This is a genomic window from Spongiactinospora sp. 9N601, assembly GCF_044326295.1.
In the GTDB taxonomy this organism is placed as follows: domain Bacteria; phylum Actinomycetota; class Actinomycetes; order Streptosporangiales; family Streptosporangiaceae; genus Spongiactinospora; species Spongiactinospora gelatinilytica.
In genome coordinates this window covers 114,605-170,552 of record NZ_JBIRBB010000001.1, presented here as the reverse complement: position 1 = coordinate 170,552, position 55,948 = coordinate 114,605, and the positions used below count along the sequence as shown (strand labels likewise).

The window sequence follows — 55,948 nt, the reverse complement described above, 5'->3', positions numbered from 1 at the left end:
CGACGTGGCCGAGGCCGACGTGATGGCGTTCCTGGCCGCGCTGCGCGAGGGCGACGAGCAGCACCGCGCGCTGGTGGCCAGTTCCACCGCGCGGGCCGTCTCGGCGGTACGCGGCCTGCACCGCTTCGCGCTGCGCGAGGGCGCGGCCGGGCACGACCCCGCCCACGAGGTCCGCCCGCCGCGCCGGTTGCGCCGGCTGCCCAAGGCGATCGGCGTGGCCGAGGTCGAGCGGCTGATCGCCGCCGCGGGCCCCGACGGCCAGCCGCTGACGCTGCGCAACCGCGCGCTGCTCGAAGTCCTGTACGGCACCGGCGCGCGCATCTCCGAGGCCGTCGGCATGGCCGTGGACGACGCCGAACCGGAGCAGGTACGGCTGCGCGGCAAGGGCGGGCGGGGCAGGGTCGTGCCGCTCGGCCGCTACGCCAGGCAGGCCCTGGACGCCTACCTGGTGCGGGCCCGCCCCGCGCTGTCCGCCCACGGCCGCGGCACCTCCGCGTTGTTCCTCAACGCCCGCGGCGGGCGGCTGACCCGCCAGGGCGCCTGGGAGGTGCTTCAGGCCGCCGCCGAACGCGCCGGTCTGGACGGGGTTTCTCCCCACATGTTGCGACATTCGTTCGCAACGCACCTCCTGGACGGCGGCGCGGACGTTAGGGTTGTCCAGGAGCTGCTCGGCCACGCCTCGGTGACCACCACCCAGGTCTACACCTTGGTCACGGTCGATAAGCTACGAGAGGTCTACGCCGCCGCGCACCCCCGGGCGAGGCGGTGATCGTTATCAAGTCGTTTGAGATGCTTGCCGATCGGGCGTAGCCGGGCGTGCCGCCTTGCCGCATACGTGCTGACGCCATAGTGTCCGTCCGGACGGTCCGGTTCGGGGCCGTCAGGGAGGTTCAACTGGTGACTGTGACCACCGACGGTTCCAGCCGGAGGGCGACCCCCGGCACCACCCCCGACAACCCGTGGGGTGATTCCAAGACCGCCGCGTCCACGACGGCGAGTGGGATCCTCGGCCCCACGGGGCGGCCCCGCCCGGTGTTCCCCGAGCCGCCCGCGCGGACGTCCCACGGGCCGGCGCGGGTCGTCGCCATGGTCAATCAGAAGGGCGGGGTGGGCAAGACCACCACGACCATCAACCTGGGGGCCGCGCTCGCCGAGTGCGGGCTGCGGGTGCTGCTCGTCGACTTCGACCCGCAGGGGGCGCTGTCGGTCGGCCTCGGCATCAACCCGCTCCAGCTCGACCTGACGATCTACAACCTGCTGATGGAGCGCGGCGTCAGCCCCGACGAGGTCCTGCTGAAGACCTCCGTCGAGGGCATGGACCTGCTGCCCAGCAACATCGACCTGTCGGCGGCCGAGGTCCAGCTCGTCACCGAGGTCGCCCGCGAGCAGGTGCTGGGCAGGGTGATCAAGCCGCTGCTGCCCGACTACGACGTCTGCCTGATCGACTGCCAGCCCTCCCTGGGCCTGCTCACCATCAACGCGCTGACCTGCGCGCACGGCGTCATCGTCCCGCTGGAGTGCGAGTTCTTCGCGCTGCGCGGCGTCGCCCTGCTGATGGACACCATCACCAAGGTGCAGGAGCGGCTCAACGCCGACCTGGAGATCGAGGGCCTGCTCGCCACGATGTACGACGCGCGCACCCTGCACGGCCGGGAGGTCCTCGCGCGGGTCGTCGAGGCGTTCGACGAGAAGGTCTTCCACACGGTGATCAACCGGACCGTGCGCTTCCCCGACGCGACGGTCGCGGGCGAGCCGATCACCGTCTTCGACTCCTCCTCGCTGGGCGCGAGCGCCTACCGCGAGCTGGCCCGCGAGGTCCTCGCCCGCTGGCCCGACACCCCGGCCTGACCCGCTCGCGAGCCGTGGCCCCCGCGGGCGGTGGGCGGGGGGACAATGGCGGGGTGACGGAGGAGACGGAGGAACAGACCGCCAGGCCCGGCGGCTTCCAGGTCCACCTGGACGTGTTCGAGGGCCCCTTCGACCTGCTCCTCGGGCTGATCTCCAAGCACAAGCTCGACATCACCGAGGTGTCCCTGCACAAGGTCACCGACGAGTTCATCGCCTACATCCGCTCCCGCGGCCCGGAGTGGGACCTCGACCAGGCCAGTCACTTCCTGCTGGTGGCCGCCACCCTGCTCGACCTGAAGGCGGCCCGGCTGCTGCCCTCCGGCGAGGTCGAGGACGAAGAGGACCTCGCCCTGCTGGAGGCCCGCGACCTGCTGTTCGCCCGGCTGCTCCAGTACCGCGCCTACAAGGAGGTCGCCAAGGTCTTCTCCGGCCGGATGGCCGCCGAGGCGCTGAGGTACGCCCGGATCGTGCCGATGGAGCCGCGGTTCGCCGACCTGCTGCCCGATCTCGTGCTCGGCATCGGCCCGGAACAGCTCGCCAGGATCGCCGCCAGGGCGATGACGCCCAAGGCCGCGCCGTCGGTCTCGGTCGCCCACATCTACCAGCCGCTCGCCAGCGTACGCGAACAGGCGGCTATCCTTGTGCGGCGGCTGCGGGAGGTCCGCAGCGCGACGTTCCGGGCGCTGGTGGCCGACTGCACGGGCACCTTCGAGGTCGTCGCGCGCTTCCTGGCGGTCCTGGAGCTCTACCGCGAGGCGGCGGTCACCTTCGAGCAGATCGAGCCGCTGGGCGACCTGCACGTGCAATGGACCGGCACTGACGACGGAGACGTTGCCGTGGCCGACGACTACGATGAGAGCGCCGGAAAGAAACCCGATGAGTGAAGCAGATCCGCGCGAGGCGACCGCACAGGCCGAGCCCGGGCTGGCAGCCGCGCTGGAGGCGATCCTGCTGGTCGTGGACGAGCCGGTGGCCGAGGTGACGCTCGCTCAAGTGCTCGAACGGCCCACGCACGAGGTCGCGGCGGCGCTGCGCGACCTCGCGGCGGAATACACTGCGGCCGGACGGGGTTTCGATCTGAGAGAGGTCGCGGGCGGCTGGCGTTACTACACGCGGGCCGAGTGCGCGCCTTTCGTCGAGCGTTTCGTCCGCGACGGCCAGCAGACTCGACTCACCCAGGCCGCGCTGGAGACCCTGTCCGTGGTGGCCTACCGGCAGCCGGTGAGCCGCGCCAGGATCTCGGCCATCCGCGGCGTGAACAGTGACGGGGTCATGCGGACCCTCGTCGCGAGGGGGCTGGTCGAAGAGGCCGGCACCGACCCGGAGAGCCAAGCCGTGCTCTACCGGACCACTTCCTACTTCCTCGAACGGCTGGGCCTGCGAGACCTGGGCGAGCTCCCTGAGCTGGCGCCCTTCCTGCCTGAGGACGTGGAGAACTTGGAGGAGACCAAGTGAACGATGGACGCACCCCGTCCGGTGATGGACGCGGTCGGCGTTTCGAGGGCCGCGGCGGCGACGCCGGCGGGTCCTTCCGCGCTTCCAGAGGGGGCGCCAGAGAGCGGTACGGCGCGCCGTCAGGCGGCGCGCAGCCGGGCCGGGACTCCCGCTCCGGCGGGCCCCGAGGCCCCCGCCAGGACTCCAGAGACGACTTCCGCGACCGGCGGCCCTCCCGCGACGACCGCGAGGAGCGGGGCGGGCGCGACGGACGCGATGACAGGCGCGGGCGCGCCGACGACCGGCCGCGCCGCGACTCCGGCCGCGGCGGCTTCGCCGCCGGCCCCGGCGGAGCCCGCGGCGACCAGCGCTCCCGCGGTGATTCGGGTTCGCGCGGTGGTTACGGTTCGCGCGGCGATTCGGGTTCACGCGGTGGCTATGGCTCCCGTGGTGATTCGGGTTCGCGCGGAGGTGATTCGGGTTCGCGCGGCGACCAGCGCTCCCGTGGTGATTCGGGTTCGCGCGGTGGCTATGGTTCGCGCGGGGGCGACGCCGGCTCGCGCGGCGGTTACGGCTCGCGCGGCGGTGATTCGGGTTCGCGCGGCGGTTATGGTTCGCGCGGCGATTCGGGTTCCCGGGGCGGTTATGGCTCTCGTGGTGAGTCGGGTTCGCGCGGTGGTTACGGTTCGCGGGGCGGCGACGCGGGCTCTCGCGGTGGCTATGGCTCTCGTGGTGAGTCGGGTTCGCGCGGTGGCTATGGTTCGCGCGGGGGCGACGCGGGTTCGCGCGGTGGTTACGGTTCGCGGGGAGGCGACGCGGGATCCCGTGGGGATTCAGGCTCTCGCGGTGGCCACGGTTCCCGTGGTGATGATTCGGGTTCGCGCGGCCGTTATGGCTCGCGCGGTGACGCGGGCTCTCGTGGCGGCTTCGGTTCGCGGGATGACCGCGGTTCGCGCGGTGAATCGGGTTCCCGTGGCGACTACCGGCCGCGCACCGATTCTGGTTCGCGCGGCGAGTACCGATCAGGCGGTGACTTCGGCTCCCGCGACGACCGCCGTTCGCGCGATGACCGGCGATCCCGTGAGGGATTTCCGGGGCGCGACGCCGTGCAGACTATCGGCGGCGGCGGACCCGGTGGCGGGCGTACCCGCTACGGGCGTCCGGGGGGCGACCGGAGGGAGCGGGCAGGCCGTACCGACCGGGGCGGACGCGCGGAGTGGACCGCGCGCGCCGACCGGCAGGGCAGGCCGCAGCGCGGACCGTCCGGCGAGGGGTTCAAGACGGCCGAGCAGCCGCTGCGCGACCCCGACCACTTCCCGCCCGGCTACACCGACGAGCGCGACACCACCGAGGTCCCCGACGGCGTACGCCTGCAGAAGGTGCTCGCCCAGGTCGGCGTCGCCAGCAGGCGCGCCTGCGAGGAGATGATCGGCGCGGGCCGGGTCACCGTGGACGGCCAGGTGGTACGCAGGTTCGGCGCACGCGTCGATCCGGCCAAGCAGGTCATCCACGTGGACGGCAAGCGCATCCCGACCGCCCCCGACCTCGTGTACTTCGCCATCAACAAGCCGATCGGCGTGGTCAGCACCATGTCCGATCCGGATGGCAGGCCGTCCCTGGCCGACTACGTGGCCGACCGCAAGGAGCGGCTGTTCCACGTGGGCCGGCTGGACACCGAGACCGAGGGCCTGATCCTGCTCACCAACGACGGCGAGCTGGCCAACCGGCTCACCCACCCCAGCTACGGTGTGCAGAAGAAGTACTGGGCCAAGGTCAACGGCACCATCGAGCGCGGGCTCGGCCGGCGGCTGCGCGATGGCGTGGAGCTGGAGGACGGCCCGGTCAAGGCCGACGACTTCAAGATCGTGCAGGAGCACGGACGGCAGGCGCTGGTCGAGATCGTGGTACACGAGGGTCGCAAGCACGTGGTGCGCCGGATGCTCGCCGAGGTCGGGCACAGCGTGATCGACCTGGCGCGCATCGAGTTCGGGCCGGTCAAGATGGGCCGGCTGAAGTCGGGCACGCTGCGCGCCCTCACGTTGCAGGAGATCGGCGAACTGTATGCTGCCGTCGGGCTGTAGCCTTTCCGGCACGGCCGGTGCGTACGCCCTGGCCTGACGGGCTGGAGCGCCCTTCACGCGAGGGCGCTCGGAAGGGGATGAGATGGTGCGGGCGATCCGCGGTGCGACTCAGGTCGAGTCCGACGACCGCGATGCGATCCTGTCGGGTGTCACCGAGCTGGTGACCGAGGTGATGTCGCGCAATGAGCTGACGACCGACGACGTGATCAGTGTGATCTTCACCGCGACGCCCGACCTCACGGCGGAGTTCCCGGCGCTGGCCGCGCGCAAGCTCGGGTTCCACGACGTCCCGCTGATCTGCGCCTCGGAGATCGACGTGCCGGGGGCGCTGCCCCGCGTGGTGCGGCTGATGGCCCACGTGGAGACCGACCGTCCCCGGCAGCAGGTCCAGCACGTCTACCTGCGCGGCGCCGTCGCGCTGCGGGTGGACATCGCGCAGTGAGCGGCGTCCGGGGCATGGCGAGCGAATCATGGCGTTGCATGGTCATTTGCGAAGCGGGAAGCCGGTGAGTCCTCTGGACAGCGTCCTGGTCGTCGGTACCGGGCTGATCGGCACCTCGGTGGCCCTCGCCCTGCGCGAGCACGACGTCGAGGTCAGGCTGGCCGACCTCGACCCGGGCGCGGTACGGCTGGCGAGCGAGCTGGGCGCGGGCCTTCCGTGGTCGGCGCAGGAGGGCGGCCCGGCGTTCGACCTCGCGGTGATCGCCGTGCCGCCGCAGTACGTCGCGGCCGAGCTGCTCGCGTTGCAGGAGCGGGGCGTCGCCCGCCACTACACCGACGTGGCGAGCGTCAAGGCGCTGCCGCTGGCCCAGGCCGAGAGCCTGGGTTGCGACGTCGCGAGTTTCGTGGCGGGGCATCCGCTCGCGGGGCGGGAGCGGTCGGGGCCGGCCGCGGCCAGGGCCGACCTGTTCCTCGGGCGGCCCTGGGCCTACTGCCCGACTCCGGAGACCTCGCCCGCGGCCGTGGAGACCCTGCTCGGGCTGATCAAGCTGTGCGGGGCCGAGGCGGTTCGGGTGGGGGCCGAGGAGCACGATCGGGCCGTCGCCGTCGTGTCGCACGCGCCCCATGTGACGGCCGCGGCGGTCGCCGCCCGGCTGGCCGAGGCGCCGGAGACCGCGCTGGGGCTGGCCGGCCAGGGGGTACGTGATGTGACGCGCATCGCGGCGGGCGACCCGGCGCTGTGGACCGGCATCCTGTCGGGCAACGCGCTGCCGGTGGCCAAGGTGCTCGAAGCGGTGGCGGCCGACATCGCCGCGGCGGCTGCGGCGCTGCGCCGTACGGCCGGGCACGACGTCCCGGACGGCGAGCCGGCCTCGGGCGGACGGGCCGACGACCTGGCCGGGATGCCGTGGGTGACCGCGCTGCTCGAACGCGGTGTGACCGGCACCGGGCGGATCCCCGGCAAGCATGGCGGTCCCGCGAGCGTCTACGCCAACGTTCAGGTGATCGTCGGCGACCGCCCCGGTGAGCTGGCGCGGCTGTTCCAGGTCGCCAAGGAGGCCGGGGTCAACATCGAGGACGTCCGGCTGGAGCACACCCCCGGGCTGCCGCTGGGCGCGGCAGAGCTTTCGGTACAGCCCCAGGCGGCGGACACGCTGATCGGCGCGCTGCGCGCGCACGGCTGGCATATCCCCTGATCGGGCCAACGGGCCGGTGCGGTTGACAGGCACCGGCCTTTGGTGTTTCATAGTGGTAACAGCGTTACCTCATAGAAACGCTTGTGACCACTTCGACTTGGGGGACTTGCCATGACGAGCTTGGAGAAGAACCCGTTCCAGGGCGGCTACGCCCCGGTGACGGAGGAGATCACCGCCTTCGACCTGCCGGTCACCGGCAGGCTGCCGGAGAGCCTGCGCGGCCGGTTCCTGCGCAACGGGCCCAACCTGCTCGACCTGGAAGACCCGCACCCGCACCTCCTCGTCGACAACGGCATGGTCCACGGCGTGCGGATTCGGGACGGCAGGGCGGAGTGGTACCGCAACCGGTGGGTGCGCTCCGACAAGATCGCCGCGGCCCTGGGGGAGAAGCCGCGTCCGGGCGGCATCAGCGAGGCGTCCAGCACGCACGTCATCGGGCACGCGGGCATGACCCTGGCCCTGATGGAGGCCGGAGCGCCGGTCGTGGAGCTGACGTACGAGCTGGACACGGTCGGACGCACCGACTTCGGGGGCACGCTGCCGGGTGGCCTCACCGCGCACTCCAAGATCGACCAGCGGACCGGGGAACTGCACGCGGTGGCCTACGACGTCGCCCGGCACGACAGTGTCCAGCATGTGGTGGTCAGTCCGGCGGGGCAGGTCACGCGCGTCACCGACATCGCCGTCACCGACGGGCCGATGATGCACGACTTCGCTCTCACCGGTAAGTACGTGGTCGTGTACGACCTTCCGGTGACGTTCAGCATGGCGGCGGCGGAGGCGGGTGTGCGCCTGCCGTACGCCTGGAACGACGCGCACCGGGCACGGGTCGGGCTGCTGCCGCGCGACGGCGGCGGGAAGGGCATCCGCTGGTTCGACGTCGACCCCTGCTGGGTGTTCCACACGCTCAACGCTTACGACGACGGCGACCGTGTGGTCATCGACGTGGTCGCCTACGACAGCCTGTTCGTGGACGCCAAGCTCCCCACGGGCGGCCCGCCCGCGCTGGAGCGGTGGACGATCGACCTGGCCGTCGGCGCGGTGAAGCGCGAGCGGCTGGACGATCGGCCCCAGGAGTTCCCGCGCATCGACGAGCGCAGGTCGGGCCTGGCGCACCGGTACGGCTACACCGTCCAGACCCAGGAGTTCCTCAGGCAACTGTCGCGCGACGCCCAGGATCTCTCGGACTTGCCCGCACCCGCGTTCGGCGCCGCGCTGCTCAAGCACGACTTCCGGACAGGGAGCCGCGAGGAGCACTTGTTCCCGCGCGGCTTCTACGCGAGCGAGCCGGTCTTCGTACCGGGCGACCCGGAAGCGGAGTCCGCTGAGGACGACGGATATGTCATGACCTACGTCCACAACCCGGACCGAGACGCGGCCGATCTGGTCGTTCTCTCGGCCCAGGACTTCGCCGGAGGGCCGGTCGCCACCGTCCACCTCCCCGCCCGGGTGCCGCTGGGCTTCCACGGCGGCTTCGTCCACGACGCCTCCTGAGTCACCCCCCCCGGGGGCCGATGCCGTTGACAGGCATCGGCCCTAAGGCGTTGAATGCTGGTAACGTCGTTACCATCTAGAAACGACGTAACTAAGCAGGCGATGGGGGAAACCTACGATGACGACCGCGGAGAAGAACCCGTTCCGGGGCGGCTACGCCCCGGTGACAGAGGAGATCACCGCCTTCGACCTGCCGGTCACCGGCACATTGCCGGACACGCTGAACGGCCGGTTCCTGCGCAACGGGCCCAACCCGCTCGACCTGGACGAGCCCAGGCCGCACCTCTTTCTGGGCAACGGCATGGTGCACGGCGTGCGGATGCGGGACGGCAGGGCGGAGTGGTACCGCAACCGGTGGGTCCGCTCCGACGCGGTCGCCGCGGCTCTGGGGGAGGAGCCCCGGCCGGGGCCGCGCTTCGACGGCCTCGACTCGAACGCCAACACGCACGTCATCGGGCACGCGGGCAAGACGCTCGCCATGGTGGAGAGCGGGCTGCCCATCCAGGAGCTGACCTACGAGCTGGACACCGTCGGACGGTACGACTTCGACGGCACCCTGCCGGGCGGCTTCGCCGCGCACTCCACGGTCGATCCGCACACCGGGGACCTGCACGCGGTGGCCTACTACTTCGGCTGGCCGGATCGTATCCAGCACCTGGTGGTCAGCCCCGCGGGCCTGGTCGAGCGCGCCGTGGACATCGCCGTCAAGGACGGGCCGATGGTGCACGACTTCGCGCTCACCGGCAAGTACGTGGTGCTGTACGACCTTCCGGTGACGTTCAGCACGGCGGCGCTGGAGGCGGGCGTGCGCCTGCCGTACGCCTGGAACGACGCGCATCCGGCGCGCATCGGGCTGCTGCCGCGCGAGGGCGGCGGCGAGGACGTCCGCTGGTTCGACATCGACCCCTGCTGGGTGTTCCACACGCTCAACGCCTACGACGACGGCGACCGCGTGGTCATCGACGTGGTCGCCTACGACAGCCTGTTCGTGGACGCCAGGCTCGACGGGGGCGGTCCTCCCGCGCTGGAGCGGTGGGTGATCGACCCGGCGGTCGGCTCGGTGAAGCGTGAACGCCTGGACGACCGGGCCCAGGAGTTCCCGCGCATCGACCCGCGCAGGGCGGGCATGCCGCATCGGTACGGCTACACGGTCGACACCGAGGAGCTTCTCGTCCAGTTGCCGCGCGGGGCCCAGGATCTCGCGGAACTGCCGGCGCCCGCGTTCGGTGCGGCGATCATCAAGCACGACCTCCGGGGAGGAGGCCAGGAGGAGCACCTGTTCCCGCGCGGCTCCTACGCGAGCGAGCCGGTCTTCGTACCCGCCGATCCGAACGCCGATGCCACCGAGTCCGCCGAGTCCGCCGAAGACGACGGATATGTCATGGCCTATGTCCACAACCCGGACCGTGGAGCGGCCGACCTGGTCATTCTCTCGGCTCAGGACTTCGCCGGAGGCCCGGTCGCCACCGTCCACCTGCCCGCCCGGGTGCCGCTGGGCTTCCACGGGAATTTCGTCTTCGACGAGTCCTGAGGGCCGATCGGCGTCCCCGCATTGACAAAACGAGGCTTTACGTAAAAGCTTGTTCTTGAGATGAGGGACGTCGTCTATCTGGACCGGCTGGAGCAGGCCGAGGCGCTGCTCAAACCCATGCGCGTGGAGGTGCTGCGCCGGCTCGCCGAGCCGCACTCGTGCACCGAGGTGGCCAAGCAGCTCGGCCAGACACCGCAGCGGGTCTACTACCACGTCAAACAACTGGTCGCGGTCGGCCTGGCCGAGCAGGTGAGCGAGCGCCGGGTGCGCGGCATCAACGAGGGCGTCTACCAGGCCGTCGCGCGCTCCTACTGGCTCTCGCCCGCCCTCGTCGGGCGGCTGGGGCCGCGCCGGTCGGAAGACCGGCTCAGCCTGGGCTACCTGCTCAGCCTGGTCGAGGAGGTCCAGGCCGATATCGCCAACCTCGACCGGACCGCCCCCGACCTGCCCTCGCTGGGCATCTCGGGGCGGGTCTGCCTGCCCGAGGAACGGCGGCCGGAGTTCCTGGCCGACCTGAGGGAGGCGATGCAAGGCCTGTTCGAGAAGTACGGCGGCGCGGAGGGCTCGACCTTCCGCGTCGCCCTGGTCTGCTATCCGGCCGCCCAGGAGCCCACCGCGGCGCCCACCACGGCGCCCACCACTGGGCCTGCTACTGGGCCCTCGGCCCCCGGCCCTGTGGCCGACGACGGCGCCGAATCCTCGAACGCTCCCAAACACCGGTAGCCTCGACTGCGAACACATCGGCAGGCTTTGCGCACAGGCGAATAAGGAGTGGCCGTGACCGGACTGGTCGTCGCCATGGACGGTCCTTCTGGATCGGGCAAGTCCAGCGCGTCCCGCGGGGTGGCGCGGGCGCTGGGGCTTCGCTACCTCGACACCGGGGCGATGTACCGCGCGGTCACCTGGTGGATGCTCCAGCAGGGTGTCGAGCCGGCCGACCCGGCGGCGATCGCCGCGCGCGCCGCAGACCCCGTGCTCGACGTCGGCACCGACCCCGACGGGCCCACGATCGCCGTGGGCGGCGTCGATGTGGCCGGTCCCATCCGGGGGCCGGAGGTCACCGCCGCGGTCTCCGCGGTGAGCGCGGTCCCCGAGGTCCGCGCCCGGCTCGTCGCCGCGCAGCGGGCCGTCATCGGCTCGGGCGACATCGTGGTGGAAGGCCGCGACATCGGCACCGTGGTCGCCCCGGGAGCGCAGGTCAAGGTCTACCTGACGGCCAGCGCCGAGGCGCGCGCGCTCCGCCGTACGGCGGAGCTGGCCGGCACCACGGTCGAGGCCCAGCGGGCCGCCATGGCGCGGCGTGACGCGCTCGACTCCACGCGTAAGGCCGACCCCCTGGTGCGGGCCGATGACGCCGTCGAGCTGGACACGACCACGCTCACCCTCGACGAGGTGATCGCCGAGGTACTGCGACTGGTAAAGGAAAGAACGTGACGGGGGAGCGGTTCGACGAGGGCATAGACGAGGGCTGGGTCGAGTTCGGCGAGTTCGCCGAAGACATGGCGGAGCTCGCGGCGGAGGAGGAGGCCGACTCCGGCCCGCTTCCGGTGGTCGCCGTGGTCGGCCGGCCCAACGTGGGCAAGTCCACCCTGGTCAACCGGATCATCGGCCGCCGTGAGGCGGTCGTCGAAGACGTGCCGGGCGTGACCCGCGACCGGGTGACGTACGAGGCGACCTGGCGGGGCCGCCGCTTCACCGTGGTCGACACCGGCGGCTGGGACCCTGAGGCCACCGGCATGGCCCAGCGCATCGCCGAGCAGGCCCAGGTGGCGGTGGAGCTCGCCGATGTGATCCTGTTCGTGACCGACGTCACCGTGGGCGTCACCGACGCCGACGAGGCCGTCGCCCGGGTTCTCCGGCGCGCGGGCAAGCCGGTCGTGCTGGCCGCCAACAAGGTCGACGACCAGCGCGCGGAGCTGGAGGCCGGGGCGCTGTGGTCGCTCGGCATCGGCACCCCGCACCCGGTCTCGGCGCTGCACGGCCGCTCCAGCGGCGACCTGCTCGACCTGATCCTCGACGCGCTGCCCGAGGCCCCCGCGCAGCGGTTCGGCCCCGAACGCGGCCCGCGCCGGATCGCCCTGGTCGGCAAGCCCAACGTGGGCAAGTCCTCGCTGCTCAACAAGCTCGCGGGGGAGGAGCGGGCGCTGGTCGACCCGATGGCCGGCACCACCCGCGACCCCGTGGACGAGCTGGTGGAGCTGGGCGGCAAGACCTGGCGCTTCATCGACACCGCTGGCATCCGCCGCCGCGACCGCGAGCTGCAGGGCGCCGACTTCTACGCCAGCCTGCGCACCAGGGCCGCCCTGGAGCGCTCCGAGGTCGCGGTCGTGCTGATCGACGCGAGTGAGCCGCTGACCGAACAGGACCTGCGGATCATCTCCCTGGTGGTCGAGACCGGCCGGTGCGTCGTGGTCGCCTTCAACAAGTGGGACCTCGTCGACGAAGACCGCCGCTACTACCTGGAAAAGGAGATCGACCGCCAGTTGGTGCGCATCCCCTGGGCACTGCGGGTCAACATCTCCGCCAAGACCGGCCGCCACGTCGACCGCCTGGTCCCCGCCATCGAACGCGCCCTCGACTCCTGGGCCACCCGCGTCCCCACCAGCAGGCTCAACGCCTTCCTCACCGAGCTGATCCAGGCCACCCCACCCCCGGTCCGCGGCGGCAAGCAGCCCAAGATCCTCTTCGCCACCCAGGCCTCGGTCGAACCGCCCAAGTTCGTCCTGTTCACCTCCGGCTTCCTCGAGGACACCTACCGCCGTTTCATCGAACGCCGGCTCCGCGAGGAGTTCGGCTTCGCCGGTTCCCCGGTAGAAATCAGCATGAAAATCCGCGAAAAGCGCTTCGCCAAAAAACGCGGATAGCCACTGCCCCGGTACGGGGAGATATCGTTTGCCGCCAATGTGGCGGCAGGTGTATTTTCCTCTGTGCCCGTCACCGGGACGGGCACAGAGGGGGTGAGATCGCGGTGAACGCGTTCCGGCGGATCGCGGGTTCGTTAGGCGTCGGCGCCTGCCTGCTGGCGATGTCGGCGTGTCAGGTGGCCGGGGAGAGTTTGCAGAAGGCGCTCGATGAGGCGGTCGCTCCTGCGGATGTGATAAAGGCGGATGCGCCGTTCGCGGGGTCCAAGGCGGAGGAGTTCGGGGACGGTGCGGCGGCGATCGTGGTGCCGCGGGCGGTGAAGGTCGGTGCCTTTTCCCGGAAGGACGTGGCGGCGGCGTACCGGACGGCCAAGAAGATGCTGTCGGCCGCCTACCTGGACCGGGTGACACTACAGGGTGGAAAGCCTGCGGCATTCGCCCGGCTCCTCGACCCGGAGCAGCGCAAGGATTTCCTGAAGAACCTCGACCACAAGAATCAGAAAAAGAACAGCCGCGGCGAGGTGGCGAGTTTCGCCAAAGGGCAGGCGGAGCTGGTCGGTGATGTCATCAAGGTGCAGGGCGAGATGTCGGCCAAGCCGCGTAAGGGCGATGACGGCGGACCCGAATTGCGGGTCACGTACGAGTACCGGTTCGTGTACGCGGTGCGTAAGCCGGGGACGGACCTGATCGCCCGGGTCATGGCCTATGACAAGGGCGCCTACGACTTCTGGCGGGACGCCCCCGGGGCGAGTCTGCGGCACTGGTGGATGGGGTCGGACGACAGGTGGCAGGCCGGTGTCGAGTGTGAGCCGGACGACGGCTTCATCTGGCCGTCCTACCCTGATGCCGCGCCGACCGGGGTGCAGCCCTCGGGCCCGGTCCAGGACGCCTACGCCGACGGCAAGTCCACCGATGAGGACTGCAGCAGCGTCGGGGACATCTGACCCGGCCCGGTCGCTCTCTTCGGCATCTCGCCGCCGATCGCGCTCCCACCTGTGACAATGGGAGCCAGTGATGATGCCGGAGATCGCGTTTTCCGCGCTGCACCCCGAGGTCCTTTCGGCGCTGCGCGCGGCGGGGTGGACGCCAGGGCGGAAGGTCGCGACGGTGTCGTGGGTCGAGCCGCTGGCCCGGGCGGGTCATGTGGTGAGCCCGCTCGCCGAGGCCGTGCTGGCGTCGCTGGGCGGGCTGGTGATCCAACCGGCCGCCGGGGGCGAGTCGTGCTTCCTGAACGGCGAGCCGTTCAGCGTCGATCCGCTGGCCGCCGGGTCCGGGCAGCGGGCGATGGGCATGGCGATCGAGTCGATGCTCGGCGGGAGCTATTTCCCGATCGCCGAGTGGCTGAGCTATTCGAGCGTGTTCCTTGAGGCCGGGGGCCGGATGGTGGCCTGCGGGCTGGGCTGGATCTGGGAGCTGGGCGGCACCTTCGAGGAGGGGCTGGAACTGGCCGTACGCGCACACCGGCCGCTCGTGTGCCTGCACGCCGACCCCGGGCTTGATCCGTGGCCCTGAGGCACGGCCGAAGTCAGCGTTCCCGGGTCGCCGAGACCAGCGCGAGCACCGCCGCCACCGCGCACAGCCCGGCGGTGAGCAGGAAGATCTCGGTGTACTCGGTGTGCAGCGCCGCCTTGACCTTCGACTGGTACTCGGCCAGCCGCCTGGCGTACTCCGCCTCCTCCACCCCGAACGGCAGCGGCGTGTCCAGTTTCGCGGTCAGCGACCGGAACCGGTAGAACCCCCACGCCGACAGCCCGGCGACGCCGAGCAGCATGCCCATCATCCGGGCGACGACCACCGCCGCCGAGGCCACGCCGTGCTCGGCGGCGGGGGAGACCCGCAGCACGGCCGAGGAGACCGGCGCGATCACCAGGCCGAGCCCGGCCCCGGCCACGATCAGGTCGAGGTCGATCCGGAAACCGGCGGCGGCCAGGTCGAGCGGCCACTGACCGATCCTGACATATCCGGCGGTCGCGACGGCCAGACCGGCCACCGCGACGGTCCGCTCACCGAGCCTCCTGGCCAGCAGCCCGCCCGCCAGCGCCGTCACCGCCAGTGCCACCAGGAACCTGGTCAGCACCAGCGCGCCGCCCACGGAGTCCAGGCCGAGCAGCGTCTGCGCGGTGAGCTGTACGTCGACCAGCGTGACCAGCAGCGCCGCACCGCTCAGGAAGCTCACCCCGAGCCAGCCGAAGAACGGCCCCCGGCGCACCCGCGTGAGGTCGATCAGCCGGTGCCGGGCCCGCCGTTCCCACAGTACGAACGCCACGCCCACGGCCACGCCCGCGAGCGCCAGCGGCGGCCCCCACGGCGGTAGCACCGCCCGCTCCGGCTCGGGGTTGTAGAGCCCGGCCACCAGCAGGCCCAGCGCGAGCGCCAGCAGCAGCCCGCCGACGACGTCCGTGCGCGGCCGGTCGGCGTCCGCCTCCCCGGCCGGGGGCGCGGCCCCGCCCGGTACGGCACGCCACACCGCGACCGCCGCGAGTGCCGACAGCGGGACGTTCACCCAGAAGATCCCCCGCCAGCCGACCAGCGCGGCTACGCCCGCCCCGTACAGCGGGCCGAGGACGCTGCCCAGCTCCTGGGCCGCGCCCACCGCGCCGAGCGCCACCGGCCTGGCGTGCTCGTCCCACAGGTCGGCGACCAGTGCCATGGTGATCGGCAGCAGCGCGCCCCCGGCGAGGCCCTGCACGGCGCGCCCGGCGACCAGCAGCGGCACCGATCCGGCCAGGGCGGTCAGCGCGGACCCGGCGGCGAACCCGGCCAGGCAGGCCAGGATGAGCGACCGCCTGCCGTACCGGTCGGACAGCCTGCCGAGCAGCGGCATCGCCGCGACGTAGCCGAGCAGGAACCCCGTGACCACCGGGGTGGCCCGCTCCAGGCGGTTGAGCGGGACGCCGACGTCGGCGGCGATGTCGACCAGGACGGTGACCACCACATAGGCGTCGAGCGCGGCCAGCAGGACGGCGGTGCCGCCCACGCCCAGCGCCACACTGCGCCGGGCCCGCCGGGACGCGCCGCCGCCCGAGACGGCGGCATCAGAAGGAAGGGACGGAACGGTCACTTCGGCGCGGTCACCTGCACCGGGGCGTCGTACTCGCTGAGCGTCACGATCACCGTGCCGGACGCGTCGCCCTTGCCCAGCGGGACGCTGGCCTTCACCAGCCGGCCGTTCGACTTGTCCAGCCACAGCGTCGCGTCCGCCCCCTGCTGGACGCCCGGCACCACCGTGGACAGCGCCGCCTGCGGCAGCGTCGCGGTGACCCGGTAGGCGGCCACGCCGCCGACCTGCTCCTCGGCCTGGGTGGCCGCCTTGGTGGACGCCGCGAGCAGCGCGGGGACGCCCTTGGCCGGGTCGAGGATGGCCGACGGGTCGTAGAAGGCGGCGAGCTGCCGCCTGGTCATCGTCTGGTAGCCGCCAGTGGGCCCCTTGAAGTGGACGGTGTCGCCGAGCAGTACGAAGGCCAGCTCCTGCAGGCTGCCGATCACCTCGATCTGGACGGTGCCGTCGGCGTCGCCCGCGGCGGTGAGCCTGCCGTCCGCCTTGCGCACCGGGACCGGCGGGCTGCCCTCGGTCTCGATCGCGAACGCCGCGCTCTTGACCGTGCGCATCGCCGTCGCCGACTTCTTCATCAGCTCATCGCCCGGCGGCAGCGCCGAGCCCGACGCGCTACAGCCCGCCACGGCCACCGGCGCGACGAGCAGTGCCAGGCACAGCGCGAGCGCGCGTATCCGGGCCCTCACCGCAGGCTCTTCAGGTGGTCGATCACGGGGTCGAGGGCGCGCTGGAGATCGCGGATCTGGTCGTCGGTGAGCCGGTCGATGAAGTGCTGCCGTACGCCCGCCACGTGGTGCGGCGCCACGCGCTGGATGGTCTCCCAGCCCTGCTCGGTCAGCACCGCGAACGTGCCGCGCCGGTCGTCGTCGCAGCTCTCCCTGGTGACCAGCCCTGCCGCCTCCATGCGCGAGATCTGGTGGGAGAGCCGGCTGCGCGACTGCACGGTGGCGTCGGCGAGGTCGCTCATCCGCATCCGCCGCTGCGCGTTCTCTGAGAGGTTGACCAAGATCTCATAGTCGTTGAGCGACAGCCCGAACTCGTGCAACTCGCGGTCGAGCCGATGGGAGAGAAGCTTGTGGGCGCTGAGATGGGAACGCCACGCCCGCTGCTCGACCGAGGTGAGCCAGCGGGGTTCGTCGGTGCTCATGCCATGCAATCTATACGCAGGTGGCCGATCTCGTAGGGTCGCCGTGATGACCTTCATTGGCCACGAGTTCGGTGATCCACCGGGCCGGTTAGAGGTTTCTCATTCGATGCTCACGGTGCCCCAATGCGGCGCGGCGATCGTGGGACACGGCCGGGGGAGGCAGCGAGGGGAGGCGGGCATGCTCAGGCGACTACTGCGGCTCCTGCTGGCCGTCTCGCTGATGCTCGCTCTGGGCTGGGGGGTCACCGGCGCGGCGACCGGGGGCGTACGGGGCGTACCGGGGGCCGTGCCCGCCGTGCCCGCAATACTCGCTGACGACGACGATGACGGCGGCGGCGATGACGACGATGACGGGGACGAGGACGAGGCCCGGCGGCCACGGTACCGCCCGGTGACGCGCGCGGAGGGCAGGGCGGTCCGGCGCGGGGCCGCCAGGCCGTCCGGTACGGCCGCCGCCGGGGAGAAGCGCTCCGGCGGGGCGAGCGGGCAGCGGAAGGCCGACCCGGTACGCACCGCGCCACCCGGTGGAGAACCCGCCGCCGCGCCGGTGCCGCAGGGCGTGGGCCCGCCGGGGCGGCAGGAAGAGGTTCCGGTGGCGTCCCCGCACACCGGCGAGGCCGGCGCCGAGCGGCCCGGCGAGTCTCTGCGGGGCGGCGAGTCTCTGCGGGGCGGCGGGACGGCGCTGACCGGGGTCGACGGCGGGCTCGGCGGCACGGATTCGGCCGGGAGCGAGGGGGCGTGGGCGCTGGTGATGATCGCCCTGGCGGCCACCGGCGTGTTCCTCGGGGGCGCGTCCTGGCTGTCGCGCAGGCCCGTCATGAACGGCCCGGCGGCACACCGCCGCAAGCCGCAGGTCCGGCGCGCCACGGCGGTCCGCGCCCGCTGCCCCGGTCCGCCCCGCCGTACCCGCTGACCGCCGGCGCCGATCAGGTGGCGGGAGCGGCGGCGGCGCGGTCGTAGGCGGCGCGGGAGGCGACCACGGCGGGGCCGTGCCGTTCGGCCCAGGCGGTGAGCCCCACCAGGTGGTCATAGAGCTCGCGGGCCATCTCCGTGGCGGTGTACTCCACCTTGGCCGGCACCGTCGGGTAGACCGTGCGCGTGATCAGCCCGTCGCGTTCCAGGTTGCGCAGGGTCAGGGTGAGCATGCGCCGGCTGATGCCCTCGATCGACCGTTCCAGCTCGGTGAAGCGCACCGGCCCGCCCGCTGTCCGGATCAGCACGGCGATGCTCCACTTGCCGCTGACCCGGTTGAGCACGTCGAGGATCGCGCACGCCTGCCCCTCATCGACGTGCCCGGTCACATCCGTGTGCCGTTGTGACATGAAACTGCCTCCTTCCGCGTACGCCCTCCGTAACAAATGATGGCCCCTGGAACAGAACTTGTCCCAAGGGGGAAGGGGACCCAGGTGCCCGTCACCATGCCCGCCACGATGAACGAGGCGACACGCCGGCTGCTCGACGGCCGGAACTTCGCCACCGTCGCCACGCTCAACCCGGACGGCAGCCCGCACACGTCGGTCGTGTGGGTCATGCGGGAGGGCGGGGCCGTGTTGTTCACCACCACCGAACGCCGCCGCAAGGCACGCAATCTGGCCGCCGACCCGCGGATCAGCCTGTCGATCTTCGAGATGGGCGATCCGTACAACTACGCGGAGATCCGCGGCACCGCCGAACTGCTGGAGGACCCGGGCAAGACCCTCGGCGGCACTCTGTCGCACAAGTACGTGGGCGAGGACCCCCCACCGGAGCCCGCCGACGTACTCCGCCTGATCGTCAGGGTGACCCCGCAGAAGGTCTTCCACGCGTCCTTCGGTTAGCCGCCGGGGACCGATCGCATGGAAAGGGCCCGGCCGCCGGTAGTGGCGGCCGGGCCCTTTCGCCGCGCGCCGTGGGGGCGCGCGGTCGGCCGAGGACCTCGCCCGCCTCACATCTTTGGCCGGAGCGGGACGGACGGGACCTCCCATCGCGAACCGAACTGACACGCGGAGTGAGAAACGTACTACCCGATGCATGCAAGTTGGTTGCCACCGGTTAGTGTCGCAAATCCTGCGGCCTCATTAAAAGCAAGAGGTACGAGCCTTTGTGACATATCTCACGCTGGCACAAGGTGGATATACCGGGCTGCGAAACGGCATTCCCGCTGGTAAGGCGCGGTGTTTCGCGGGAGACTCGCCGACAGGCAGAGTTCCGAGGACCTCGTCCGTCTCACATCTTTGGCCGGAGCGGGCCGGGCGGGGCCTCCCATCGAAGGGAAGTGCAGATGCTCATTGAGCCATGCCCGCCGTACGGGCACGCCCTCGCCACCCGCGCCGCCGCGCGGCGGACGGTGGGGGATCGCAGATGACCCCGTCCGCGATGGCCGGCTCGGACGGCGACGGGCCGGTGCCACTCGACGCCACCGCGTCCTCTCCGGTGGCCTCCCCGACGCTGCCGCTCTCGGCCGTCCGGGACGTACGGCGGGCGGTCCGCTTCACCGTGTGCGGCCTCGCCGACTCCTACGGGGCCGACAGTGAGGACATCGCCCAGGAGGTGCTGCTGGCCCTGCTCACCGCCCACCGGCTGGGCAGGCTCCCGGACCGCCCGGCGGCCTGGGCGCAGACGGTGGCCCGGCGGCGCGCCTGGAAGTCCGACATGGACCGCCGCCGCGAGGTGCCCATCGGCGGCCCCGGCGAACTCGACCTGGTCTCCTCGGCGAGCGGCGAGCGCGGCGACGAGATGGCCGACCTGACCGTCCAGCGGCACCGGCTGGTCGGCTGGGTCCGCGACCTGCCGTCCGAGGTGCGGGCGGTGATGGCGCTGCGGATGGACGGCTACTCCGACAGCGAGATCGCCCGGGATCTGCGGATGAGCCGTTCGCTGGTCAAGGTCCATGCCCGGGAGGGGACCGAGCGGCTGCGCGCCGCCCTGGTCGGCCAGATGGCCGCGGAGATGGCGGCGGAGCAGGCGGAGCGCCGCGCCGAGCAGGCCGAGACCCGCCACGCCGGGCCCGTGCCGGTCTGTCCCGCCCCGGCCGCGCCGCCGCCGTCCGAGGACCGGGCGCTGGCCGGGCTGCCGCCCCGCCAGAAGGAGGTGCTCCGGCTCAGCCGCCGCGGGTACACCCCCGCGCAGATCGCCCGCCTGCTGGGCCTGAGCGCCAACACCGCGCGGGTGAACCTCTACCACGCGCGCAAGCGGGTGCGGCGCGATCTCGGGCTGCTGGACGACCGGCGTCCGGACGACGCGGGCCCGCGGGCGGGCCGGGCATGAGGTACGGCGCGGACACCGCCATCGCGCGTTCCCCTATCGACCGACGAGGAGAGGTGCCCATGGCCCCGGCCGATCCCGGCAGCGGCGCACGGCCCGAGCACGATGAGCACGATGAGTACGGCGAACACGGCGAACGCCGCGAGCCGGGTGAGCACGCGCGCGAGGACCCGCTCGTGACGCCCGCCGCGGCCGGTGGCGACCCGCCCTCGGTGACCGCCGCGTTCGATGACGCGCTCGCCACCGCGGCCCGCGGCGTGCGGGCCGCCTACGAGATCGGCCTGCTGTGGGCCGACGAGATCGGCCGGGACATCGAACACCGGCTCGGCCTCGACGCCGGTGACGAAATGGCCTGGAGCGACCAGCGCTACGGCCGCGCCCTGGCCCTGTGCTCCCGCCTCGCCGAACTGGCCGCCACCCTCCAGGCCCTCCACGACGACACCAGGAAACTGATCCGCACCGGCCCACCGTAAGCGCCGCCGGGCCCGGCCCGGCCCCATGCCCAAGGCGGGTACGGGCCGGGCAGGGGGCCTGGTCGTCTGTGGCCGCATGTCCATCGTGGTGGTATGTCCGAGGTCGAGTGGGGCCGGCCGGCGTCCCCGGGTGGGGACGGCCGCCCGGCCGCAGTAGTGCTGTGGGTCAGGCGTACTTACAGATGAGGGCCTGGCTGACGCCCTGGGAGTGGCTCAGGTAGGTGCGGCTGGGGTCGAAGTGGACGCAGGCCGCCGAGGCGCTTCCGCTGCCCGCGTAGACGAGGTTGGGCGTGCCCCAGCGGTAGCAGCTCAGGCCGCCGTTGTAGAAGCCGATGGTGGAGGAGGAGTTGACCTTCGCGGCGCAGTAGTCGCCGAGGGAGAGCGGGCTGTAGACGACCTCGACGGCCGCCTGCGCGGGGGCGGCCGAGACGGCGACCGTACCGAGGCAGGCGAGGGCCGTGACGGCGATCGCGGCGAGTGTGCGGGTGCGTCCGGGCATGGCGGACCTCCAGATGGGGATGCGGCGAATGACGCCGGAAGGGGGCGCGGGCGGGCATCGCGAAAGCCGGCCGCTGGGGCGAAGGATGGGATGCTGCGAGTCGATACGCTGTGCTGATCGCAGTATTAAATAGGAAACCTTCCTATGCAATGGCCGAGGCGAGCCTTTCATCCCAGCTTTGCCCGTTGTCGTCGCCCGGTCAGGAACGTGCCATTCCGCGCCCCCGCCGCCCGGAAAGGACCCGCCGGGTTTCGGCCGTGCGCCGCCCGGCCGTGCCCTCTCCGGACCTCGCGGAACGCCGCGCCGATTCGCGACCGGGGCCCTGCCCCCATTCGGACCGAAATTGCGGTGGAAAGCGCTTGCGTCGGCGGTGACCTGGGCGAAGATGTTCCGGTCAGCCCTTGACGGGGTGTGGGCACGGCATGTTGCCTTGTATTGGCCATGGCGCGCGTGACCGCGGACGCGTACGACGGGCCGGCGCGGGGGATTGAGACGGTTACCTGCGGAGGTGATGTCGATGCTGATAGACGCGATCCTGCGGAACAAGGGCACGGCGGTGGCGACCGTACCACCCGATGCCAGCGTGCGGCGGCTGCTGGCGGTGCTGGCCGAACAGAACATCGGAGCCGTCGTGGTGTCGGAGGACGGTGCCACCATCGACGGCATCGTGTCCGAGCGCGACGTGGTCAGGCGGCTCAACGAGCAAGGGGCGGAAGTGCTCGACGCCCCGGTCTCGGCGATCATGACCACCGAGGTCCGCACCTGCCCGCCGGACGCCAACGTCGACGAGTTGCGGCGCACCATGACCACGCACCGCATCCGGCACGTGCCCGTGCTGAACGGCGGGCGGCTGGCCGGCCTGGTCAGCATCGGCGACGTGGTGAAGAGCGCGATCGAGGAACTGGAGACCGAGAAGGCCCACCTGGTGGAGTACATCCACCGCTGAGCGCCGGGCGAATCCTTCACGGAGAGTCATCAAGAGCCGTTCGGTGTAGTCAAGTTGTCCGGATTTGCCGGATTCGGCCGGTCCTTTCCGCTTTTTGGCGCAGGGCCGGCCGCCCGGCGGCGGCCTGGAGCGGTCCGAACAAGGGGCGGACAGCCCTAGATGTCGGATTTTTCGTGACTGATGTGATCTAAGTGGTTAAGGTTGTGGATTTTCCCGACATGTCAGTGTGGGAACTGCTATGAAGATACGCGGCCAAGATTTCTGACAGAAGGGGTCACCATGAGCCGCGGATCGCAAGATCCGTCGTACGGCGGTCACCGCGAGCCTGACCATGAGGAGATCTGGGAGCAGACCGGCGCTCTCGACCCTGACTGGTCGGCCGAAGCCGCGGGCTCCCCGGAGCGCGGCGACGGCGACGTGCTGTCGGACGGATGGGACTCGGACGCCGACGAGGAGCCCGCGCCCGAGTCCGATGACAACCTCCACATCAAGACCGGCGTCCACATGGCCCTCGACCCGAGGCTCATGTCGGACGACCGTGAATGGACCGAGGGCGAACGCTGGGACGACGGCTCCGAGCAGCCCAGGGAGTGGGAGAAGACCCACCACGCCGACGACTGGGAGCCCGGCGAGGACGGCGCGGGAACCGAGGAACGGCGGGGATTCCTCGGCGCGGGTGTCCGCCACCAGCACGACTACGACGAACCGGACCCCGCGGAGGACGAGGAGCGCCCGCGCCGGGGCAAGGGCCTGCTGATGGTCGCCGCGGCGGCCGTGGTGGCGGCCACCGCCGGCGGCTGGATGCTGTTCGCCTCGCTCGGCGACTCCTCCGATTCCTGCACCAGTGCCGCGACCTGTGCGTCCGTGGGGCGTCCCGCGCCCACCACGGCGGCGCCCGCCGCCAGCGCCGAGCCGACGCTGGAGGAGACCGAGGAGCCGCTGGAGTCCGCGGTCACGCCCACCTCCGAGGTGTCGGCGACCTCCCCCACGCGAAGCGCGGAGCAGGTGGCCACCCAGCCCACCGCCGCCGAGCCCACGCGGACGAGCGAGGCCCGGCCGTCGCCGACCCGCACCGGCCGGACTCCTCAGGCTCCGAAGCCCGAGCAGGAGCAGCAGGAGCGCCCCAGGCCGCAGGACAGCTCGGCGCCCAAGCCGAAGACCACGACCTCCGTGCCGCTGCCTCCGCCCAGCAAGACTCAGGCGCCGCCGCCCGAGCCGCCGGAGAAGGAAAAAGAGAAGGAGAACGGCGGCCTGCTGGACTGGCTCTTCTGAAGTCGGCCCGGCCGAGGACAGGCGATCGAGCGGGGCCCGGTGGACCGGGCCCCGCTCACGCGTCCGGCGTGCTCGCCGCCGTGGCGGGGGCCGCCGGGACGCGCGGCCCGGTGAAGTCGATCACCCGGTCCGCCCAGCGGTCGAGCAGCACGGTGTCGTGGCTGATGGCCAGCACTCCGGCCCCGGTCCGTTCGCGGTAGGCGTCCACCACTCCCACCAGCAGGGCCTGCGTGGACGCGTCCAGCATCGTCGTCATCTCGTCGCAGATCAGGTAGCGCGGTTCCAGGCTCAGCGCCCTGGCCAGGCACGCGCGCTGGAGCTGTCCCTCCGACACCTCGTGCGAGCGGCGGGTCAGCAGGTCTTCGGTCAGGCCGGTCTCGCGGGCGAGCGCGCGTACCCGTTCGGGGTCCGGGCGGCCGTTGGCCGCCAGCGGCTCGGCGATCACCTCGGTGAGCGTCAGGCGCGGATCGACGGCCTGACGGGGCGACTGGTAGATCAGGGCCACGCTGGTGCGCAGCCGCCGATCCGCCCGCTGCCGCCACCCCCGTACGGTGACGCCGTCCACACTGACCTGCCCGGACCGTGGCCGCAGCATCAGCGCGAGCACCCTGGCCAGGGTGGACTTGCCGCAGCCGCTCGGCCCGGACAGCGCGGTCACCAGGCCCGGCTCGACCGCCAGCGACACTCCGGCGAGCACGACCTTGCGCTGGTAGGCGACGGTGACGTCCTTGGCCTCAAGCATCGGCGGTCTCCAGCGGGTGATGGCAGGCCACGCCGCCGCCGAAGGCGGGCAGCGCGGCGCACGCGTCGTCGGCGCGGGGACAGCGGGGGCGGAACGCGCAGCCCTCCGGCAGCCTGGTCAGTTCCGGCGGCAGGCCGGGGATCGGCGCGAACTCCCGGTCCGGCTGGGCGGCGAGCAGGCCCGCGGTGTACGGATGGCGGGGCCGGGCGAACACCCGGGCGGCCGGGCCCTGCTCCACCAGCCGGCTGGCGTACATCACGGCGATGTCATCGGCCACCTGTTCGGCCGCCCGCAGGTCATGCGTGATCAACAGCACCGCGCGGCCCTCATCGCACAACTCGCGCAGCGTGCCCATGGCCTTCTCGACCAGCGGCCGGTCCAGCCCGCTGGTCGGCTCGTCGGCGAGTACCAGCCACGGGTCCCCGGCCAGCGCCATCGCGTTGGCCACCCGCTGGGCCATCCCCCCGGACAGCTCGTGCGGGTAGCGGTCCAGGTCGGCGGGGCGCAGGCCGTACCGCATCACCAGCTCATCGGCGCGCTGCGCGGAGCCCAGTTCGCGCAGCGCCTCGGTGAGCTGCGCCCGCGCGGTGCGCACGGGGGTGAGGTGCGTCGCCGGGCTCTGCGGGATCAGCCCGATCCGCCGCCCCCTGACCCGCCCGGCCAGTACGGCGGGCGGCGCGGAGAGCAGTTCGACCGGCTCCCCGTCGCCTTCCAGCCAGGCCGCGCCGGACACGGTGGCGTTGCCCGGCAGCAGCCCGAGCAGCGCGTGCGCCAGCACCGACTTGCCGCACCCGGACTCCCCGACCAGGGCCAGGCAGCGGCCCGGCCGTACCGTGAAGTTGGCGTCGCTGACCGCGCGCACCGTCCCGCCGGGGATGCGGAAGGTCACCGTCAGCCCTTCGGCGCGCAGCAGCCGCCCTTGAGTGGTCAAAGCTCCAGCTCCGATCGCTGCCTGGGGTTCAGCCGGTCGCGCAGCCGTTGTGAGAGCACCGCCACGGCCAGCGTGGGCACCAGGATGAACAGGCCGGGCACCAGGCTCGGCCACCAGGCGCCGGTGAGCAGCGAGCGCTGCCCGTCGCTGATCATGTTGCCCAGCGAGGCCAGGTGCGGCGGCAGGCCCAGCCCGAGGAAGCTGAGCGCGGTCTCGTGCCAGATGGCGTGCGGCACCATCAGCACCGTCGCCAGCAGCAGGTGGGGGAACAGGTGCGGCAGCAGGTGCCTGCGCACGACCCTGGTACGGCTCGCCCCGCCGGAGATCGCCGCCTCCACGAACGGGCGCGAACGCAGCGACAGCACCTCCGAGCGGACGATCCGGGCGGCCGTCGTCCAGTGCGTGACGCCGACCGAGACCACCACGGCGGCCGGGCTCGGCGCGAACAGCGCCACGATGAAGATGCCGAACAGCAGGTGCGGCAGCGCGTTGAAGCCGTCCACCACGCGCATCAGCAGCCGGTCGGCCAGGCCGCCCAGGCTGCCCGCGGCCAGCCCGACCAGGCCGCCGATGACCATGCTGACCAGCGCGGCCACCAGGCCGACCAGGAAGGAGACGCGCAGCCCGTAGATGGACCTGACCAGCAGGTCGCGGCCCACCTCGTCGGTGCCGAACAGGTGGGACAGGGACGGCGGCTGCCCGGCCGCGCGCAGGTCCACCAGGCTCTGGTCCAGTTGCACGATCGGCGGGACCAGCGCGACGGCCAGGGCCAGGACGGCGAGCGCGGCGAGCGAGAGACGTACCGGCATCAGCCCACCCCCAGCGTGCGGACCCGGGGGTCGGCGACCGTGTAGGCGATGTCGGCGAGCAGGTTGCCGGCCAGCACCGCCACGGTGCCGAGCAGGGTCAGCGCGGCCAGCAGCGGGAAGTCCACGGCCAGCGCCGCCTGGACCGACGTGCCGGCCACGCCCGGCCAGGAGAACACGGTCTCCACCAGGATCGCGCCGGTCACCAGTTCGGGCATCCGGGCCCCGAGCAGGGTCAGGAACGGCAGCAGCGCCGAGCGCAGGGCGTGCCGCACGAGGATCGTGCGCTCGCGCAGGCCGCGCGCCCGGGCGCCGACCACGAAGTCCTCGCGCAGGGTGCCGATCACCGACTCGCGTACGTACAGGATCAGCCACGACGACTGCGACACGGCGAGCACCACCACGGGCAGCACCATGTGCGCGGCCACGTCGCCGAACGTGATCGAGGTGGAGGCGGCGTCGGTGAGGCCGCCCGCGGGCAGCCAGCCGAGCGTCACCGCGAACACCGAGATCGCCAGCAGGGCGAGCCAGAACACCGGGGCGGCCTCGTTGGCGAAGGCCCCGCCGACGATCAGCCGGTCCAGCCACGATCCGCGCCGCCAGGCCGCGATCGTGCCGATCACCAGGGAGGCGGCGAACATCAGCACCATGGCCGAACCGGTGGCCAGCAGGGTCCAGCCCAGCCGTTCGCCGATGACCTCGGCCACCGGCCGGTGGAAGGACCGGGACTCGCCGAGGTCGCCGCTGACCAGATTGCCGAACCACGCGGCGAACTGCTCGTGGACCGGCCGGTCCAGCCCCCAGTTCGCCCTGATCTGGTCAAGGATCTCCGGGGAGGTGACCAGCGCCCGGTCGCCCAGGTACTGCCGCACGGGGTCGAACGGCGAGGCCTGGGCGAGGGCGAACATCACGATGGTGACGATCACCAGCAGCGGGACGGCGAACGCGACCCGCCAGGCGACCATCCGCAGGACGGCTCTCACGCGGCCGGTCTCCAGGTGTGGATCGTCGCGAACAGCCCGCCGGTGGCGTGCTCGTGCGCGTCCACGCCCGGGGTGATCCCCGTGTACTGGCCGCGGACCACGTAGACGTGCTTGAGGAACACGATGTAGGTCCACGCCTGGTCGTCGTGGATGATCTTCTGGAAGTCGCGGTACGCCTGCTTGCGCACCGCGTCGTCGGCGGACTCACGGCCCTGGTCGAGCAGTTCGTTCACCTTCGGGTTGTTGTAGTGGCCCGGGTTGAAGAATCCCTCTCCGGCGTACTTGGAGTGGAACATCTCGTAGTTGATGTAGTCGGGGTCGTACGGGCTGCCATAGCCCATGATCAGCGCGTCCTTGGCCATGCGCGGCTCGATGGCGTCCCAGTCCAGGCCGGCCGGCTCCACCGCGATGCCGATCTTCTTGGCGTCGGAGGCGACGGCCAGCGCCAGTTCCTTGCGCAGTGAGTCGCCCGCGGGGTACATGAGCGTGAACTCCGCCCTGCGGCCGTCCTTCGCCCTGATCCCGTCGGCGCCCGGCTTGTACCCGGCCTCGTCCAGCAGCCGCTTGGCGGCCTCCTGGTCGGTCCTGCCGGTCACCTCGGGGTTGTGCCAGGCGGTGTCCGGCGAGATGGGCCCGTACGCCGGGGTGCCCGCACCGGCCAGGATCGCGTCCACGATCGCCTGCCGGTCGATGGCCAGGTCGACCGCCTGGCGGATGGCCTTGTCGCCGGTCACCGCTTCCTTCATCGGCCAGGAGATGCCGCGGTAGTCGGCGGAGTGGGCGTCGTACACGGTCAGCCCCTGCTGCCCGCGGAACCCGGCCGCGGCCTTGGGCGGCAGCACGGTCGCGTCGAACTCCCCGGCCCGCAGCCGCGTCGCCCGGACGTTGTCGTCGGGCGCGAACGCGAGCACGAGCCGGGAGATCGCCGGAGCGCCGCCCCAGTAGTCCTTGTTCGCCTCCAGTACGACCTTGTCGCCGGGAGTCCAGGACACGAACTTGTACGGCCCGCTGCCCACGGGCCTGGTCTTCTCCAGCGTCCCCTTGGGCACGATGCCGAGCGTGGTGCGCTGGGGGAGCGGGGCGTAGGGGTGGTGCAGCCGGAACACGACCTTGGCCGGGTCGGGGGCCGCCACCTCCTTGATCGCCGCGTAGTCGCCCCTGATCGGGGAGTTGTTCTTGGGGTCGAGCAGCGCCTCGTAGGTGTACTCGACGTCTTCGCTGGTGAGCGGCTTGCCGTTGTGGAACTTCACACCTTGGCGCAGGGTGAACGTGACGGTCTTGCCGTCCTCGGAGATCTCCGGGGGCGCGGTGGCGAGGGAGGGCTTGAGGGTGAGGTCGGGGGAGCGGGTCATCAGGCCGTCGAACATCATCGACCCGCCGTCGGGGGAGTAGCCGAGCACGGGGCTCAGGTTGTCGAACTCAGAGCTCATCCCGATGACGAACGTGCCGTCGTCGGCCTTGCCGGCCGGTGCGGCGGGGCCTTTGGGTGCGGAGCAGGCGGCGGCGGTAAGCATGCCGAACGCGACAGACAGCGCGATCAGGCGCTTCATTACAGATAACCTCCGAGGTGCGATCAAATCGGACCCTAACCAGGATCGTTCGCAGTTGCAAACAAGTCGCAACTGGGGGGTCCGCGTAGACTCCTCCCGTGAAGCTGAAGCTGGATCTCCACCCGATCTACAACCGGGGCGGCGAGATCGACAAGGCGCTGCGCGGCATCATCGACGAGGCCATCCGCAAGAAGGCGACCGAGGTCGAGATCATTCCTGGCAAGGGGTCGGGGCAGTTGAAGAAGAAGGTCCTGCGCTTCCTGGACCAGAAGGAGATCAAGGCCCTGTACCACCGCATCGACAAGGACTCCAAGAACCACGGCCGGCTGTTCGTCTACTTCCGCCACCGCTGACCGGGCTCCCCGGGGGCCGCGCGCCGGGCGGAAGGCCATGCGGCGGGAAAAGCTGGGTAACGGCCACATATGTGGTGGCCTGGTGTCACGTCTGTGAATCCAGGTGAATGATGCGCTGTTCGTGACGAGTGTCGTGAACGAGTCGCTGGAGCAGCGTATGGGGCAGATAACAATGATCGGTACGACCGCGCTCGCGGCCGTGCTGATGGTCACGGGGCAGGCGGGCGCGCGCGGAGACGCCCGGCTCGAACGGCCCCCAGGGGACGGCAAGGTCGCGGCCTCCCCGGTACAGGACGCCGACGCGACCCTGGCCTACTGGACGGACGCCCGCCTGGCCGCGGTCACCAACGAACCGCCCATCAACGGCCAGTCCAGGGCGACCGCCCCGGCGTCCTCCGGGCGGCCGGGACACGACGATCCGCCCGCGCAACGGCCCCGGCACCGGGAACCGGGCGCCGAGCGTCCGGACCGGGCCGGTTCGCCCGCCGGGCGGCAGGACCGGACCAGGCCCGCACGCGGCCCCGCGAGCCGGGAGGAGTCCGGGCGGCAGGCCCGGGCGCGCTCGGTGAGCCTCGCGCAGCCGGCGGCCGAAGATCCGAGGACCAGAGTCCTCACCAAGGGCGGCGACAGCCGGGGGTACGCGCCCTGGCCCACGCCGTACTCCCGGGACTCACGGTCGCGCATCACCGGGAAGCTGTTCTTCTTCGACGAGGTCGATGACCGGGACGAGAGCTGCACCGCCAGCGTGGTCAAGTCGCAGAGCCGCAACGTGATCAGCACGGCGGCGCACTGCCTGATCAACGGGACCACCTGGTCGAGCCGCGTGCTGTTCGTCCCGGCCTACCGGGAGTCGGGCGGCAGGGTGGAGAAGCCCTTCGGCCGGTGGGCGGCGACGCAGTCGTTCATCCCGCGCCGTTACCTCGACGCGAACGCCGGGTTCAACGTGGACATCGGGCTGGTCGCGCTGGCCCCCGACGACCGGGGCCGCCGGGTGGAGAACGTGGTGGGCGGATTCATCCCGCACATCAGCAGGTCCGGCGCGAAGTTCCCGCCGGTGATCAACCTGGGGTATCCGCAGGAGGGACCGTACAGCGGGGACCTTCTGTACCGTTGCGACGCCCACGTCACCGACCGGAACCACCGGGACGACAACAGCCTGCTGACCACCCGCAACTGCCGTGTGGCGGCCGGTAACAGCGGCGGCCCATGGATCACCCGCTGGCCGCACCACCATCATCCCGGCCCGGCCATCGGCCCGCCGCCGGTCTGGGTGGAAGAGGAGAAGGGCTGGCTGCGTCCCTTGCCGCGCAGCGCCGAATGCCGTCCGGAAGGGCACCATCACTGGTACCTGATCGGCGTTCTGAACAGCGGAAACGGCACCTCGGACGCGGCCAGGCTGCATCCGTCCACCTATGGGGCCCTCGCCGGGCCCGCCGACCGCGCCGCACTGCGCGCGGCCGGCCAGGACCACCGGCTCGCCGTCACCGGCTCCGTCCCGTGCGGGACGCCCGGATCGGCCGGATCGGGTTCCTGACCATACTGCGCCGGGCGGCCGGGCATTCCCGGCCGCCGGTGCCGGGTGGTCGAAACGATGGGGCTGGGCCCGCCGGATGTGCGGTGGGTCCAGCCCCGTTTTCGTCGGCTGCCTCTCGCCGGCACCGTCGCCGGGCGTGTCCGTGCCCCCGCGGAACGGACCTGGCCACGTCACCGGTGCACCGGATCTGTGGTCCGGCCCGGTCGGTGTCGGCGAATGCCGATTCTCATCTGCGGGACCCCGCCGCGGCCGGTTCGCGCGTCGGCCGTGCCGCGGCCGGAGTCCGGTCTTGCCTTCGGGTGTGCGCTCGGCGGGCGCCCGGCGGTGGGACGGCCCGCGGCCGGGCGCCCGGCCGAGCCGCCGGTGACTACCCGGCCGCGACGACGCCGCGCGTCGTGGCGAGCCGCCCGTGGTCACCGGCGTGCCGGGTGACCCTGGTGCCCCCGCAGGTGACCCGGGTACCCGACGCCATGGTGTTCCGGCAGGTCACGCGTGTTCCCCGCATGGTCCAGCTCGTGGACCGGGGTGCGCCGGCGGTCACCCTGGTGCCTGATGCCGTGCCGGTGTGGCAGGTCATGCGCGTTCCCCGCATGGTCCAGCTCGTGGAGCGGGTGCCGCCGCAGGTGACGCGGGTGCCCTGACGGTGCCTGGTCCAGCTCGTGGATGCCATCGTCCAACTGGTGGACCGGGGGGCGCCGGCGGTCACCCTGGTGCCTGATGCCGTGCCGGTGTGGCAGGTCACGCGTGTCCCCCGCATGGTCCAGCTCGTGGAGCGGGTGCCGCGGGTGCCCGGTGACACCGCCTCGGTGTACCACTGCCTCTGTACGGATTCCCCCGTGATGCTCACGTGCTACCCCTTGTTTTGCTCGTTGTTATAGATCGCATGTTCGGTAGAGTTGGCGTGCGGATTCCGGGGTCGCCGGAAACCGGCACGTTCGGGTGGAGGGTCGTCCGCGGCGATGGCGGTCGCGCCCGAAGGCCGCGACGGCTCATGCCCGCGGGCCGCCCCCTTGGCAGGCTGTGGTGGTGAGTGCGCCGCCGGGGCAGGGCGTCTTCGCCGGCCCTGCCGTACCGCGTGGCGCGTGCGCCCAGCGGGTCCCACGGCCTGGTGCGGCCGTGGGCCGATGATGTGGTCCGCTTGTCGCCCGTACCGGCGGCGAAGGCCGGTCGTGGTCGATCAGCGGCCGATCGGCGTCATTCGCCGCCTCGCGTCCGATCGCCGTTGGTGTGCTCGCAGCCGGTCCCCCGTCTGCTTCCGGGAGGGACTCCCCCGTCCCCCGGTGAACCCATCCGAACCGGTCGGCTCCCGCTCGGCCATCCGAATCGCCCCCTGTAGGTCACTCTCACCCCCTGCCGGCTTACATATGGTTCGACGCGGGCGATGGCGGGTTTGTTCGCCGAATCCGGCCGGCAATTTGATCAATATGTCCCCGGCCCCAGGAGACCGGCGGTCAGAGCTTGCGGAAGCCCCGGGCCTCCTCGGCCGCCGCCAGGACGTCGGCGAGCGCGCCCCCGCCGCCCGCCGTGGCCGCCGCGGCCACCGCGCCCTCCACGAACGGGGCGTCGGCCACCACGACGGAGCCGCGCTCCTCCATCAGCCGCGCGGTCAGGACCGAGCTTCCGAGGTCGGGGATGAGCACCACGCCGCCGCCCCGGTCCGCCTTCTCGATCGCGGCGGCGATGCGGTCGGCGCTGGTGCCCAGCCCGCCGTCCTCGTCGCCTCCGGCCGCGGCCACCGTGACCTCGCCGCCGCAGATCTGCGCGGCCATCGCCGCCGCCGCCTCCGCCAGCCCCGCGCTGTGCGACACCAGCACGATCCCCACCATGGGCACGCTCGCCGCGCTCATCGCGAACCGCTCGCCGAGATGTGCAGGGCGCGCATGATCAGGGCGCTGGAGGCCGCACCGGGGTCGAGATGGCCCATGCTGCGTTCGCCGAGGTAGCTGGCCCGGCCCTTGCGGGCGCGCAGCGGGACCGTGGCCCTGGCCCCCTCCTCGGCCGCGCGGGCCGCCGCGTCGAACGCCTTGCGCCTGCCCGCGCCGTCCTGGACCGCCTGCTCCAGGGCCCGTACCGCCGGGATCAGGGCGTCGACCATGGTCTTGTCGCCCTCCTCCGCCGACCCGAGCGCGCGTACCGCGGCGAGCCCGTCCGCGAGCGCCGCCGCCAGTTCGGCCGGGCTCACCTCGGGGGAGTCGCCGAGGGTCTTGCCCGCCTGCCGGAAGAAGGTCCCGAACAGGGGGCCGGACGCCCCGCCGACCTTGCGGATCAGGGTGCCGCCGAGCAGTACGAGCGCGCCGCCGGGCGTGCCCGGCGGCCGGGCGGACAGCGCCGTGCGCACCGCGGTGAAGCCGCGATCCAGGTTGGCCCCGTGGTCGGCGTCGCCGATCGCCGCGTCCAGGGCGGTCAGGTGCTCGCGTTCGGCGGCGACCAGCCGGGTGATCTCATCGATCCAGTCGGTGATGAACGCCGTGTTCACCGGCGCGCCTCCTCAGAGTCCCCAGCGCAGCCCGGGCGTCCGCACGGGCGCGTCCCACAACCGGGTGAGTTCGTCGGTCAGCGTGCAGACGCTGACCGAGAAGCCCTGCATGTCCAGGCTTGTCACGTAGTTTCCGACCAGGCTGCGGGCCGCGGTCGCGCCGTGCTCGCGCAGGTAGGCGTCCACCTCCGCGAAGGCGATGTACAGCTCGATCAACGGGGTGCCGCCCATGCCGTTGACCAGCACCAGCGTGTCGCCCGACAGCGGCAGGTGGGCCTGGAGGGCGTCCATCGCCACCCGCACCAGCTCCCGGGCGGTGCCCGCGGGCGCGCGGGAGCGGCCCGGCTCGCCGTGGATGCCGATGCCCAGTTCGACCTCGCCCTCGGCCAGCTCGAAGGTCGGCTTGCCGGCGGCGGGCGTGGTACAGGACGACAGCGCCACCCCGAACGAGCGGCTGCGCGCGTTGACCTCGTTCCCGATCGCGGCCACCTCGGCGAGCGGCGCGCCCTCCTCGGCCAGCGCCCCGGCGATCTTCTCCACGAACAGCGTCGCGCCGGTGCCCCTGCGCCCGGCGGTGTAGAGCGAGTCGCGTACCGCCACGTCGTCATCGACCAGCACGCGGGCGACCTCGACGCCCTCGTCGGCGCACAACTCGGCGGCCATCTCGAAGTTGAGCACGTCGCCCGTGTAGTTCTTGACGATGTGCAGCACGCCCGCGCCGCCGCTGACCGCGGTCGTGGCCTCGACGATCTGGTCGGGCACGGGGGAGGTGAAGATCTCTCCTGGGCAGGCCGCGTCGAGCATGCCGTATCCCACGAACCCGGCGTGCAGCGGCTCGTGGCCCGAACCGCCGCCGGAGACCAGGCCCACCTTGCCCGGCCTCGGGGCGTTCGCGCGGTAGACGACGCGGGTGTCCAGGTCGACGCGCAACTCGGGGTGGGCGGCGGCGAGGCCGGTGAGCGCGTCGGTCACCACGGTGTCCACGGCATTGATGATCTTTTTCATCGGGCTCCCTCGTCCGGGGATGCTGCCTCACCGACCACCCTGTGCCCGCAGGCGTCATCGCGCAACCGTGTCACGATGTGCGTATCGGAACGTTCCGCGCAAGGAGGCGGCGATGTCGGTACTCAAGAGCCTGGTAGAGGCCATCGGCGACGGCGGGGTAGAGGTGATCGACCTCACCGCGCCCCTTTCGCCCGCGACGCCGGTGCTGCGGCTGCCCGAGCCGTTCGCCAACACGATCGGTTTCCGGCTGGAGGAGATCAGCCGCTACGACGACCGCGGTCCCGCGTGGTACTGGAACGACATCCACACCGGCGAGCACACCGGCACCCACTTCGACGCGCCCGTCCACTGGGTCACCGCCAAGGACGGCCAGGACGTCTCCCAGGTGCCGGTGAACCGGCTGATCGCCCCCGCCGTGGTCCTGGACTTCTCCGCCGAGGCCGCCCGCGACCCCGACTTCCTGCTCCAGATCGACCACGTCGCCGCCTGGGAGAAGCAGCACGGCCCGCTGCCCGAGGGCGGCTGGCTGCTCTACCGGACCGGCTGGGACGTCCGGGCCGGTGACCAGGAGGCGTTCCTGAACGGCGGGCACGCGCCGGGCATCTCCGCCGAGTGCGCCAGGTGGCTGGCCGAGCGGACGCCGATCGGCGGGCTTGGCGTGGAGACCGTCGGCACCGACGCGGGCGCGGCGCACTCCTTCGATCCGCCCTTCCCGTGCCATTCGTTCCTGCTCGGCGCGGGCAAGTACGGCCTGACCCAGCTTCGCAACCTGGACCGGCTGCCGGCCACCGGTTCGGTCGTGGTGGCCCCGCCGCTGCCCATCACCGGCGGGTCCGGCAGCCCGGTACGCGTCCTGGCGCTGGTGGAGTCCGCGGGCGGCGCGGGGGAGTCGCGTTGATCGTCGCCGAGGCCGTCGGGCGGGCGCTCGCCGGGCTGGGCGTGGACACCGTCTTCGGCGTGGTGGGCAGCGGCAACTTCCATGTGACGAACGCCCTGGTGGCGGCGGGGGCCCGCTACGTCGCGGCGCGGCACGAGGGCGGCGCGGCGACCATGGCCGACGCCTACGCCCGGGTCGGCGGCGGCCTGGGCGTGCTCAGCGTCCACCAGGGGCCGGGGCTGACCAACGCGATGACCGGCATCGCCGAGGCGGCCAAGAGCCGCACTCCGCTGCTGGTGCTGGCCGGGGAGGCCACCGAGGCCGCCTCCAACTTCCACATCGACCAGGCGGCCATGGTGGCGGCGGTGGGGGCGGTCGCGGCGCGGGTCCGGTCGGCGGAGTCGGCGGTGGCCGACGCGGCGCAGGCCGCCCGCCTGGCGCTGCGCGACCGCCGTACGGTGCTGCTCAACCTGCCGCTGGACGTCCAGGCGCTGCCCGTACGGCAGGCCGCGCCACCGGCGCCCGGCCCTCCGCCCGACGACGCACCGCCGTGCCCGGATCAGGTCGCCGCGCTGGCGGACGCGCTGGCCGCGGCGCGCCGCCCGGTGTTCGTGGCCGGGCGGGGCGCGCGGCACGCCCGCGACGCCCTGGTCGCGCTGGCCGGCCGGACCGGGGCGCTGCTGTCCACCTCCGCGGTGGCCAGGGGCCTGTTCCGGGGCGACCCGTGGGACCTCGACGTCAGCGGCGGCTTCGCCTCGCCCCTCGCCGCCGAACTGATCCGCGGGGCCGACCTGCTGGTGTCCTGGGGCTGCGGCCTGAACATGTGGACCACCCGGCACGGCGCGCTGATCGGCCCGCGCACGACGGTCGTCCAGGTGGACATCGAGCGGGCCGCCATCGGCCGGCACCGCGGCGTCGATCTCGGCGTCGTGGGCGACGTCCGCGAGACCGCGACGCTCACCGCCGCGCGCCTGCCGGGGGCGCGGCCCGGGTACCGGTCGCCGGGGCTGGCCGAGCGGATCGAGCGGGAGATCCACTGGCGCGACGTGCCGTACAAGGACGCCGGTGGCGACGGGCGGATCGACCCGCGGACCCTGACGGCGGAACTGGACGACATGCTGCCCCGGGAACGGGTGGTCGCCGTTGATTCAGGAAATTTCATGGGCTATCCGTCGATGTACCTTTCGGTGCCGGACGAGCGGGGATTCTGCTTCACCCAGGCGTTCCAGGCCGTCGGCCTGGGCCTCGCCACGGCGATCGGGGCGGCCCTGGCCCAGCCGCACCGGCTGCCGGTCGCGGCGCTCGGCGACGGCGGCGCGCTGATGGGCCTTTCGGAGCTGGAGACGGTGGTGCGCCTCGGCCTGCCGATGGTGATCGTCGTCTACGACGACGAGGCGTACGGCGCGGAGGTGCACCACTTCGGCCCCGAGGGCCACCCGCTCGACACCGTGACCTTCCCGCCCACCGACCTGGCCGCCATCGCCCGCGGCCATGGCTGCGCGGGGGTCACCGTACGCGAGCCCGCCGACCTCGCCGCCCTGGCCGAATGGGTGACGGGCCCGCGCGACCGCCCGCTGCTCGTCCACGCGAAGATCGCCTCAGGCCCGGCGGCCTGGTGGCTGGAGGAGGCGTTCCGCGGCCACTGAAACCGCTGAAGCCGCTGAAATCGCGGAAACCCCCCAAGGCCCGGCGGGCGGCGACCCGCCGGGCCGTGTCGTTTCGACAAGGAGTGAATCCATCCCGATGAACGTCGAACTACGTCCGCTGCGGGAATCGGATGTGGCGCGTATGGAAGAGGTCCTCTCCTCGCCGGAAGGCACCGGCGAACTCCAGTGGTTCGGCCACCGCAACCTTCAGCACATCAGGGAGAAGGTCGCGGCCGGCGGCTACCTGGGCCCCGACGACGACGGGCTGATCGTCGAGGCCGACGGCGCCTTCGCCGGCTGGGTGAGCTGGAACAAGCGCTTCTGGGGCCCGCGGGCCACCTCGTGGAGCTGGGAGTTCGGCATCCTGATCATTTCGGCGTTCCGCGGCAAGGGCGTCGGGACCGCCGCCCAGCGCGACCTCGTCGGCTATCTGTTCGCGCACACGCCCGTACACCGCATCCAAGCGGGCACGGACGTGAAGAACCTCGCCGAGCAGCGCGTGCTCGAAAAAATCGGATTCCAGCGCGAAGGGGTCATCCGCCGGGCGCAGTGGCGGATGGGAGAATGGCACGACCAGATCCTCTATTCCATTCTGCGTGAAGAATGGAATACGGCCGGGTGAGGAGACCACGTCATCCGATTCGGCGGGCGGCGGGCCCGGAGCCCCGGCCCGGTAGGGCCTCCGTGCGGGCCTCGCCGTCCCCTGGTCGATTTGACATCATGTGGTCAGCGGGCTTGTCAAGTATCGCATCTCTGGAGATGCCCGGCTAGGCTCGCCTGGTCGATGCGCTTTTTCGCTAGGGAGTAGTGCACATGGGGGTAAAGTACAGCCCGTTCGATTACGCGATCCACGACGACCCGTTTCCGGCCTATGCCGGCCTCCTGGAAGAAGCGCCTCTCTACCACAACGAAGAGGACGACTTCTGGGCGCTGAGCAGGCACGCCGACGTGACGGCGGCGCTGGCCGACCATGCCCGCTACTCCAGTTCACACGGCCCGCTGCTGGACCGGCCGCCGTGGGGCCCCGACGCCTCGGCCGCGCTGTCCTTCGTCGCGATGGACCCGCCCAGGCACACGGAGCTGCGCACGCCGGTCTCCCGGGGCTTCACCGCCCGCCGCGTCGCCGCCATGGAGCCGCGCGTCCGTGAGATCGCCCGCCGCCACCTCGCGGAGGCGCTGGAGCGCGGCGCGTTCGACTTCATCGAGGACTTCGCCGCCCGCGTCCCCCTCGACGTCGTCTCCGAGCTGGTCGGCGTGCCGGAGTCCGACCGCGACGAGGTGCGCAGGCTGGCCGCCCGCTCGCTGCACCGCGAGGACCGCACCCAGGAGGTCACCGCCGACGGCGCGGCGGCGGGGGCCGCGCTGCTGGAGTACTACAGCGGGCTGATCGCGCGCCGCCGGGCCGAGCCCGCCGACGACATGATCTCGGTGCTCACCGCGAGTCTGCCCGACGAGCAGATCGTGCCGATCCTGTTCGTCCTGCTGGCGGCCGGCAGCGAGACCACCACCAACCTGCTCGGCCACGCCTGGTACTGGGCCTGGCGGCACCCCGATCAGCGGAAGATCGCGTTCGGCGGTGACGTGCCCGGCTGGATCGAGGAGAGCCTGCGCTACGACCCGCCCGCGGTCGGCGTCGCCCGCCTGCTGACCGAGGACACCGAACTGCACGGCACGCGCGTCCCCGCCGGGTCGCGCATGTGGCTCATCATCGCCGCGGCCAACCGCGACCCGCGCGTCTTTCCCGACCCCGACCGCTACGACCTGAGCAGGGACACCAGCGAACTGGTGAGCTTCAGCGGCGGCCGGCACTACTGCATGGGCGCGAGCCTCGGCCGCATGGAGGCCCGGATCGCCCTGGAGGAGCTGGTCGCCGCCGTCGCGGACTACGAGATCGACCCCTCCGGGCTGCGCCGCTCCCACATGGGCAACGTCCGGGGCTTCACCACCCTGCCGACCACGGTGACGCCCCGCTGACCCTGCCTGCCGTGTGCCCGCGGATACGTTGCCGTAGGTTACGGTTGCTCCATGTCGGAGATCGTGTATCCGCCGGTCATCTTGACGGCGATGACCCTGTTCCGCGCCCTCGACCTCAAGCTCCACATCGAGGGCGCGGACCACGTGCCCCGGCAGGGCGGCGCGGTGCTGGTGAGCAACCACATCAGCTATCTCGACTTCATCTTCGCCGGCATGGGGGCCCGCCGGTCGCGGCGGCTGGTCCGGTTCCTGGCCAAGAAAGAGGTCTTCGACCACCGGATCTCCGGGCCGCTGATGCGCGGCATGCACCACATCCCGGTCGATCGCGCGGCGGGCGCGGGCTCCTACGCGGCCTCGCTGCGCGCGCTCAAGGCGGGCGAGGTCGTCGGGGTGTTCGCGGAGGGCACGATCAGCAGGTCGTTCACGGTCAAGGAGATCAAGAACGGTGCGATCAGGATGGCCGCGGCCACCGGCGTGCCGATGATCCCGGTCGGGCTGTGGGGCACCCAGCGGCTGTGGACCAAGGGCCGTCCGCGCAACCTGCTGCAGCGGCACGTCCCCATCACGATCCTGGTGGGCGAGCCCATCCACCCCAAGCGCGGCGACGACATGGCGGCCCGTACCGACGAGCTGAGCGCCCGGCTGACCGAACTCCTCGACCGCGCCCAGCGCACCTACCCGGAGATCCCGCCAGGGGTCTGGTGGCAGCCCCGCCACCTCGGCGGCAGCGCGCCCACCCCGGAGGAGGCCGCCGCGATGGACGAGGCGGAGGCCGCCAAGTCCGGCGACTGAGCGTGCGACAGGTGTGATCCCTGTTACCCGTGGTGCTCGCGTGACAGGATGTGCGGCATGCCGCATGCCCCCGGGACAGGCGACGAGCACGTGTGGGTCCCCGCCACCGCCGGTCATGAGCTGGCGCTGGACGGCGACCGGCTGATCTGCCGCGACGGCGACGGCAGGCCGCGCAAGGCGGTGCCCAAGGCGGTCAGGGAGAGCCGGGCCGCCGAGGAGCTGACCGCGTTGCGCGATCATCTCCAGCGGCACGCGGCCGGGTGCCGCGCCGAGGTGGAGCGGTGGATGCTCGGCGCGCGGCCCGTGCCCGCCGGCCTGCTGCGCGGGCTGTGGCCCGACCCCGCCTGGCGGGACGCGCTCACCGGCCTGGTGGTGGCGGTGGGCGGCCGGGTGGCGCTGCTCACCGGGATCGACGACGCCGGCCGGATCGGCACGGTGAGCCTGGACGGCGAATCCCGCTGCGTCGCGCCCGGCGCCGAGCTGCGGATCGCCCACCCGCTCACCCTCGGTGACCTCGCCGGGGCCCGCGAACTGGCCGCCAAGCTCGGCCTCACCCAGGGCGTACCGCAACTCGCCCGCACCCTGCACGGCAAGCCGGACGACGTGACCGGGACGGCCTGCCACGCCTACTCCGACGCCAGATTCGCCGAACTCCGCCAGGCCACGGGGCGCGCGGCCCGGCTCGGGTTCGCCCTGTCCGGCGGGTACGCCACCTGCGCGGTCGCCGAGGACGGGACGTGGGTGCGGGCCTGGTTCTGGCTCGGCGCGGGCCCGCCCGAGGCCGCGGCCTGGACCGGCGAACTGATCTGGACCGGCGACTCCGGCGAGCCCATCCCACTGCCCCGCGTCGGGCCCATCGCCTGGTCGGAAGGACTGCGCATGGCCGAACTCCTGCACGCGGGCCGGGTGAGCGATGCCGACTGACCCGCTCAGGGCCCGCACGTACCACCACCCGAACCTCGGCGCCGGCCGGGTCGTCGTGATACCCACGACACAAGCCCGCGAGCCGGCCACGGACCACGAAATGGCCACGCTCGGCTTCACCCCGCCTCCACCGGCCACACGGCACGAGCCGCGGACGGGCGGGGGTGTGGTGGCGGCGGCCGGGGTGGCGCCTCTGGTACGGCGGGGCGGTGTGCGGGCCGCCGTGGTGGCCGAGCGGGCCGAGGTCATCGCTCGTGGTCTCGATGTCGCCGAGGTGCCCGTCTTCTGGGAGCAGGTGGCCGGGCACTGTCTGGACGCCGGGTGGCCGCAGCGGGCCGGCGCGATGTTCCTGCGTGCCAGGCGGGCCGAGGAGGAGCACGGGCTGGTGGTGGCGGAGGACGTCCGGCGCGCGGCGTACCTGCGGTTCGCGCTCGCCGGGGCGCTGCCCGCCAAGGCCGTCGCCGGGTACGCGGCCGGGCTGGCCGAGCGCCATGCCCCCGCCCGCGCCTACGCCGAGTTGCTGGAGCTGGTCGCCGGCTACACCGGGGGCGGCCTGCCGCCCTGGCCCGCGCTGCCCCGGCAGGTCCGCGCGATGGCCAAGGCCGCGGGGCTGGACCCGGTGGAGGCGGAGCGCCGCGCGTTCGCCCTGCTGCTGCGCGCCCCCGCGACCCGCCACGCCTCCGCCGCGTTCTGGAAGGCCAACCGGGCCCGGCTGGTGCGGCTGGCCAAGCGGTTCTCCGAACCGCGGCACGCCCTGCTCCACCTGTTCCCCGACGCCGACATGGACGAGTGGTGGCTCGCCCTGCTCGACGAGACCGGCGCGCTCACCGACCTGGCCGGTGCGGAGGCCGCGGGCTGGCTCACCCGCATGGCGGCCCACCTGGAGCGGGGCAGGCGCACCGGCCGCACCCCGCCCCTCCTGCTCGCCCTCGTCACCCGGCTGGAGCCGGGCGAGGAGCCGGTACGCCCGGCCGGCTCCCTGCGTTCCGGCATCATCGACGCCGACCTGCTGGACGCCTGCCTGGCCGCCGGGTTCCCGGTGGCCGACCCCGCCCCCGGTCACACCATCGACCTGGGCCGCTGGCTGGAACACCGGCAGCGCGACCTGGCCGCCATCGGCGCCGACCCGCGCCACGCCCGGCTGCTGAGCGCCGCGGTGGGCGCGTTCGCCGCCCGGCACGGGGTCGGCGCGCTGCTGGACGTGGCGGCGCTGCGCCCGCTGGTCAGGGACTGGGTGGCCGCCGAGGCGGGCGAGATCGCCCGGGGCGGGCTGGCCGACGCCCGCGAGGCCGTGCAGCGCCTCTCCAGCGGGCTGCCGCCGGGCGCGGCGGGCATGGCGGCGATGCCCGAGGGCGTCCGCGAGGCCATCGAGGGAGCGGACGTGGCGGTCACCCTCACCCGCACCCTGCGCGCGGGCATCCTGGACGAGCTGGGCTGGGACGACCTGGACGCCGCCGCCGACGAACTCGGCCCTGACGCCGAGATCACCCCGAGCTGGCCGGTGCTCACCGTCTACGACCGGCACCGCGCGGTCGCGGTCGGCCCGGCCGGCCGGATCGCCGAACACGACCTGCGGCTGCCCGCCACGGCCGAGTCCTTCACCGTGGTCTACTCGGCGGGGGAGTTCCTGGTGGTCTGGGACGACCACCGCACGGCACGCGGCTACTGGACGGCGGGCCCGGCCCGGACGCCCCCCGGCCCGGTGCCCCGCGTGGGCGGCGCGCTGCGGCCGAGGTCCGGGTACGGCTTCGCGTTCCTCGACGCCTCCGGCGCGCGGGTCACCGGAAGGCGGGCGCTGCGCCCTGGCGAGCCGCGCCTGGCCGACACCCCGCGGCTGCTGTGCGACGGCGTGACGTACTGGTGCCAGCCGGAGGCGTGGCGCCCGGAACTACGCGAGCTGGACCCCGCCACCGGCGAGCTGGGCCGGGCCTCGCTGCCCGGCTTCCTGGAACGCGCCCCGCTCCCGGCGGGCCGCGCCTGGGCCGTCGAGGCGTGTACGCTCGCCCCCCTGCCCGAAGGGGTGCGGCGGACCCCGCTCGGCACGGACGGCACGCTGGTGGGCTTTCGGGTCAGCAGGCGGACCGGCGACGGCGCGAACGGGCACACCGAGGGCCGCTACGTCATCGAGGGCGTGGACGGCCGCAGGGCCGAGCCGCGCGGCCGGGCGGGCGCGGTGCCCTGGGGCCTGATCGAACTCCCGCACGCGGGCCGCCACGGCATGGGCGTGCTGGCCGGCGACACGCTGGTGTGGCTGGTGGACCAGACGGGCGAGGCGGCGCACTGGCAGGTCGCGGCGGGCACCGGCGACCGCTGGGTGCCGCCCGCCGCCCGGCTCGCCGCGCGGGGCACACCGATCGTCCCGCCGCCCGCGTTCTGGCACTTCCTCTCCCCGCGCGACCCGGACGCCTCCGCCCGGCTGCGGACCGTCTCCGAGGCCGCGGTACGCGCCCTGCTCGACGCCGCCACCGCCGACCTCGCCGCGGACCCGGCCCGCACCGAACTACCCCGCGCGGCCCACCTCATCGAGAAACTGGCCACCCACCCCCGGCTGCGGGCCGGGCTGACCGGATTCACCCGCCAGGCCGCCGACCTGCACCTGCGCCTGACGGCACTGGCGGCGGGCGACTCTCACCCCATGTGCGGATAGCGAGGTCAGCGCACTCGACACCATGGAGGTTACAAGCATCTGGTCGATCAGATGGAGAAGGCCCCGATCTCGACGATCGTCATCACATGGCCGCCGCCATCGCGGGCCGTGCCCATACTCTGGTCACGTGGAACACTGCGGATTTCCCGGCAGCCTTCCTTGGCCGCCACGGGGTGACCGTTGCCGAACCCGACACCTACCTGTGTTCACTGCTGAGTCAGAGTCCTCATGAGGTGATGGATGTGCTGGCCCGGATGGCGTCCGGAAAACGCCGTCCACCCATGACCCCCCTGGACATTGTGGATGCTCTGGACAGAGCAGGGGTTCCCGCCTTCGCGCGCCGTGCGCGTGGCCGCATGTACGGAATGGCGGACGAAAGGTGACCGGCGCCAACGCGCTTCGATGCCCCAGTGCCCGGTTGAGGGCGCCGGGGCATCTTGTGGAATATCACCCCATGTGCGGGTAGCGGTGGTCGGTCGGCGGGATCAGGTTCTCCTTGATCGCGCGGGCGTTCACCCAGCGGATCAGGTTGAAGATGGAGCCGGCCTTGTCGTTGGTGCCCGAGGCGCGGGCGCCGCCGAAGGGCTGCTGGCCGACGACCGCGCCGGTCGGCTTGTCGTTGATGTAGAAGTTGCCCGCGGCGAAGCGCAGCCGCTCGGCGGTGGCCGCGACGGCCCGGCGGTCCTGGGCGATGACCGCCCCGGTCAGCGCGTACGGCGCGACGCCCTCCATCTGGTCCAGCATGGTGTCGTAGTCGGCGTCGTCATAGACGTGCACGGCCAGGATCGGGCCGAAGTACTCCTTGACGAAGATCTCGTCGGTGGGGTCGGCGCACTCCAGCACCGTGGGCCGCACGAAGTAGCCGGTGGAGTCGTCGTAGGAGCCGGTGAGCACGTTCACCGAGTCCGCGGCGCGGGCCCGGTCGATGGCGGCCTTGTGCTTGGCGAACGCCCGCTCGTCGATCACCGCGCCCATGAACAGCGACAGGTCGGTGGCCACGTCGCCGATCGTCAGCGACTCCGCGGTCGAGACGAAGTCGTCGCGGATCCGGCCCCACACCGAGCGCGGCACGTACGCGCGCGAGGCGGCCGAGCACTTCTGCCCCTGGTACTCGAAGGCACCCCTGATCAGCGCCGTGGAGAGCACGGCGGGGTCGGCGGAGGGGTGGGCCACCACGAAGTCCTTGCCGCCCGTCTCGCCCACCAGGCGCGGGTAGCCGTGGTAGCCGGTGATGCCCGCGCCCACCGTGGACCACAGGTGCTGGAAGGTGGCGGTGGAACCGGTGAAGTGGATGCCCGCCAGCCGCGGGTCGCGCAGCGCGACCTCCGAGACGGCCGCGCCGTTGCCGGTGACCAGGTTGATCACGCCCGGCGGCAGGCCGGCCTCCTCCAGCAGGCGCATGATGAAGTGCGCGGAGAACTGCTGGGTCGGCGAGGGCTTCCAGACGACGACGTTGCCCATCAGGGCCGGGGCGGTCGGCAGGTTCGCCGCGATGGAGGTGAAGTTGAACGGCGTGATCGCCAGCACGAACCCTTCGAGCGGCCGGTACTCCATCCGGTTCCACACCCCGGGAGAGGAGATCGGCTGCTCGGCCAGCAGGGCCCGCGCGTACGCGACGTTGAACCGGAAGAAGTCGATCAGCTCGCAGGCCGCGTCGATCTCCGCCTGGTAGGCGGTCTTGGACTGGGCCAGCATGGTGGCCGCGTTGAGCGTCTGCCGCCACGGCCCGGCCAGCAGGTCGGCCGCCCTGAGCAGGACGGCGGCGCGGTCGTCGAAGGACAGCGCCCGCCACGCCGGGGCCGCCTCGGTGGCCGCGTCGATGGCCGCCCGCACGTCGGACGGAGTCGCCTCGGCCAGCCGGCCGAGCACCGCGGCCCGGTTGTGCGGCTGCACCGCCTCGATCTCGGCGCCGCCGCCCATCCGCCGCTCACCGCCGATGGTCATGGTCATGTCGAGCCGCGTGCCGCCGAGCTCCTTGAGCCGGCTTTCCAGCGCGGCGCGCTCGGGGCTGCCCGGCGCGTAGCCGTACACCGGCTCGTTGGCCGGGACCGGGACGTTGCTGATCGCATCCATGATGGTGGAACCTCTTCACTTGGACGTGAGCGAGCGCAGGAAGAAGGCCAGGTTGGCCGGGCGCTCGGCGAGCCTGCGCATGAAGTAGCCGTACCAGTCGTCGCCGTAGGGCACGTAGACCCGGACGGTGTGCCCCGCCCCCGCCAGCGCCGCCTGCCGGTCGGTCCGGATGCCGTACAGCATCTGGTACTCGTAATCGCCGCGCTCACGGCCGAAGCGGGCGGCGAGCGACTCGCTGATCGAGATCAGCCGATCGTCGTGCGTGGCCACCATGGGATACCCCTTCCCCGCCATGAGGATCCGCAGGCATCGCACGTACGCCCGATCGACGTCGTCCTTCTTCTGGTGGGCGACCGAGGGCGGCTCGGCGTAGGCGCCCTTCACCAGGCGCACCCGCGAGCCCTCCCCGGCCAGGTCGCGGCAGTCGGCCTCGGTGCGGAACAGGTAGGACTGCACGGCGACGCCGGTGCCGGGAAAGTCGGCGCGCAGCTCGCGCAGGATGCCGAGGGTGGAGTCGACCGTGGTGTGGTCCTCCATGTCCAGGGTGACCGTCGTACCGGCGGCGCGGGCCGCGGAGCAGATCTCCCTGGCGTGGTCCAGTGCGATGGCGTCGCCGTCCGGGCCGAGGGCCTGGCCGACGGCGGACAGCTTGACCGACACCTCCGCCCCGCGGCCTTCGCCGAGCCCGGCGAGGGCGTCCAGCAGGATGACGTACGCCTTGGCGGCCTGCGCCGCCGCCCCCGCGTCGTGGGTCTCCTCGCCGAGGTGGTCGATGGTCACGGTGAGACCGGCGCCGGTCAGCCGCCGCGCGGCCGCGACCGCCGCCGCCGTGTCGTCACCGGCCACGAACCGCCCGACGACCCGGCGGCTCGGCGGGAAACCGGAGACGGCGCGCCGTACGAGCCGGCTGCGCGAGCCGGCCAGAAGCAGTGAACCGAGCATGTCCCCAAGGCTATGAAGGTGGTTCCGCCCGGCACCATGGACAAGCGCACCGGGTGCTTCATACAAATGTACGATGAGGAGGTGGAGCTCCAGGAAACCGTGGACGAGGTCGCGCGGGTGCTCGGCGCGTCGGCGACCCTGGAGGACCGGGCCTTCCAGCTCCTGGCCTACGCGGCGCAGAGCGGCGACATCGACGCCGTCCGCCGTGACTCTATTCTGCGCCGCCGGGCCACCGACGAGGTACGCGCCTACTTCGAGGGGTACGGCATCGCCACCGCGCCCGGCCCGATCCGCATCCCCGCCGACGACGCGCTCGGCGTACTGGCCCGGGTGTGCGTCCCGCTGCGCCGCGCCGGGGTGACCTATGGCTACCTGTGGCTGCTCGACCCGGCGGATGGCGGCGGCGTCCCCGACGCGATGCTGGCGCGGATCGCCCCGCTGGCCGAAGACGCCGCCGGCCTGCTGGCCCTGGAGGCGCGCAACCGCCAGGAGCTGGGCCGCGGCCTGCGCGAGCTGCTGTCGGCCGATCCGGAGCGCAGGGCCGCCGCGCTGGCCAGGCTCGACATCGAGGGCCCGGTGGCGGCCGTCGCGGTGCGCGCCGCCCCCGACCGGACGACCGCGCTGTGGACGCTGCCGCGCGGCGTGCTGGCCGAGCCGGGAGACCCGGTCGCCCTGCTGGTACCCGCCCCCCTGGCGGCCGAGGTCGCCGCGCGGGCCCACGCGATGTACCGCACCCCCGCAGGCGTCGGCGGCCCGAGGAGGGACCCGGCCGACGCGTGGCGAAGCTGGCGGGAGGCGAGGCAGGCGCTGCGGGTCGCCGAGCGGGTCGAGCGGTTCGGGCCGGTCGCCGCCTGGCCCGACCTCGGCGTCTACCGGATGCTCGCCAGGCTGCCCGCCGCCGACCTGGCCGAGCTGGCCGCCGAGGCCGCCGACCTGCTCACCGACCCGGAGCTGGCGCACACCGTGGAGGTCTATCTCGACCAGGGCGGCCACGCCCAGCAGGCCGCGGCGGAGCTCGGCGTACACCGGCAGACCCTCTACTACCGCCTGTCCAAGGCCGAGCGCGCGGTCGCGGCCGACCTGTCGGACGGCGAGACGCGGCTGCGGCTGCACCTCGCGCTCAAGGCCGCGCGGATGGCCGCCTGAGCCGGGCCGGTGGGGTCAGTCGTCGGCCTCGCCGTACACCACGAAGCTGCTGCCGTGGCCGCCCGCCCGCGCCGCCATCGGCACGTGCGGCGTCTCCCGCGCGGGGTCGGCCTCGCCCGGCCCGGACCCGAGCAGCGCGCGGGTCAGCGCCTGCCGTTCGGCCAGCATCTCCGACAGCGCGGCGGACAGGTGGGCGTCGGTCAGGACGCTCGCGTCGTCTCCCGCCATGATCGTCCGTAGCACCGCGCGGCGCAGCAGCTCCTTGAAGAACGACGCGGTCGCGCCCTCGGTGCGGGACACGATCGCGTCGGAGTCGAAGGCGGGCCGCTGGCCGCGGGAGTAGAGCCGCAGCAGGGCCGCCCGGCCCGCGGTGTCCGGCTTGGGGATCTCCACGGCCAGGTCGATCCGGCCCGGCCGGTCGGCGAGCGCGCGTTCCAGCACGTCCGCCCGGTTGGTGGTGAGCACGAACGCCACGTCGGCATCGGACCCGACGCCGTCCATCGCGTCGAGCAGCATGAACAGCAGCGGGTTGCCCTCGGGGTTGAACGAGCGGTCCATCGCCACCAGGTCGACGTCCTCCAGCACCACCATCGCCGGCTGGAGCCGCCTGGCCAGCGCCGCGGCCTGCTCGATGTGGCGGATCGCCATGCCGGTCAAGACGATCACCGTGCAGCCGGTCATCCGGCCCATCAGGTAGCGCACGGTGTGGGTCTTGCCGCTGCCCGGCGGACCGTGCAGCAGCAGGCCGCGCTTGAGGTGCCGGCCGTGCGCGCGCAGCCGCGCGGCCAGCTCGCCGACCTCGATGACGTGCCGTTCCACCACGCCGAGCAGCCCGGCGGGCAGGACCACCTCATCGGCCGCGATCTGCGGCCGGGGCAGGAAACTGAGCAGCTCGTTGCCGCGGTGCTCGGTCCAGGCGAAGGAGAGGATCCGCCCGCGGAACACGTCGTGCTCGTGCATCAGGCGGGTGATCTCGTCCCTGGCCGCCCGCGCGCCGTCCCGGGAGGCGGCGAGCACTTCGATCCGGCACTGCGGCGGCCCGTGCTCCAGCCAGGTCCGCAGGCCGATCACCAGTGGCGTGCCGTCGGGGGCGTGCGCGCAGACCAGCCCGGCGCTCACCACCTCCATGGTGTCGCGCGGCCCGATCGCCGCGGTGGCGTAGCCGACCGCCCCCAGATCGAACCGATCCCAGCCACGCGACATCATGGTCAGCATGTCGGCGTAGTCGTAGCCGTGCCGGCTCTCGCCCGCGATGCCGAACCACTCGGCGCCGGGGGAGTAGCGGTCCAGGTAGGCGTCCACGCCGCGCTGGAGGTTGGCGTGCTCCCAGCGGGGAAAGGTCTCGCTCACGCTGATCACCTCGGTGAGCGGGCAGCCGAGGTGGCCGGTTACGCGGGAGACGACCGGAGCGTCCGGTCGTTCCTCCCGCAGCCGCTGGTTCGCGCTGGAAAGTAGATCGCGTAACTCCCGCGCCAGATGCCGCGCGTCGCTGGAATCCATGCCGCCTCCCGTGGGAGCAAGCCTGTCAGACTCCGGCCCGTTACGGGAGGGGCATGTTCCGGCGATGTGGCATTTCGGTGCGAGTGTGTCAGGTCAGGGCGGGCACCTCCGGCTCGCCCATCGTCTCGGCGTAGACCCGCAGCAGTTCCTGGCTGATCCGCTCGTAGGAGTAACGCGAGCGCACCCGGTCGGCACCGGCGAACCCCAGCGCGGAACGCTTGGTCGGGTCGGTCAGCAGCTCGCGCGCCAGCCTGGCGGTGAGCGCCGGGCGGCGGGGCGGGACCAGCATCCCGGTCACCCCGTCCAGGACGGAGTCCAGGTGGGCGCCCACGGCGGAGGCGATGACCGGCACACCGCAGGCCATGGCCTCCAGGGCGACCACTCCGGCGCTGGCGTCGTCGGGCAGCGTGAGCACCACGTCGGCGCTGCGCATCAGCTTGGCCACCGTCGCGGACGGCACCTGGCCGAGGAAGGTGACCCGGCCGTCCACGCCGGTCTCCTTGGCCAGCAGCCGCAGGTGGTCGGCGTCGGGGTCCTGGGCGAGCGCGTCGGCGGGCGGGCCGCCCGCGAGCACGAGTTCGGCCTCCGGGACGCCTTCCAGGGCGCGGATGGCGGTGGCCGCACCGCCCTCCGGGCCGAGCGGGCCGACGTGCAGCAGCCGGGGCCGCTTGCCGCGCTGGGCGGACGGGCCGTGTCTGCGGAAGCGCTCGACGTCGAGCCCGCAGGGGACCACGGTGATGCTCCTGCGCGGCACGCCGAGGCGGATCAGCTCGGCCTCCTCGTCGCCGCAGCCGGCGATGACGGCGCTGGCGGTACGGCCGATGGCGCGGGCCAGCCGTACCCGGGTGGCGTTGTCGCCGCCTGTGCCGCCGCCCGCCTTGGCGGTCGCCGCCTTGCGGGCGGGGCGGGGCAGCGGGCGCAGCCGGGGCAGCGTCTGGGCGACCGGCACGTTGAGACCGTCGGCCCCGGCGAGCGCGGCCAGCCCACCGGCCCAGGAGTGCGCGTGGATGACATCGGGCCGCTCGGCGTCCCACCGCCGGGTCAGCTCCGCGCCGAGGTCGCCGGCGTAGCGCAGGACGCCCTCCTCGGAGAGTTCCTCGGGCGGGCCCGCGGGCAGGAGTTCAAGGGTCACGCCGTGGGCCAGACGGGCCTTGGGACGGCGCTCGGGCGAGTCGAGCCTGCCGTAGATCGTGACATGGTGGCTGCGGCCGAGCTCGCGGGCCACGGCCAGCAGATGCGCGCGCTGGGCGGCGCGGTCGGAGTCGTCTACGGCACCTGCGGACACTGCGTCGGAAGCGACGATTGCTATGTTCACGGCACACCTCGGGGAGCCGGGCCGATTGAGAACAGCCCTAGGAATCCGTCAGGTGTGCCTGTGTCTTAAGCACCTCAGACGTTCATGACCATACCCGGCACCGGACGATATGCAAACCTCGGATCCGCCGGGTTCGGCGGTATATGTCGGTTATCTACGGACAGTTTTTACGGCCGGATCTCGTCCGCGGGCAGGCTCAGGCCCGGCGCGGTGTCCCAGCCGATGATCTGGATGAGCTGGCGGACGTGCGGGGCCACCGGCGAGAGCACCAGGTTGCGGCCCTCCGCGCCGATCTCCCCGGCCACCTCGACGATCGCGCGCAGCCCGCCGAGGTCGATGAAGGACAACTCGCCGAGGTCGAGCGTGATGTCACCGCCCAAGGACCGGGCCGCCCCGCGCAGCGCGGCCAGGAAGCGGGCGGCGGAGTTGGCGTCGATCTCGCCCTCGACGCGCAGCAGCGGCGGGTGCGGCGTGGAGTGGATGCGAAAGAGCGCACCCTCGTATTCCACGCCCATGCTCGCTCTCCTCTGGCGCTCGGGCAGGCCGCCCGCGCCGTGGATCGTCTCGGTTCCGTAGAAGATCGTCATCTTAGTCCACCCCCCGCTCGGTAGTGTTTTCCGGGGATGAGTCACCTCATCGAGGGCTCGTCAGGCGACCCGCAGCGCCAAGATCACGATCTCGTCGTAGAACCGGCCGCCGGAGAACGCGCTGCGGTCTTCCTCGACGGTCTTGACCAGCGTCGCCGGAGACTGAGCGACGCATCGGCCGAGCACGTCTGCGAGCCGGCTCTCGCCGTACGGCTCGCCGTGCTCATCTCGTGACGCTACCAGCCCGTCGGAGTAGAAGACCAGCGTCTCACCGGGCGTCAGCTCCAGGTCCTCGGCGGCCAGATCGGCGTCGTCGTCGATGCCCAGCGGCACGCCGCCGCCCGCCAGGAAACGGACGCTGCCGTCGGGCCGCAGCAGCGCCGCGGGATGGTGCCCGGCGGAGGCGATGCGGATCTTCCGCCCCGGATCGGCAGCGGGCACGAAGCCGGTCAGCGCCATCACGAACATGCCGCTGCCCTGCATCACCAGCGCCTGGTTCACCTTGCGGATCGCCTCGGCCGGATCGGACTCGAACCCGCCGAGCACCCGCAGGCCGTTCCTGACCAGGGCGCTCACCGACGCCGCCGTCTCGCCCTTGCCGCAGGCCCCGCCCAGCGCGATCCCCCAGCCGTCCCTGACCGGGAACACGTCGTAGAACTCCGCGCCCACGGTCACCGGCCCGGACCCGGAATGGTAGATCGCCGCCGCCTCGAACCCCGGGATGTCCGGCAGGCTCCTGGGCACCACGCTGCTGCGCAGCGCCTCGGCGGCATCGCTCCTGGACTGGAAGGCCCGCTGGGCGCGCAGCGCCAGCCCCAGATGCGTGCCGATCTCCTCCATCAGCCCCAGGTCGGCCAGGGTGAACGGCTCGTGCTCGCCGAGCCGCAGCAGCGTCACCGCGCCCTCGGCGGCCTGATCGGTCTGGATGGGCACGCACATCAGCGACCCCGCCCCGAGCGTGCGCAGCAGCGGCGTGCCGTCCGGGGTGAGGCCCAGCGACTTCTCGTCCTCCACCATCTCCTGGACCACACCGGACCCCTGGGCGAGCACCTGCGCCACGACCGGCGCCGCCGCCGGGTCCAGCCGCTCGGCCACCCGCAGCCGGTCGCCCACCGGCTGCTCGGCCGGGCCCAGCACCGTGACGCGTACCGGTACGCCGTCGCGCACCACGTCGATCAGCACCCAGTCGGCCGACTCGGCGGCCAGCAGCCGCGCCGCCCGCGACAGCGCGACCGGCTCGCGCAGGCTCTCCACGTCCAGCAGCAGGCGGGTCATCCGGGCCAGCAGCTCCTTGCGCCGGGCCGAGGCCATCAGCAGGGCCGCGTCCGACATCTCGACCCGGCCGGCCGGCCGCTCGGGAAGCTGGATCTCCGTCGGCAGCGCGACCGCCACCACCATGTCCTGCGGCTCGCCCGGCAGGGACAGCCGGGTCAGCGCGAGCTGGACCGTGTGCGCCCGGCCCTGGTGGGCCAGCCTGGTCTGGAAGGAGGCCGGCTGACCGCTCTGCTGCACGGCGCTCAGGTGCGAACGGAACGCCGCCCGCCGCGCCACGTCCACCAGCAGCGGGAACGGCCGGCCGATCAGGTAGCCCGCGGGGCTGCCCAGCAGCCGCGCCGTCTCCGCGTTGATCCTGCGGACCACGCCCGCGCTGTCCATGACCACCGTGGGGATCGGCAGGGAGCGGAAGATCTGCCGCATGAGCTTCTGCTCGCGCAGCGTCCCGCCGTCCCGCTCGCCGCCGCGCCGCTGCTTCCTGCGCAGCTCGCCGAGCGCCGTGCCGAGCAGCTCGGCCGCGGTGTCCAGCTCCGCGAGGGCGGCGTCGAGTGTGGTGCCCAGGTCCTTGGGGTAGGTGGACCTGGCTTCGCGCAGGGATGTGACGCGTGCGGCGAGGTCCGCCACCGCGTGCTCAAGCGAGGTAAGGGCACCCAGTTCCGTCAAAGCACATCCTTGCCGCTGAAGGATCCTTCTTCATAGACGCTACGACACTTGGCCGAGCGCTTCGATGCTGGGATTAATGTAGGCACACCGGGAAGGAGGTCGCGCTCGTTGGACGGCTCAGGTTTGATCAGCCCGGCGCTCGCCGGCGAACTGGCGGCGCTGGCCAGGGTGAGCGACGACACATCCAGCGAAAGCGTGCTGCGCGGGCTGACCGAGACCCTGGTACGCGGCATCTCCGGATGCTCGGGCGGGTCCGCGGAGCTGTGGCGGTCCGAGCGCGTCCTGCTGTCGGCCTCGCACAGCGAGCTCATCGTGCTCGCCGAGAGCGAGGACGCCCTGAACGAGAGCCCCGCCAGGGAGGCCAGGTCCACCGGCGCGCCCGTGCTGGTCCCCGACGTGCTCAGCGACCGCAGGTGGGCACGGTACGCGGGAATGGCCACCCGCTGCGGGGTCCGCTCGGTGCTGGTGATCCCGATCACCGTGGAGTCGGCGATGCTCGTCGTCGCCCTGTACTCCGTGCGCCCCGGCGCCTTCCCCGCCAACGCCGTGGCCCCGCTCGCCGGCATGCTCGCCGAACAGGTGACGGTCGCCCTGCGCAACGTCTGGGACTTCGACGAGGTGCGCACCGACGCCGCGCAGATGCACGAGGCGCTGGCCGGGCGGGCGGTGATCGACCAGGCCAAGGGCATCATCATGCAGGCCAGCGGGTGTTCGGCCGAGGCCGCCTTCGACGAGCTGCGCCGGGTCTCCCAGCACCACCAGATCAAGGTGGTGGAGCTGGCCAGGCTGCTGGTGAGCGAGCACCAGCGCAACGAGCGCCCGGCGAGCTGACCCGCGCGCTCAGCCCTCCCGCAGCCCGGCGAGCGCGTCGTCCAGCGAGTCGTACAGCGGCAGGCGACCGGCCAGGCCGGTGACCCACATCACCTTGGACCGGGAGTACTGGACCCCGACGAGCGCGAAGCGCGTCCCGGCCGCCGTGCTCGCCTGCCAGTAGTGGACGATCAGGCCCAGGGCCCGGGAGTCCATGAACGACACGCCGCCCAGGTCGAGGATCATGCCCTCGCGGTGCCGCGCCGCGGTGTCGGCCAGGAACGTGGCGAACTGCTCGCGCGTCGTGGCGTCCAGAGTGCCGTGGATCTCCACCACCGCGATGTCGCCCACCGTGCGGGCGGTGAGTGAGAGGGCCGGGACGCCATCCAGATCGCCCGGCATGTTGCCCGACATGCCCACCCGTGCGTCTCCTCGCCATCCGGTCCATGGCGCATGGCGCCAGCGCCGCTCGCGCGGGCCAAGAGCAACCTTACTGTCACCCCGAAGTGTGGCGTACGCTTGACGAAGCGGGAATGCATCACCCGAGGTCCAGCAGCGGGCCTCGTCTTCGACTTCGCGCGAGGCGAGCGTGTCCGGATGGGCCGGCCCGACGGCCCGCCCATGGGCCCTTCCTCTTCCCAGAGCTCCTTGCCGGCCGCGCGCCCGCTGTCCATATCGAGGAGCGAGCGATGACCGTTCACGCGCGCGACATCACCGAGCTGACCGCTGAGGAACTGCTGGCAGAGGCCGCCGCCCCCCGGATCGATCCGGCGCTTCGGGAACGGCTTCGCGAGCGGATCGTGGAGATGCACAGGCCCCTGGCCATGGAGATCGCCCGTCGCTACCGTTATCGCGGCGAGCCGCTGGAGGATCTGCTCCAGGCCGCCTACGTCGGCCTGATGAAGGCCGTCAACGGCTTCGACCCGGCCCTCGGTCACGCCTTCCGCGGCTACGCCGTGGTGACCATGACCGGCGAGGTCAAGCGCCATTTCAGAGACCGCACCTGGGCCATCCGCGTACCCCGCCTCTACCAGGAACGCCGCTCCGAGCTCAACCGCCTCGTCGCCGACCTGAGCCAGGAACTGGGCAGGTCGCCGACGGTGCCGGAACTGGCCACCCGTATGAACATCTCAGAAGAGGACGTCCTGCTCACCCTGGACGCCTCCGCCGCCTACAGCACCCTCTCCCTGGACGCCCCGCTGGGCACCGACGATGACGCCGCCGCGCTCGGCGACGTGATCCCGGAAGAGGGCGATGAACTGAGCAGCCTCGTGGACCGCGAGGCGGTCAAACCGCTGATCGACGAACTGCCCGCCAGGGAGAAGAAGATCCTGCTGCTGCGGTTCTTCGGCAACATGACCCAGGCGGAGATCGCGGCCGAGTTCGACATCTCACAGATGCACGTTTCGCGCATCCTGCGCAAGGTGCTCGACCGGCTGCGCGGCGAACTGCTCGCCGGGCAGGATCGGCCTTGACCCGCCCCTTGCCGCACTTCCGGCCATGCGACCGAGTAATCTGCCGCAAACAGGGCACCCAACGATCCTGAGGGCGGAGGTGAGAGCACACGGCGGTCAGAAGCAGGATGACGCAGGTAGAGGGCGCAGGCGGCGCCCGCCTCGCAGGTGGGAGGCGATCCCGGGTGAACGAGGATTCACGTCCTCATGAAAGGCCGCTCAACGAGGGTGCGGCCGAGCAGATCGCCTTCGGGCTGCCCGGGCTGCCCGGCGCACGCGATTTCGCCGCCGCCTACGCCCATCGCCAGGGCATGCCCGATGACCGGGTGGGCGAACTCCTCCTCGCCGTCAACGAGGTCGCCACCAACGCCGTCACCCATGGGAACGGCCGGGCCACCATGCGCGTCTGGTGCGCCGGCGACCACCTCGTGGTCGAAGTCCACGACGAGGGCCACTGGCCGCTCGACGGCGCGAGCCCCGGCGCGACCCCGCCCGGACCCTACGCCACCAGCGGGATGGGCCTGTGGGTCGCCCGCAGGCTCAGCTCCGGCATCGACTTCGCGACCGGCGCGTCCGGCACCACCGTGACGATGAGCTTCAAGGTTTAACCGGGTCACTCACGGTTAGCTGCGTCAGCGTGACGAAGCACATGGGTAGCTGGATAGAGCACGCAGCCTGCAGGGACGCCGATCCGGAACTGTTCTTCCCGATCGGCTCCATTCCCTCGCCGGAACAGCTCAAGGCCGCCCGCCGAATCTGCGCGGACTGCCCGGTACACGGGCCGTGCCTGCGCTTCGCGGTGGAGTCCGGCCAGTCGGGCGGGATCTGGGCGGGCACCACAGAGCGTGAACGCCGCGCGATGCGGGAGGAGGTGCTGCATGGCGCGAGGACCTAGGACGCCCGGCGGTTCCCCGCCCCGCATCCTGATCATCGGAGGCGGGTACGTCGGGCTGAACACCGCGATGCGCCTGCAACGCCGGCTGCGCCCGGGGGAGGCCGAGATCACCGTTCTCGACTCCGACTCCTACATGACCTACCAGCCGTTCCTGCCCGAGGCGGCGGCCGGCAGCCTCGAACCGCGCCATGTGGTGGTGCCGCTGCGGCGGGTGCTGTCGCGGTGCAGGATCCTCAACGGCTGGGTCGTGCGCGTCGACAGCGCCAGGCGGTCGGTGGAGTTCCGGCCGGCCGGAGGGGAGTCCTACGAGATCGGCTACGACATCCTCGTCGTCTCGCCCGGCTCGGTCTCCCGCATCCTGCCCATACCGGGCCTGGCCGAGAACGGCATCGGCTTCAAGACCGTCGAAGAGGCCATCCACCTGCGCAACCACGTCCTGGGCCAGCTCGACCTGGCCGCCTCCACCCGCCGGGCGGACGTCCGCCGGCGGGCGCTCACGTTCGTCTTCGTCGGAGCGGGATTCGCCG

General features: G+C 72.4%; 57 protein-coding genes (2 of these 57 cut by a window edge). 37 read left to right on the top strand and 20 right to left on the bottom strand.

All coding sequences use genetic code 11. The annotated features are described in order from the left end of the window. From ACH34R_RS00730 to ACH34R_RS00665, 14 genes are all read left to right on the top strand, one after another. Positions 1-769, top strand: partial view of a site-specific tyrosine recombinase XerD gene (locus ACH34R_RS00730; RefSeq protein ID WP_397559331.1) — the 3' portion only. 128 nt of this gene lie to the left of the window's left edge; only the last 769 of its 897 coding nucleotides appear in the window; the start codon falls outside the window, past its left edge; its stop codon occupies positions 767-769. A gap of 233 nt (positions 770-1,002) precedes the next feature. Next, the gene (locus ACH34R_RS00725) at positions 1,003-1,848 is read left to right on the top strand and encodes a ParA family protein (protein WP_397559783.1); all 846 of its coding nucleotides are present in this window, start codon (positions 1,003-1,005) and stop codon (positions 1,846-1,848) included. Positions 1,849-1,901: 53 nt separating this feature from the next. Next, positions 1,902-2,732 (top strand): segregation and condensation protein A, encoded by an 831-nt coding sequence (locus ACH34R_RS00720; RefSeq protein ID WP_397559330.1) that lies wholly within the window; start codon positions 1,902-1,904, stop codon positions 2,730-2,732. Continuing rightward, entirely contained in the window at positions 2,725-3,303 is a 579-nt protein-coding gene (gene scpB / locus ACH34R_RS00715; protein WP_111168622.1) for an SMC-Scp complex subunit ScpB, read from the top strand. Before ACH34R_RS00720 ends, scpB begins: the two co-directional genes overlap by 8 nt. 1,085 nt (positions 3,304-4,388) lie before the next feature. Then, entirely contained in the window at positions 4,389-5,363 is a 975-nt protein-coding gene (locus ACH34R_RS00710; protein ID WP_397559329.1) for a pseudouridine synthase, read from the top strand. An 82-nt stretch (positions 5,364-5,445) separates the two neighbouring features. Next, positions 5,446-5,805: a chorismate mutase gene (gene aroH / locus ACH34R_RS00705; RefSeq protein ID WP_397559328.1), complete on the top strand. Its 360-nt coding sequence runs from the start codon at positions 5,446-5,448 to the stop codon at positions 5,803-5,805. 28 nt (positions 5,806-5,833) lie between these two features. Continuing rightward, the gene (locus ACH34R_RS00700; protein WP_397559327.1) at positions 5,834-7,000 is read left to right on the top strand and encodes a prephenate dehydrogenase; all 1,167 of its coding nucleotides are present in this window, start codon (positions 5,834-5,836) and stop codon (positions 6,998-7,000) included. A 111-nt stretch (positions 7,001-7,111) separates the two neighbouring features. Continuing rightward, complete coding sequence (locus ACH34R_RS00695; RefSeq protein WP_397559326.1) at positions 7,112-8,494, top strand: carotenoid oxygenase family protein; 1,383 nt, start codon at positions 7,112-7,114, stop codon at positions 8,492-8,494. A gap of 118 nt (positions 8,495-8,612) precedes the next feature. Continuing rightward, entirely contained in the window at positions 8,613-10,025 is a 1,413-nt protein-coding gene (locus ACH34R_RS00690) for a carotenoid oxygenase family protein (RefSeq protein ID WP_397559325.1), read from the top strand. Positions 10,026-10,085: 60 nt separating this feature from the next. Continuing rightward, entirely contained in the window at positions 10,086-10,748 is a 663-nt protein-coding gene (locus ACH34R_RS00685; RefSeq protein ID WP_397559324.1) for a helix-turn-helix domain-containing protein, read from the top strand. A 75-nt stretch (positions 10,749-10,823) separates the two neighbouring features. Then, complete coding sequence (cmk, locus tag ACH34R_RS00680; RefSeq protein WP_111168628.1) at positions 10,824-11,459, top strand: (d)CMP kinase; 636 nt, start codon at positions 10,824-10,826, stop codon at positions 11,457-11,459. Between the two features lie 23 nt (positions 11,460-11,482). Beyond that, on the top strand, positions 11,483-12,889 hold the full coding sequence (gene der, locus ACH34R_RS00675; RefSeq protein WP_397559782.1) for a ribosome biogenesis GTPase Der: 1,407 nt from the start codon (positions 11,483-11,485) through the stop codon (positions 12,887-12,889). A 104-nt stretch (positions 12,890-12,993) separates the two neighbouring features. Continuing rightward, positions 12,994-13,830, top strand: coding sequence for a hypothetical protein (locus ACH34R_RS00670; RefSeq protein WP_397559323.1), 837 nt, complete (start codon positions 12,994-12,996; stop codon positions 13,828-13,830). A gap of 70 nt (positions 13,831-13,900) precedes the next feature. Then, a complete protein-coding gene (locus tag ACH34R_RS00665) occupies positions 13,901-14,398 on the top strand; it encodes an SUKH-3 domain-containing protein (RefSeq protein ID WP_397559322.1) in 498 nt (165 codons plus the stop codon). 13 nt (positions 14,399-14,411) lie between these two features. Here ACH34R_RS00665 and ACH34R_RS00660 read toward each other — a convergent pair whose 3' ends face one another. The 3 genes from ACH34R_RS00660 to ACH34R_RS00650 are packed head-to-tail and all read right to left on the bottom strand — an operon-like array spanning position 14,412 to position 17,088. Then, complete coding sequence (locus ACH34R_RS00660) at positions 14,412-15,947, bottom strand: MFS transporter (RefSeq protein WP_397559321.1); 1,536 nt, start codon at positions 15,945-15,947, stop codon at positions 14,412-14,414. Next, the gene (locus ACH34R_RS00655) at positions 15,944-16,627 is read right to left on the bottom strand and encodes an LppX_LprAFG lipoprotein (protein ID WP_233507965.1); all 684 of its coding nucleotides are present in this window, start codon (positions 16,625-16,627) and stop codon (positions 15,944-15,946) included. The genes ACH34R_RS00660 and ACH34R_RS00655 overlap by 4 nt, the downstream gene beginning before the upstream one ends. Further along, the gene (locus ACH34R_RS00650; protein WP_111168612.1) at positions 16,624-17,088 is read right to left on the bottom strand and encodes a MarR family winged helix-turn-helix transcriptional regulator; all 465 of its coding nucleotides are present in this window, start codon (positions 17,086-17,088) and stop codon (positions 16,624-16,626) included. The genes ACH34R_RS00655 and ACH34R_RS00650 overlap by 4 nt, the downstream gene beginning before the upstream one ends. Positions 17,089-17,266: 178 nt before the next feature. Here ACH34R_RS00650 and ACH34R_RS00645 point away from each other — a divergent pair, with 178 nt between their 5' ends. Further along, complete coding sequence (locus tag ACH34R_RS00645; protein ID WP_397559320.1) at positions 17,267-18,001, top strand: hypothetical protein; 735 nt, start codon at positions 17,267-17,269, stop codon at positions 17,999-18,001. 13 nt (positions 18,002-18,014) lie between these two features. Here ACH34R_RS00645 and ACH34R_RS00640 read toward each other — a convergent pair whose 3' ends face one another. After that, the gene (locus ACH34R_RS00640) at positions 18,015-18,410 is read right to left on the bottom strand and encodes a winged helix-turn-helix transcriptional regulator (protein ID WP_397559319.1); all 396 of its coding nucleotides are present in this window, start codon (positions 18,408-18,410) and stop codon (positions 18,015-18,017) included. Positions 18,411-18,494: 84 nt separating this feature from the next. On the opposite strand from ACH34R_RS00640, the gene ACH34R_RS00635 reads away from it, so the two are divergent. The 3 genes from ACH34R_RS00635 (at position 18,495) to ACH34R_RS00625 (ending at position 20,804) form a co-directional block, all read left to right on the top strand. Then, a complete protein-coding gene (locus ACH34R_RS00635; RefSeq protein ID WP_397559318.1) occupies positions 18,495-18,905 on the top strand; it encodes a PPOX class F420-dependent oxidoreductase in 411 nt (136 codons plus the stop codon). Positions 18,906-19,428: 523 nt separating this feature from the next. Further along, positions 19,429-20,334, top strand: a complete 906-nt coding sequence (locus ACH34R_RS00630; protein ID WP_397559317.1) for a sigma-70 family RNA polymerase sigma factor — start codon at positions 19,429-19,431, stop codon at positions 20,332-20,334. Positions 20,335-20,393: 59 nt separating this feature from the next. Continuing rightward, positions 20,394-20,804, top strand: a complete 411-nt coding sequence (locus ACH34R_RS00625; RefSeq protein ID WP_397559316.1) for a hypothetical protein — start codon at positions 20,394-20,396, stop codon at positions 20,802-20,804. A 166-nt stretch (positions 20,805-20,970) separates the two neighbouring features. Here the strand turns inward: ACH34R_RS00625 and ACH34R_RS00620 are convergent, their stop codons facing one another. Then, positions 20,971-21,303 (bottom strand): hypothetical protein, encoded by a 333-nt coding sequence (locus ACH34R_RS00620; protein WP_397559315.1) that lies wholly within the window; start codon positions 21,301-21,303, stop codon positions 20,971-20,973. Positions 21,304-21,820: 517 nt separating this feature from the next. Between ACH34R_RS00620 and ACH34R_RS00615 the strand changes: the two genes are divergently transcribed. Both ACH34R_RS00615 and ACH34R_RS00610 read left to right on the top strand, forming a co-directional pair. Next, entirely contained in the window at positions 21,821-22,249 is a 429-nt protein-coding gene (locus ACH34R_RS00615) for a CBS domain-containing protein (RefSeq protein WP_397559314.1), read from the top strand. Between the two features lie 279 nt (positions 22,250-22,528). Then, complete coding sequence (locus tag ACH34R_RS00610; RefSeq protein ID WP_397559313.1) at positions 22,529-23,521, top strand: hypothetical protein; 993 nt, start codon at positions 22,529-22,531, stop codon at positions 23,519-23,521. 55 nt (positions 23,522-23,576) lie between these two features. Here ACH34R_RS00610 and ACH34R_RS00605 read toward each other — a convergent pair whose 3' ends face one another. From ACH34R_RS00605 to ACH34R_RS00585, 5 genes are read right to left on the bottom strand one after another with little or no spacing between them, the layout of a single operon-like run. Further along, entirely contained in the window at positions 23,577-24,263 is a 687-nt protein-coding gene (locus tag ACH34R_RS00605; RefSeq protein WP_397559312.1) for an ABC transporter ATP-binding protein, read from the bottom strand. Next, the gene (locus ACH34R_RS00600) at positions 24,256-25,194 is read right to left on the bottom strand and encodes an ABC transporter ATP-binding protein (protein ID WP_397559311.1); all 939 of its coding nucleotides are present in this window, start codon (positions 25,192-25,194) and stop codon (positions 24,256-24,258) included. Before ACH34R_RS00600 ends, ACH34R_RS00605 begins: the two co-directional genes overlap by 8 nt. Beyond that, positions 25,191-26,003 carry an ABC transporter permease gene (locus tag ACH34R_RS00595; protein ID WP_111168730.1) on the bottom strand — a complete coding sequence of 271 codons (813 nt, stop codon included), beginning with the start codon at positions 26,001-26,003 and terminating at the stop codon, positions 25,191-25,193. The genes ACH34R_RS00600 and ACH34R_RS00595 overlap by 4 nt, the downstream gene beginning before the upstream one ends. Next, positions 26,003-26,983 (bottom strand): ABC transporter permease, encoded by a 981-nt coding sequence (locus tag ACH34R_RS00590; protein ID WP_397559310.1) that lies wholly within the window; start codon positions 26,981-26,983, stop codon positions 26,003-26,005. Before ACH34R_RS00590 ends, ACH34R_RS00595 begins: the two co-directional genes overlap by 1 nt. Then, positions 26,980-28,533 (bottom strand): ABC transporter substrate-binding protein, encoded by a 1,554-nt coding sequence (locus ACH34R_RS00585; RefSeq protein WP_397559309.1) that lies wholly within the window; start codon positions 28,531-28,533, stop codon positions 26,980-26,982. Before ACH34R_RS00585 ends, ACH34R_RS00590 begins: the two co-directional genes overlap by 4 nt. 98 nt (positions 28,534-28,631) lie before the next feature. Here ACH34R_RS00585 and ACH34R_RS00580 point away from each other — a divergent pair, with 98 nt between their 5' ends. The 3 genes from ACH34R_RS00580 to ACH34R_RS00570 all read left to right on the top strand — a co-directional run bounded on the left by ACH34R_RS00580 (position 28,632) and on the right by ACH34R_RS00570 (position 31,061). Beyond that, a complete protein-coding gene (locus ACH34R_RS00580) occupies positions 28,632-28,886 on the top strand; it encodes a Smr/MutS family protein (RefSeq protein WP_113980633.1) in 255 nt (84 codons plus the stop codon). A 121-nt stretch (positions 28,887-29,007) separates the two neighbouring features. Next, positions 29,008-30,420: a hypothetical protein gene (locus ACH34R_RS00575; protein ID WP_397559308.1), complete on the top strand. Its 1,413-nt coding sequence runs from the start codon at positions 29,008-29,010 to the stop codon at positions 30,418-30,420. Between the two features lie 299 nt (positions 30,421-30,719). Beyond that, on the top strand, positions 30,720-31,061 hold the full coding sequence (locus tag ACH34R_RS00570) for a hypothetical protein (protein ID WP_397559307.1): 342 nt from the start codon (positions 30,720-30,722) through the stop codon (positions 31,059-31,061). 810 nt (positions 31,062-31,871) lie between these two features. Here the strand turns inward: ACH34R_RS00570 and dhaM are convergent. Genes dhaM through dhaK form a run of 3 tightly spaced genes read right to left on the bottom strand, consistent with a single transcriptional unit; the run spans position 31,872 to position 33,901 of the window. Continuing rightward, a complete protein-coding gene (gene dhaM / locus ACH34R_RS00565) occupies positions 31,872-32,267 on the bottom strand; it encodes a dihydroxyacetone kinase phosphoryl donor subunit DhaM (RefSeq protein WP_397559306.1) in 396 nt (131 codons plus the stop codon). Continuing rightward, the gene (dhaL, locus tag ACH34R_RS00560) at positions 32,264-32,896 is read right to left on the bottom strand and encodes a dihydroxyacetone kinase subunit DhaL (protein ID WP_397559305.1); all 633 of its coding nucleotides are present in this window, start codon (positions 32,894-32,896) and stop codon (positions 32,264-32,266) included. Before dhaL ends, dhaM begins: the two co-directional genes overlap by 4 nt. Before the next feature lie 12 nt (positions 32,897-32,908). After that, positions 32,909-33,901, bottom strand: coding sequence for a dihydroxyacetone kinase subunit DhaK (dhaK, locus tag ACH34R_RS00555; RefSeq protein WP_397559304.1), 993 nt, complete (start codon positions 33,899-33,901; stop codon positions 32,909-32,911). A gap of 112 nt (positions 33,902-34,013) precedes the next feature. On the opposite strand from dhaK, the gene ACH34R_RS00550 reads away from it, so the two are divergent. The 8 genes from ACH34R_RS00550 to ACH34R_RS00515 all read left to right on the top strand — a co-directional run bounded on the left by ACH34R_RS00550 (position 34,014) and on the right by ACH34R_RS00515 (position 43,144). Continuing rightward, positions 34,014-34,799, top strand: coding sequence for a cyclase family protein (locus tag ACH34R_RS00550; RefSeq protein ID WP_397559303.1), 786 nt, complete (start codon positions 34,014-34,016; stop codon positions 34,797-34,799). Continuing rightward, on the top strand, positions 34,796-36,424 hold the full coding sequence (locus ACH34R_RS00545; RefSeq protein WP_397559302.1) for a thiamine pyrophosphate-binding protein: 1,629 nt from the start codon (positions 34,796-34,798) through the stop codon (positions 36,422-36,424). The genes ACH34R_RS00550 and ACH34R_RS00545 overlap by 4 nt, the downstream gene beginning before the upstream one ends. Before the next feature lie 97 nt (positions 36,425-36,521). Beyond that, positions 36,522-37,046 carry a GNAT family N-acetyltransferase gene (locus ACH34R_RS00540; RefSeq protein WP_397559301.1) on the top strand — a complete coding sequence of 175 codons (525 nt, stop codon included), beginning with the start codon at positions 36,522-36,524 and terminating at the stop codon, positions 37,044-37,046. 191 nt (positions 37,047-37,237) lie between these two features. Further along, entirely contained in the window at positions 37,238-38,398 is a 1,161-nt protein-coding gene (locus tag ACH34R_RS00535) for a cytochrome P450 (RefSeq protein WP_397559300.1), read from the top strand. 51 nt (positions 38,399-38,449) lie between these two features. After that, complete coding sequence (locus ACH34R_RS00530) at positions 38,450-39,190, top strand: lysophospholipid acyltransferase family protein (RefSeq protein ID WP_397559299.1); 741 nt, start codon at positions 38,450-38,452, stop codon at positions 39,188-39,190. Positions 39,191-39,247: 57 nt separating this feature from the next. Beyond that, on the top strand, positions 39,248-40,114 hold the full coding sequence (locus tag ACH34R_RS00525) for a DUF4132 domain-containing protein (RefSeq protein ID WP_397559298.1): 867 nt from the start codon (positions 39,248-39,250) through the stop codon (positions 40,112-40,114). Further along, complete coding sequence (locus tag ACH34R_RS00520; RefSeq protein ID WP_397559297.1) at positions 40,104-42,761, top strand: hypothetical protein; 2,658 nt, start codon at positions 40,104-40,106, stop codon at positions 42,759-42,761. The genes ACH34R_RS00525 and ACH34R_RS00520 overlap by 11 nt, the downstream gene beginning before the upstream one ends. Positions 42,762-42,847: 86 nt before the next feature. After that, on the top strand, positions 42,848-43,144 hold the full coding sequence (locus tag ACH34R_RS00515; protein WP_397559296.1) for a hypothetical protein: 297 nt from the start codon (positions 42,848-42,850) through the stop codon (positions 43,142-43,144). A gap of 64 nt (positions 43,145-43,208) precedes the next feature. Here the strand turns inward: ACH34R_RS00515 and pruA are convergent, their stop codons facing one another. Together pruA and ACH34R_RS00505 are read right to left on the bottom strand one after the other, a co-directional pair. Continuing rightward, positions 43,209-44,834, bottom strand: a complete 1,626-nt coding sequence (gene pruA / locus ACH34R_RS00510; RefSeq protein ID WP_397559295.1) for an L-glutamate gamma-semialdehyde dehydrogenase — start codon at positions 44,832-44,834, stop codon at positions 43,209-43,211. A 15-nt stretch (positions 44,835-44,849) separates the two neighbouring features. After that, positions 44,850-45,776 carry a proline dehydrogenase family protein gene (locus ACH34R_RS00505; RefSeq protein WP_397559294.1) on the bottom strand — a complete coding sequence of 309 codons (927 nt, stop codon included), beginning with the start codon at positions 45,774-45,776 and terminating at the stop codon, positions 44,850-44,852. An 81-nt stretch (positions 45,777-45,857) separates the two neighbouring features. Between ACH34R_RS00505 and ACH34R_RS00500 the strand changes: the two genes are divergently transcribed. Then, positions 45,858-46,922 (top strand): PucR family transcriptional regulator, encoded by a 1,065-nt coding sequence (locus ACH34R_RS00500; RefSeq protein ID WP_397559293.1) that lies wholly within the window; start codon positions 45,858-45,860, stop codon positions 46,920-46,922. A 15-nt stretch (positions 46,923-46,937) separates the two neighbouring features. Here the strand turns inward: ACH34R_RS00500 and ACH34R_RS00495 are convergent, their stop codons facing one another. The 4 genes from ACH34R_RS00495 to ACH34R_RS00480 form a co-directional block, all read right to left on the bottom strand. Further along, positions 46,938-48,422, bottom strand: a complete 1,485-nt coding sequence (locus ACH34R_RS00495) for an AAA family ATPase (protein WP_397559291.1) — start codon at positions 48,420-48,422, stop codon at positions 46,938-46,940. An 88-nt stretch (positions 48,423-48,510) separates the two neighbouring features. Beyond that, entirely contained in the window at positions 48,511-49,737 is a 1,227-nt protein-coding gene (locus ACH34R_RS00490) for a glycosyltransferase (RefSeq protein WP_397559290.1), read from the bottom strand. A 167-nt stretch (positions 49,738-49,904) separates the two neighbouring features. Beyond that, on the bottom strand, positions 49,905-50,324 hold the full coding sequence (locus tag ACH34R_RS00485) for an STAS domain-containing protein (RefSeq protein WP_397559289.1): 420 nt from the start codon (positions 50,322-50,324) through the stop codon (positions 49,905-49,907). Between the two features lie 60 nt (positions 50,325-50,384). After that, positions 50,385-52,262, bottom strand: a complete 1,878-nt coding sequence (locus ACH34R_RS00480; protein ID WP_397559288.1) for a SpoIIE family protein phosphatase — start codon at positions 52,260-52,262, stop codon at positions 50,385-50,387. 108 nt (positions 52,263-52,370) lie between these two features. Here ACH34R_RS00480 and ACH34R_RS00475 point away from each other — a divergent pair, with 108 nt between their 5' ends. After that, positions 52,371-53,093 (top strand): ANTAR domain-containing response regulator, encoded by a 723-nt coding sequence (locus ACH34R_RS00475; RefSeq protein ID WP_397559287.1) that lies wholly within the window; start codon positions 52,371-52,373, stop codon positions 53,091-53,093. 9 nt (positions 53,094-53,102) lie between these two features. Here the strand turns inward: ACH34R_RS00475 and ACH34R_RS00470 are convergent, their stop codons facing one another. Further along, positions 53,103-53,486: an STAS domain-containing protein gene (locus ACH34R_RS00470; RefSeq protein ID WP_397559286.1), complete on the bottom strand. Its 384-nt coding sequence runs from the start codon at positions 53,484-53,486 to the stop codon at positions 53,103-53,105. Positions 53,487-53,761: 275 nt separating this feature from the next. On the opposite strand from ACH34R_RS00470, the gene ACH34R_RS00465 reads away from it, so the two are divergent. From ACH34R_RS00465 to ACH34R_RS00450, 4 genes are all read left to right on the top strand, one after another. Beyond that, positions 53,762-54,547, top strand: coding sequence for a SigB/SigF/SigG family RNA polymerase sigma factor (locus ACH34R_RS00465; RefSeq protein WP_111169271.1), 786 nt, complete (start codon positions 53,762-53,764; stop codon positions 54,545-54,547). A 164-nt stretch (positions 54,548-54,711) separates the two neighbouring features. Continuing rightward, positions 54,712-55,134 (top strand): ATP-binding protein, encoded by a 423-nt coding sequence (locus ACH34R_RS00460; protein WP_397559285.1) that lies wholly within the window; start codon positions 54,712-54,714, stop codon positions 55,132-55,134. 41 nt (positions 55,135-55,175) lie between these two features. Beyond that, complete coding sequence (locus tag ACH34R_RS00455) at positions 55,176-55,421, top strand: WhiB family transcriptional regulator (protein ID WP_397559284.1); 246 nt, start codon at positions 55,176-55,178, stop codon at positions 55,419-55,421. Continuing rightward, positions 55,405-55,948 carry the 5' portion of an NAD(P)/FAD-dependent oxidoreductase gene (locus ACH34R_RS00450; RefSeq protein WP_397559283.1) on the top strand. Its footprint extends 824 nt past the window's final position, so 544 of the gene's 1,368 nt are visible here — the first part of the coding sequence; it begins with the start codon at positions 55,405-55,407; its stop codon lies beyond the right edge, outside the window. The genes ACH34R_RS00455 and ACH34R_RS00450 overlap by 17 nt, the downstream gene beginning before the upstream one ends.

Bases quoted from the DNA above. Each gene is read 5' to 3' on its own strand.
- scpB (WP_111168622.1), top strand. From the start codon at position 2,725: ATGAGTGAAGCAGATCCGCGCGAGGCGACCGCACAGGCCGAGCCCGGG.
- aroH (WP_397559328.1), top strand. From the start codon at position 5,446: ATGGTGCGGGCGATCCGCGGTGCGACTCAGGTCGAGTCCGACGACCGC.
- ACH34R_RS00700 (WP_397559327.1), top strand. From the start codon at position 5,834: ATGGCGTTGCATGGTCATTTGCGAAGCGGGAAGCCGGTGAGTCCTCTG.
- ACH34R_RS00695 (WP_397559326.1), top strand. From the start codon at position 7,112: ATGACGAGCTTGGAGAAGAACCCGTTCCAGGGCGGCTACGCCCCGGTG.
- ACH34R_RS00690 (WP_397559325.1), top strand. From the start codon at position 8,613: ATGACGACCGCGGAGAAGAACCCGTTCCGGGGCGGCTACGCCCCGGTG.
- ACH34R_RS00685 (WP_397559324.1), top strand. From the start codon at position 10,086: ATGAGGGACGTCGTCTATCTGGACCGGCTGGAGCAGGCCGAGGCGCTG.
- cmk (WP_111168628.1), top strand. From the start codon at position 10,824: ATGGACGGTCCTTCTGGATCGGGCAAGTCCAGCGCGTCCCGCGGGGTG.
- ACH34R_RS00665 (WP_397559322.1), top strand. From the start codon at position 13,901: ATGATGCCGGAGATCGCGTTTTCCGCGCTGCACCCCGAGGTCCTTTCG.
- ACH34R_RS00650 (WP_111168612.1), bottom strand. From the start codon at position 17,088: ATGAGCACCGACGAACCCCGCTGGCTCACCTCGGTCGAGCAGCGGGCG.
- ACH34R_RS00645 (WP_397559320.1), top strand. From the start codon at position 17,267: ATGCTCAGGCGACTACTGCGGCTCCTGCTGGCCGTCTCGCTGATGCTC.
- ACH34R_RS00640 (WP_397559319.1), bottom strand. From the start codon at position 18,410: ATGTCACAACGGCACACGGATGTGACCGGGCACGTCGATGAGGGGCAG.
- ACH34R_RS00630 (WP_397559317.1), top strand. From the start codon at position 19,429: ATGACCCCGTCCGCGATGGCCGGCTCGGACGGCGACGGGCCGGTGCCA.
- ACH34R_RS00625 (WP_397559316.1), top strand. From the start codon at position 20,394: ATGGCCCCGGCCGATCCCGGCAGCGGCGCACGGCCCGAGCACGATGAG.
- ACH34R_RS00620 (WP_397559315.1), bottom strand. From the start codon at position 21,303: ATGCCCGGACGCACCCGCACACTCGCCGCGATCGCCGTCACGGCCCTC.
- ACH34R_RS00615 (WP_397559314.1), top strand. From the start codon at position 21,821: ATGCTGATAGACGCGATCCTGCGGAACAAGGGCACGGCGGTGGCGACC.
- ACH34R_RS00610 (WP_397559313.1), top strand. From the start codon at position 22,529: ATGAGCCGCGGATCGCAAGATCCGTCGTACGGCGGTCACCGCGAGCCT.
- ACH34R_RS00605 (WP_397559312.1), bottom strand. From the start codon at position 24,263: ATGCTTGAGGCCAAGGACGTCACCGTCGCCTACCAGCGCAAGGTCGTG.
- ACH34R_RS00595 (WP_111168730.1), bottom strand. From the start codon at position 26,003: ATGCCGGTACGTCTCTCGCTCGCCGCGCTCGCCGTCCTGGCCCTGGCC.
- ACH34R_RS00585 (WP_397559309.1), bottom strand. From the start codon at position 28,533: ATGAAGCGCCTGATCGCGCTGTCTGTCGCGTTCGGCATGCTTACCGCC.
- dhaM (WP_397559306.1), bottom strand. From the start codon at position 32,267: ATGAGCGCGGCGAGCGTGCCCATGGTGGGGATCGTGCTGGTGTCGCAC.
- dhaK (WP_397559304.1), bottom strand. From the start codon at position 33,901: ATGAAAAAGATCATCAATGCCGTGGACACCGTGGTGACCGACGCGCTC.
- ACH34R_RS00550 (WP_397559303.1), top strand. From the start codon at position 34,014: ATGTCGGTACTCAAGAGCCTGGTAGAGGCCATCGGCGACGGCGGGGTA.
- ACH34R_RS00540 (WP_397559301.1), top strand. From the start codon at position 36,522: ATGAACGTCGAACTACGTCCGCTGCGGGAATCGGATGTGGCGCGTATG.
- ACH34R_RS00535 (WP_397559300.1), top strand. From the start codon at position 37,238: ATGGGGGTAAAGTACAGCCCGTTCGATTACGCGATCCACGACGACCCG.
- ACH34R_RS00530 (WP_397559299.1), top strand. From the start codon at position 38,450: ATGTCGGAGATCGTGTATCCGCCGGTCATCTTGACGGCGATGACCCTG.
- ACH34R_RS00525 (WP_397559298.1), top strand. From the start codon at position 39,248: ATGCCGCATGCCCCCGGGACAGGCGACGAGCACGTGTGGGTCCCCGCC.
- ACH34R_RS00520 (WP_397559297.1), top strand. From the start codon at position 40,104: ATGCCGACTGACCCGCTCAGGGCCCGCACGTACCACCACCCGAACCTC.
- ACH34R_RS00515 (WP_397559296.1), top strand. From the start codon at position 42,848: ATGGCCGCCGCCATCGCGGGCCGTGCCCATACTCTGGTCACGTGGAAC.
- pruA (WP_397559295.1), bottom strand. From the start codon at position 44,834: ATGGATGCGATCAGCAACGTCCCGGTCCCGGCCAACGAGCCGGTGTAC.
- ACH34R_RS00505 (WP_397559294.1), bottom strand. From the start codon at position 45,776: ATGCTCGGTTCACTGCTTCTGGCCGGCTCGCGCAGCCGGCTCGTACGG.
- ACH34R_RS00495 (WP_397559291.1), bottom strand. From the start codon at position 48,422: ATGGATTCCAGCGACGCGCGGCATCTGGCGCGGGAGTTACGCGATCTA.
- ACH34R_RS00485 (WP_397559289.1), bottom strand. From the start codon at position 50,324: ATGACGATCTTCTACGGAACCGAGACGATCCACGGCGCGGGCGGCCTG.
- ACH34R_RS00470 (WP_397559286.1), bottom strand. From the start codon at position 53,486: ATGTCGGGCAACATGCCGGGCGATCTGGATGGCGTCCCGGCCCTCTCA.
- ACH34R_RS00465 (WP_111169271.1), top strand. From the start codon at position 53,762: ATGACCGTTCACGCGCGCGACATCACCGAGCTGACCGCTGAGGAACTG.
- ACH34R_RS00455 (WP_397559284.1), top strand. From the start codon at position 55,176: ATGGGTAGCTGGATAGAGCACGCAGCCTGCAGGGACGCCGATCCGGAA.